The organism is Vibrio sp. OPT20 (assembly GCF_963889365.1).
GTDB lineage: Bacteria > Pseudomonadota > Gammaproteobacteria > Enterobacterales > Vibrionaceae > Vibrio > Vibrio splendidus.
Genome location: NZ_CAWPOA010000106.1, coordinates 3,449 through 61,119, shown reverse-complemented (window position 1 = coordinate 61,119; position 57,671 = coordinate 3,449). Strand labels below are relative to the sequence as shown.

Genomic DNA, 57,671 nt, shown 5'->3' with positions numbered 1-57,671 from the left:
CCGTAGCCCTCTTGGTCACCTAGGCCAAACAGAGCAACCACCTTACCTTTCATTGGCGTTGTTGCGATGTCTTCCCACAACTCATTCCAGTCTTCTTGAATTTCACCGAAATCCCACGTTGAGATACCAAGCAGTAAAAGGTCGTAGTCCGCCATAAAAGAAAGAGGGGTTTCTTTCACGTTATGGATATCAACTAGGTCTTCACCAATAATGCCGCGAATTTTCTCTGCTGCCATTTCGGTATAGCAGGTGGTTGAGCCGTAAAATAAACCAATTTTCATAGCAAACGTTCGATTTTAATTTCAGATGGCGAATTCTAACCATAAATCGACTTCGATTGCAGCGATTATCCGCTCAAGTCGTAATTTTTATGGCATTCATATTTGCTCTGACATACTCTCAAAATAGTTTCCAATATTGTGAGTAACACTATGCAGTCGCCTCAAGGGCAGAGCGCAGACCACGGTCTCGTTGAGCAGTTTTTAGATGCTATGTGGATGGAGCGAGGGTTATCGGAGAATACGCTTGTCTCATATCGTACCGATTTGTCCAAGCTTCTAACGTGGATGGAAAAGAACAATTACCGCCTCGACTTTATTAGCCTTTCAGGGTTGCAGGATTATCAAGGCTGGTTAGCCGACGCCGATTTTAAGCAGACTTCCCGTGCTCGCATGTTGTCGGCGATTCGTCGCTTGTTCCAATACTTGCACCGCGAGAAAGTGAGAGGCGATGATCCGAGTGCATTGTTGATCAGCCCTAAGCTGCCACAGCGCTTGCCAAAAGATTTGAGTGAAGAGCAAGTTAATGCATTGCTAGAGGCTCCTGATCCCAATGACCCTATTGAGCTTCGCGATAAAGCGATGCTTGAGTTATTATATGCAACTGGTCTTCGTGTTACCGAGTTAGTCAGTTTGACCATGGAAAATATCAGCCTAAGACAAGGCGTGGTGCGTGTTATTGGTAAAGGCGGTAAAGAGCGCTTGGTGCCAATGGGCGAAAATGCCGTGGACTGGATTGAGACTTTTATTGAACAAGGTCGGCCACAACTGCTCGGCGAAAACAGTTCTGATGTGGTTTTTCCGAGTAAACGCGCCAAGCAAATGACCCGTCAGACGTTCTGGTATCGTATTAAGCATTACTCGGTTGTTGCTGGTATAGATACAGAGCTATTGTCACCACACGTATTAAGACACGCTTTTGCGACTCATTTACTGAACTATGGCGCAGATCTCAGGGTCGTACAGATGTTGCTTGGGCATAGTGACTTATCGACAACCCAAATTTATACTCACGTGGCGACCGAAAGGCTGAAGCAAATTCACGCGCAGCATCACCCACGTGCTTAAATCCATTTATTTTTAAGGTGAACTTAATGAGCGTATTACGCCGTCTTCCTCTATTAGTGCTTCCTCTCATGATTACTGCATGTAATGCATCAGAAGCGAAAGTAGAACAAACATCAACAGCCGTAGAAGTTGCTCCAGCTCAAGTTATTGATACAGCAGCGTTAACTAAGCGTTTTGAAAAAATCGGTATCAAGGTAGAGAAGATCGTTCCTTCAGACATTGATGGCCTATTAGAGATTCAAACTAACAGTGGCATTATCTTTTCTTCTCCAGAGGGCGATCACTTTCTAGCCGGCACTCTTTACTCTCTGGATGATAACGGCAAATTCAGTGACGTTTTGGCTGAGCGTCAAGCTCCACTTAATGCTGAAAAGGTGGCGGCGATGTCGGATACGGTTATCGAATATAAAGCTGATAACGAAAAGTATGTTGTGACGGTATTTACTGACATTACCTGTGGCTACTGTGTTCGTCTGCACAGCCAAATGCAAGGCTATAACGATCTAGGTATTACCGTTCGTTACATGGCTTACCCACGCCAAGGTGCGACAGGACAAGTTGCCGATCAAATGGCGGCAATCTGGGCTTCAGATGATCCAAAAACAGCCATGCACGATGCTAAAGTAAACCGTCAAATGCCAGCGTCTGGTAAAGACCTAGCAGAGCAGAAGCAGATCATCGCCAAACAATACCAATTGGGTCGTGAGCTTGGCATCAATGGCACACCTGCTATCGTACTAGCAAGCGGTGAGTTGGTGAGTGGTTACTTACCGCCAGCACAACTTCTTCAACGTTTAGAGCAATAATATCGTTTCTGTATTGCCAATTTATCCCCCATGTTTTTGATTTAAGGAGTGGCCTGATTAATATCAGGCCCATTTTTATATGATAGAGATCCAACGCCGTCCTGAGGTCGACACTTCAGTCTTACCTGCTCACTTACCTGACTTGTTAAAGCGCATTTATGTGAGTCGCGGAATCGACAGTGCTGACCAACTAGAGACAGCAGCGAAAGGCTTGCACTCTTATCAAAAACTGGGCGGCATTGATGCTGCGGTTGAATTGTTGTTCAAAGCCATTCAGCAGCAAAAACGCATCATCATTGTTGGTGACTTTGATGCCGATGGCGCAACCAGTTCGGCGTTGTCTGTGCTTGCTCTGCGTATGTTGGGCAGCTCTAACGTTGATTATCTAGTACCAAACCGTTTTGAAGATGGTTATGGCTTGAGCCCTGAGGTTGTCGAACAGGCGATCGAACTTGGTGCTGAAGTGATCATGACAGTCGACAATGGCGTCTCTTCGATTGACGGTGTCCGTTTCGCTAAAGAGAAAGGGCTAGACGTTCTGGTTACTGATCATCACTTGCCGGGTAATGAACTGCCAATCGCCGATGCGATGGTCAATCCGAACCTAGAAAGCTGTGCATTTCCTTCAAAAGCGCTAGCGGGTGTTGGTGTCGCCTTTTATCTGATGATGGCGTTGTGTGTTTACATGCGTAAGTTGGGCTGGTTTGCTCAACACGGTATGACAGAACCCAAGTTGATGGAACTGATTGACCTAGTGGCACTGGGTACTGTTGCGGATGTGGTTCCACTTGATGAAAATAACCGAATCTTGGTGCACCAAGGGCTACAACGCATTCGTGCGGGCAAAGCGCGCCCGGGTATTCAAGCCTTGATTGAAATTGCTAAGCGAGACGCTAAGCGATTGGTTGCCTCCGATTTTGGTTTTGCGCTTGGTCCACGTATCAATGCGGCTGGCCGATTGGATGATATGTCGTTTGGTGTTGAGCTGCTAATGAATAACAACATCCATGCCGCGCGTCGAATGGCCAGCGAGTTAGATGGCTTGAACCAAACACGTAAAGAGATCGAAGAGGGCATGAAACAAGAAGCGATGGCTTTTTGTGAGCGCCTTGAATTTGGTAAAGACGATTTGCCTTCTGGTTTGGCGCTGTTTCAACGTGATTGGCACCAAGGCGTAATCGGTATTCTCGCTTCGCGTATCAAAGACAAATATCACCGCCCAGTGATCGCATTTGCTGATGGTGGTGAAGGCAGCATCAAGGGTTCATGTCGTTCGATTCCAGGTTTGCACATGCGCGATGCGCTAGACAGAATCGATACTCAAAACCCTGGCTTGATCTTGAAGTTTGGTGGTCACGCAATGGCGGCCGGTTTGACCATTATGGAAAAAGACTTCGAGCGATTCAGCAAGATGTTTGATGACGTTGTGCGTAAAGAACTCGGTGAGACGGCACTTAAGGGCATTATCTTGTCTGATGGTGAGCTGTTACCTGAAGAGTTCTCAATGCACACCGCTGAAACGTTGCGTTCTGGTGGTCCTTGGGGACAAGCGTTCCCTGAACCCATCTTCGACGGTGAGTTCAAAGTACTGCATCAAAAGTTGGTCGGTGAAAAACACCTTAAATTGATGCTAGAACCTCTATACAAAGGCCACCCAACCAACGTGATGATTGATGGTATTGCTTTCAATGTTGATTTACGTCGCTGGCCAGATGCGTCCGTGAAAACGGTTCATCTTGCATTTAAGCTCGATATCAACGAGTTTCGTGGCAACCAATCGTTGCAGTTGATGGTTGACCATATTGAAGCCAAATAGTTGAAGCCAAATAGCGTTATCGTTCACTGAATGATGTTCATCATTTAGCCCCAAATTCAACAAGCTCTGTTCAAAAACAGGGCTTGTTTTCTTTCTTTCCCTTACAAATTTCACGTGTTTTTTCTGTCTGTCAATTTTATATTCCATTAAGTTGTTGAATCTTGGCTTTCCGCGCTAAAAAATTCTGTATCTCCGTCACACTTTTGAGTACAATTCTTCGGTTAAATTCTACTCATAAATGATGAGCTAAAATGTTTGAAATCAATCCTATTAAAAACCGTCTGCAGGATGTGTCTGAACGCACAAATATCCTGAGGGGGTATCTTTGACTATGACGCTAGAAAAGAGCGTCTAGAAGAAGTAAACGCAGAATTAGAACAACCGGATGTATGGAACGAACCTGAGCGTGCTCAAGCGCTAGGTAAAGAACGTTCTGCATTGGAAGCAGTAGTAGAAACGATCGACCAACTTGACCAAGGTGTTGAGGATGTTGAGGGTCTATTAGAGCTCGCGGTTGAAGAAGAAGACCAAGAAACGTTTGACGAAATCGAACCAGAATTAGCAGAGCTAGAAGCTAAGCTAGAAAAACTGGAATTCCGTCGTATGTTTGCTGGCGATCACGACGCATCAGATTGCTACATCGATTTACAGTCAGGCTCGGGCGGTACAGAAGCTCAAGATTGGACTTCAATGATGTTGCGTATGTACTTACGTTGGGCAGATTCGAAAGGCTTCAAGACCGAAGTGATCGAAGTGTCTGATGGTGATGTTGCTGGCCTTAAAGGCGCAACGGTACGTATTTCTGGTGAATACGCTTATGGTTGGTTACGTACAGAGACAGGTGTTCACCGTCTAGTTCGTAAGTCACCATTTGATTCAAGTGGCCGTCGTCATACTTCATTTGCATCTGCGTTTATCTACCCAGAGATTGATGACAACATTACGATCGATATTAATCCTTCTGACTTACGTATCGACGTATACCGTGCCTCTGGCGCTGGTGGTCAACACGTAAACACCACGGAATCGGCGGTACGTATTACTCACGTTCCAACCAACACCGTGGTTCAATGTCAGAATGACCGTTCGCAGCATAAGAACAAAGACCAAGCGATGAAGCAGCTACGTGCTAAGCTTTTTGAACTTGAGATTCAAAAACAAAATGCTGAAAAACAAGCGAGCGAAGAAACGAAATCAGACATCGGTTGGGGCAGTCAAATCCGCTCTTACGTACTGGATGATTCTCGTATCAAAGATTTGCGCACCGGCATCGAAAATCGCAATACTCAAGCGGTTCTTGACGGTGACTTAGACAAGTTTATTGAAGCTAGCCTGAAATCAGGTCTGTAAGCTTTACCAACTATTAAGCTTTACCAATAATATTGGTAAAAATGCCTATATTTTCAAAAATATAGCTGTCCAAATTATAAAAGCAAGGTACATCTCTAATGACTGATGCTGTTCAAAACGAAAACGCACAAGAAGCTTCTTCACCTGAAGAGAACAAACTAATCGCTGAACGCCGTAGCAAGCTGGATCACATCCGCTTGAACTGCAAAGCGAACGGTCACCCAAATGATTTCCGTCGCGAGCACCTAGCTGGCGATCTTCAAGCGGAATTCGGTGAGAAGACTAAGGAAGAGCTAGAAGAGCTTAACCACATCGTTGCGATCGCTGGTCGTGTTATGGCGAAGCGTGGTCCATTCCTTGCGATTCAAGAAACTTCTGGTCGTATCCAAGCATACGCAGCGAAAGACGTACAAAAAGTACTGAAAGAGAAGTACCAAGGCCTAGATATCGGTGACATCATCGGTGTTAAAGGTGCGCTTCACAAATCTGGTAAAGGTGACCTTTACGTGAACATGGAAGAGTTTGAATTGCTAACTAAAGCACTTCGTCCTCTACCAGAGAAGTTCCACGGTCTAACTGACCAAGAGATGCGTTACCGTCAGCGTTACGTTGACCTAATCGTGAATGAAGATTCTCGTAACACATTCATCGTGCGTTCTAAGCTTGTGTCTTCAATCCGTAACTTCATGAGCTCAAAAGGCTACCTAGAAGTTGAAACGCCAATGATGCACGTGATCCCAGGCGGTGCTACGGCACGTCCATTCATCACTCATCACAACGCATTAGACATCGACATGTACCTACGTGTTGCACCTGAGCTTTACCTTAAGCGTCTAGTGGTTGGTGGTTTTGACCGTGTATTCGAGATCAACCGTAACTTCCGTAACGAAGGTCTATCTCCACGTCACAACCCAGAATTCACAATGATGGAATTCTACCAAGCGTACTCTGACTACAAAGATCTAATGGATCTAACGGAAGAGATGCTAAGCACAGCAGCGATGGACGTTCTTGGTTCTACTTCTATGCCTTACGGTGACGAAACGGTTGAGTTCGGTGGCACTTACGCTCGCATGAGCATGTTCGATGCAATCAAACACTACACGCCTGAAAATGCAAACATTCAAGCTCTGACTGAAGATGATCTTCAGAACAGAGAATTGATGGTTAAAATTGCAGAAGAAGTGGGTATGTACGTTGAGAAATTCTGGACTTGTGGTCAGCTTCTTGAAGAGATCTTTGGTGAAACGGCTGAGCCTCAGCTAATTCAACCAACATTCATCACGGGTTACCCAGCGGACATCTCTCCATTGGCTCGTCGTAGCGACAGCAACCCATTCTTCACAGACCGCTTTGAGTTCTTCATCGGTGGTCGTGAAGTAGCGAATGGTTTCTCTGAGCTTAACGATGCACAAGACCAAGATGAGCGTTTTAAAGCGCAAGTTAACGCAAAAGACGCGGGTGATGACGAAGCGATGTACTACGATGCAGACTACATTACTGCACTAGAGCACGGCTTACCGCCAACAGCGGGTCAAGGTATTGGTATTGATCGTCTAGCGATGCTATTTACAAATACGCACACAATCCGTGACGTGATCTTGTTCCCGGCAATGCGTCCACAAGCGTAATACTCGCTTATGGGATGTAACAGCCCATCTAATTAAAAAAGCCACCTTCGGGTGGCTTTTTCTGTTTTTAGGCTGCAAAACCTAGCCTGTACCGCACTCTTGATTCGAAAAACCATTATTTCTGACATAGTCTTACTATTGAGACATAAAATCTAAGATAGTCTCACTACTATACGTCCTGCGCTGAATACGATCTCGTGGCATTTTGTCGAACGATGAAGCAGTGACTCGTATTAGCTTGATTTAAATAAAAATAGAATAAGGAAGAAGGATGGGAACTCAATTTAAGATGGATTCCTTACCAGGTTCTCTTATCGTCGTTGGTGGTGCGTACGAACCCTGGTTATCAGTGTTAGAGCAAGTGGGTTGGCAATGTACCCAGTGTGCAGATTTACGAAAAGCCGATGCCTTGATTGCTGACATTGGCCCATGCATTGGCATTGTGGATCTTAGTCATGATGAGTTTAGCCTTAACGGTATCGCTAATCTCGTGAGCAACAACAAGCAAGTAAGATGGCTCGCCTTTATTCGTGAATCGCAATTGAGCTCTGATACCATTTGCCAATTTATCGTGAACTTCTGTATCGACTTTTTCACGGCGCCAATCCCAGATGCCCAGTTATTGAGTACCATTGGTCACCAACTGGGTATGCTCAAGCTTGAGCAGAAAGTATGGCCAAACTACGGCATCAACAACAATATGGGTTTGCTTGGCGACTCTGTGGCTGTGAAGCGTTTGAGAGACCAAGTAAAGCGCATTGGGCCGACAGATGTCAGTATCCTGATTTACGGAGAGAGTGGAGCAGGAAAAGAGACGGTTGCACGCTCAATTCATCAGAACTCTTCGCGAGCGCAAAAGCCATTTTTAACGGTCAATTGTCGTGCCTTGTCTGAAATGAGAATAGAGGCCGAGGTATTTGGTATCTCTGCACAGCCCGCTGCAGCACCTTGTCTGTTGGAAGAAGCCGACGGCGGAACCATCTTACTCAATGATGTATTGGCGATGCCACGTAATCAGCAGTTGAACCTGCTGCGTTTCTTACAAGAAGGTAAAATTGAAACTGCGGATGGTCCTAAGCCTGTCGATGTGCGTATTCTGGCCGCGAACTCTTCTGATATCGAAAAGGCATTGATCGAGGGCGACTTCAATGAAGAGCTTTATCATTACATCAATGTTCTGCGTATTCACGTTCCGAGCTTAAAAGAGCGAGTGAGTGATATTTCAGTATTGGCTAATCATTTTCTACGTGAGTATTCAAAAGAGTTTAATGCTCAAGCGAAGAGCTTTTCAGACGATGCTATCCGCTCGATGAATCGTTATCACTGGCCGGGTAATGTGCGTGAGCTGATGAATCAAATTAAGCGTGTCGTGCTGATGTCGGATGCGGTGATCATTGACGATCAACAACTGGATTTACCAAAACAGAATGATGAGCGCCGTAGTCTCAAAAGTATCCGTGAGCGTTCAGAGCGAGATGCGTTGCTGATTGTTCTGGAATCTTATGGTGGTCAAGTATCGTTGGCCGCTAAGGAGCTTGGAGTTTCGCGTGCAACCATGTACCGATTGCTGAATAAACATAGCCTGATTTCTGAAGGTGTTGTTTAGAGCTCTCTATTCATTGATTCTATCCAGTTAGTGTAAATCTAAGAGCCACGCATGATGCGTGGTTTTTTTATATCCATTGCTACAACTTATCGTTGATCGTTGACTGCTGACAGATTGACAGATTGACAGGTTGATAGATTGAGCTATTGGAGGCTCGGTCTTTAAGAGAGATGTTCTGTGATTTTATATAATCATAGTGAATATGTTATATATAAAGTAATATGCAACTAATATTTTGGGTGAATCATTTGTTTTGAAATTGTTAATCAATTATCGGTTGAATAATATACTCACTTGGTTAGACTTTAACCGTGAAAGCAATGGTTTAACAAAGACTTATTTGCTTTTATTATCTCATTTCTTTTTGGATTTTTTAGTTAGTTTGGAGGCGCAAATGAAACATTTCGATTTTATACAGCATATTTGCGCGTCGTTTGATCCGTGTACTGACATGGTGACAGTTATGTCACAAACATCAGCCATGGCCGATCGAAACACCCAAGATAAACCTAACTAATAGATCCGTACCCTTATTTGGCTGCGGAAAAATAGCAGCTAAGTGAGAAGCCCTCATACTATCTAATACGCTATTTTTCCTCAGTTTATTTTACAACTGGAGAGTTATTATGCGTCACTCAGTATACTTAAAACTAGCAACAGTCCTTATCCGTGCAGACCTTCGTCGTGAAGAACGTGAATGGCAACGAAAAGTTCGTCGTAGTTCATACGATCTACCATGGAACAATACTCATTTATTGAGAGATATTGGCCTTGAAGCCGATGGTCGACCAATTGGTTTTTCTGAACCTGAAGTCGTTACGATTGAACGTCGAGTTCGTCACCTTCGTCGAGTCTTAAGCGCGCGAATACCGACGTAATCTTGTGGGGTGATAGCGCCTTTCACCCCTTAAGATAAATATCAGCGATGGTTGTGGCGTCGGAAGTGCAAGCTTTTGAACTAAAACTGGCCCAAAAAGAGAAGCACTTGCTTCTCTTTTTTGCTTTTTTAAGCCGTTATGTGTGCTTTTTTAAGTCGTTATCTAGTAAAGAAAAAGAGTTCTACTACGCTTTATAGAGCAAGGGAGGCTGGCTATGCAAAAGCATCAATTAGACATGTGGTTACATGGAGAGCACAAAGACTCTTATCAAACACCGAAGGTATACGTTATTGGCTGTTCCGATATCTCAGAATATCTATTAGCAGTGGAATATAAACACAAGCTAGAACCGGTAAAGCAAGACGGTGAGCCGCTTCACTTTGGATCCTTGGATCAAGTGAAAGAAGAGTTGCTCCGGCTCGGTTTTGAAAAGGCGTATCTTCGCTTACACAACGCCTATGACGAGTTTGGTAATGAGCCAAGCCAAAGCTACTGCGATATTGAACTGGCGCTCAAACCTCATTAGAGAGCGTTCGTAGCTAGAGATTGATTCTAGTGACAGGCGGTTTGTAACATACTGATAGTTTGGTCCATCTATGCTAGATAAGAGCTCTATGCGTAATGGATTGTCAGCAATTTATGGGTGAATTGAGTCCGTAGATAGAAACCACGTGGCTTAGTCTTGATAGGTTTTCCACTTGCACCGTAAGCTTCTGTTAACACGCGACTGTTGGCCGCTTTTGGTCTTAAATGCAGTGCTTCACCGTGTCTTGCTGTTATCTGCTCAACGTTACCCAACACGATCAACTCCATCAGCTCTTCCCAATCTCTTTTCAGGAGTTCGTTTTCAGCTAGGCTTGGTGTCCAGAGTAATGGGGAGCCAACATGCCTTTCTGCCAGCGGGATCTCTCTTTCTCCCTCAACAGGGATCCACAACACTTTAGACAGCTTGTTTCGAACGTGACTGGTTTCCCAAGTTATGCCTTGCACGCCCATCAATGGAGCGACACAAACAAAGGTGGTTTCGAGTGGCTTTCCAGAGTAGCCAATCGGGATGCTTTTAAGCTCGATACCGAGTTTGGCAAAATCTTGTTCTGGCTTGCTGCCAGCGGGCGCACCCAAGTGCCATTCCAATAGCTGTCCAACCCAGCCTTTATCACGCTTGAGGTCGTTTGGCATCACCATCTCAGCTTCATCGGCGAGCTCTTTAAAGGTCATTCCGGCGATAGCATACGCTCTGTCTAGCAGCTCTTGTTGTGTTTGTGGTTCTGGTTTCATAATAAAAGGCATGATCAAAAAAATGATTTTACCAGAAGTTATCACCATATGACGACTGGTTAAGAAATGATCTCCTTGTTAGGAAAGGGATCAAACTCATGGTTATCCACAGGACATAAAGGTAATTAATTGAAATATTAATTTAGTGGATAAATAAACAGGGGTTTATGGTGGATTAAATGCTTGCCAAATGGGGTTCAAAATGAATCTTTCACTTACTAGTGTGGATAAACATCGGAGTGGTTGATCTTTAACCACGTTCTGTTTTTGAAAGATCTTTTACTTTTCTAATGTTTTTGAAAATGAAAAATTAATTTTAACTTATTGATTTTAAATGGAATAAATTATATTTGTTCGGCTTGGTGTTTTTGGTGTTGATGAATCTATGGATTAAAAAAAACGATTGCGGGTAATTCTTCACATAGTTATTCACAGAAAAGGTGAATAAATGTGGTCTATGTCTCACTATTGTGTGGGTAACTAGAATTTGAGCAAAACTTATCCATATTCTTAGTTAATATTCATAAATATAGCGCTTGTCACGTCACTAAGTTTGCTCCGATTGGGGATATGTGGAAAAATCAGAGTAATTAAAAATTTAGATAGAGGTTGGCCAGTGATAGATGGCGATGGTTACCGATTAAATGTTGGTATTGTAATCTGTAACAACCATGGTCAGGTCTTCTGGGCTAAACGATACGGGCAACATTCATGGCAATTCCCTCAAGGGGGAATAGATGAAGGTGAAACTCCGGAACAGGCAATGTACCGCGAGTTGTATGAAGAGGTTGGCCTTACTAAAAAGGATGTAAAGATCGTCGCGACAAGTCGTCATTGGTTACGCTATAAGCTGCCCAAACGACTGGTTCGGTGGGATTCTAAACCTGTCTGTATTGGACAAAAACAGAAGTGGTTCCTTTTACGCTTAGATTGCGATGAATCGCAGATCAATATGCAGCGTGGAAGTACACCTGAGTTTGATGGTTGGCGTTGGGTGAGTTACTGGTACCCAGTTCGACAAGTTGTTTCTTTCAAGCGAGATGTTTACCGTCGAGCGATGAAAGAATTCGCATCTTTAGCAATGCCGTTTAAAGAGCGAAAAACAAAAGGAAAACGCAAATTGCGTAGAGGTTAAGCATGCTCAGTCAACTAAGGGAAATAGTTGAACACGTATCAAGAGTTGAAGATGTGTCGACGGCTCTTGATATTTTGGTTAAAGAGACATGCAGTGCGATGCAGACGGAATGTTGCACCGTGTATTTGGCAAATAATGATATGCAGCGTCTTGAGTTGATGGCAACTCAAGGCCTGATCTTCAAAGGCAATAGTATTCACATTGGTTTTGACGAAGGTCTGGTTGGCCTTGTCAAAAGAAGTGCTGAACCTATCAACCTTGCACAAGCGTCTGCTCACCCTGCTTATAAGTTTTTTCCAGAGCTTGGAGAAAAGGTTTATCACTCTTTTCTCGGCACTCCGATTATCCATCGCAAGCAAGTGCTTGGCGTATTGGTCATTCAACAGAAGTCTCCTCGTTTATTCAGTGAGATGGAAGAATCCTTCCTTGTCACACTCTCAGCACAACTTGCGGTTATTGTGGCGCACGCTCAAACTCAAGGCCATTGGCTTTTAGAGCAACAGAAGCTACCTAAGATTAAAGGTATTGCAGCTTCATCGGGCGTTGCGATTGGTGATTTATGGTGGGACAACACTCAGCCTGAACTCACCGATGTTTATCCAGCATCGACTCTTAATGTTGAAAGAGAGCATGAAATGCTGGCGGTCGCCGTCGAAAATGCTCTCAATGACTTTAAGCGAATGCGAAAGCGCCTAGACAGTGAAATCAATAAAGACGCGTTGGCGATCTTTGACCTGTTTACTCACTTACTCAACGATCCAATGTTACGTAAGGATCTTAAGAGCCAAATCCAGAAAGGCGATAAGGCCGATTGGGCATTAAGGCAGGTTGTTGAGAGCTACTCGAATCGCTTTGCTCGTATGTCAGACGTGTACCTTCGTGAGAGGGCACAAGACATCCGAGAGCTTGGTCAAAGATTGCTCTATTTCCTTCACAATTCTGAACATGAACTTCGCACGCTAGATAAGCCAATTATTTTGGTGGTTCGAGAGTTAACGGCTTCGGTATTGGCCTCTATTCCCAAAGAAAAACTTTTAGCTGTTATTTCTTTGGAAGGGGCGGCGAACTCACATGCCGCGATTTTATCTCGAGCGTTGGGTATTCCTTCTGTTATGGGGGTTAACCTAAATCTTGCTCAAGCTAATGGTAAGCAAGCGATTGTTGACGGGTATAGTGGCGAGATCTTTATTGAGCCGACTCAAAACCTGCTCAAAGAATATCAAGGGCTGATTCTAGAAGAGAGTGAGCTCTCTTCGATGGTCAATCGAGAACTATATTTACCGGCAAAAACGCAAGACAATCAGCAAGTCGAGATCCTGCTTAATGCGGGCTTGAGTGCCGACACCAATATCGCTATCAACCAAGGCGTTGATGGGGTCGGGCTGTATCGAACCGAAATTTCTTTCTTGTTGCAGCAGAGGTTTCCGTCAGAGGACGAACAATTCAAGCAATACCGTTCTGTACTCGCGAGCTACCCTGAGAAGCAAGTGGTGATGCGTACACTCGATATCGGTGGCGATAAGGCTTTACCTTATTTTCCAATCGAAGAGGACAACCCATTCCTTGGCTGGCGTGGTATTCGTTTTACGCTCGATCATCCTGACATCTTTATTATTCAGTTACGTGCCATGCTACGTGCGAGCTGTGAAAGCCATAACTTGAGTATTTTGTTGCCGATGATCTCTGGTGCGCAGGAACTGGATGACGCGCTACAACTTATTGAACAAGCGTATGACGAAGTGCATGAGCTTGATAACCGAGTGCGCATGCCTCGCGTTGGTATCATGATTGAAGTGCCATCAATGCTTTACATACTGCCGCTGATTGCTGATAAGGTCGACTTTGTTTCCGTCGGTACCAACGACTTAACTCAATATTTATTAGCAGTTGATCGGAACAATTCACGAGTATCCGATGTCTATGAATCAATGCACCCTGCGGTGATCATGGCATTAAAACAAATTCATGATACTTGTAAGCAACATCAATTACCTGTGTGTATTTGTGGCGAGCTAGCCGGTGATCCTATGGGCGCGTTGTTACTGATTGGGTTGGGGTATGAGACGTTAAGTATGAATACCTCGAATGTCGCGAGGACTAAATATTTGATTCGCCAATCTAACTTGAGTGAATTACAGGATTTGGCAAATAGAGCGCTTTCAAAACCATATGGTAGTGACATCTATAGTATGATGCTGAACTATTTCGAAGAGCGTGAATTTACAGGCTTCATTCGAGCAGGTAAAAAATAGGATTTAACGTGTCATATGAACTGATAGGCTTGTTAGCAGGCCTTGGTGCTATTGTTGGTGTTTTAGCGGGTTTGCTAGGCATTGGCGGTGGTTTGCTGGTCGTTCCTGCCTTGCTATTTTTGCTTCCTAAAGCGGGTATTCCTCAAGAGTTTGCGATGCAAATGGCATTGGCTACCTCGTTATCAACCATTATTGTTACCTCGGGATCGTCTGCAATTAACCATTTAAAATTGGGTAATGTGGAACTTTTTGTCGTTAAGTGGTTGATGCCTGGTGTGGTGATTGGTGGTTTCTTAGGTTCTTTTGTCGCCGACGTTATTCCTGCTCAATATCTGCCAAAAGTCTTTGGTGTGATTGTCTTGGTATTGTCGTTGCAGATGTTGTTGTCGATCCGCTCTAAGAGTCAAAAGTCGATGCCGGGTTCAGCTAAGACCATGTTATGTGGTGGCGGTATTGGTTTGGTTTCAAGCTTGGCTGGTATTGGTGGTGGTTCTTTATCGGTGCCTTTCCTTAACCATCACGGTGTGGAAATGCGCAAAGCTGTAGGCTCATCCTCTGTATGTGGTTGTGTTATCGCGATTTCGGGAATGCTAGGCTTTATTTGGCATGGCTCTTCTGTCGATGATCTTCCGGCGTATAGCTTGGGTTATGTTTATCTACCGGCTTTGATAGCGATATCTTGTACCTCAGTACTGACCACACGAGTTGGCGCTAAACTGGCCACTCAATTGCCAACCCCCGTGCTGAAGAAATTCTTTGCGGTATTTTTAATGTTTATAGCAGCCACTATGCTGCTGTAGTGTCTTTTCTGTTAGCTGTTGAGTTAACCGTTATTCAATTTTAGATAGAGAGCCAAGTATGTCTCAGGGTTTTATCGAATTCCCAAATATCGATCCTGTTCTTATTGAACTAGGACCAATCTCAGTTCGTTGGTACGGCCTAATGTACCTTGTCGGCTTTATGTTTGCTCTTTGGTTAGCAAATCGCCGAGCTGATCAACCCGGTAGTGGTTGGACTCGAGAGCAAGTATCAGACCTACTGTTTGCTGGCTTTCTAGGTGTGGTGCTTGGTGGTCGTATTGGCTACGTACTTTTCTACAACTTTGGCCTTTTCATTGATGATCCACTCTACCTATTTAAGGTATGGACTGGCGGTATGTCTTTCCACGGTGGTTTGCTTGGTGTGATCACCGCGATGCTTTGGTATGCCAAAAAGAACGGTCGAACCTTTTTTGGTGTCGCTGACATGATTGCACCATTGGTTCCATTTGGTTTAGGTATGGGCCGCATGGGCAACTTCATGAACAGTGAGCTATGGGGTCGTGTGACTGATGTGCCATGGGCGATTGTATTCCCTAACGGTGGTCCACTCCCTCGTCACCCATCTCAGCTTTATGAAATGGCGCTTGAAGGTATTGTACTGTTCTTCATCTTGAACTGGTTCATCAAAAAGCCTCGTCCTCTTGGTTCTGTATCAGGGTTATTCCTAGCAGGATATGGTACATTCCGCTTCCTAGTTGAATACGTACGTGAACCTGATGCTCAGCTAGGTTTGTTCGGTGGATTTATCTCTATGGGACAAATTTTGTCACTGCCAATGGTTATCATCGGTGTGCTGATGATGGTTTGGGCATACAAGCGTGGTCACTACAAAGATGAATTACCACAACAAACGAAGTAAGGAATTGGTGTGAAACAGTATTTAGATCTCTGTCAGCGTATCGTTAATGACGGTACTTGGATTGAAAATGAACGCACAGGCAAGCGCTGCCTAACCGTAATCAATGCTGACCTTGAATATGATGTAGGTAATAACCAATTCCCACTGGTAACAACACGTAAAAGTTTTTGGAAAGCCGCAGTTGCTGAGCTGCTTGGCTATATCCGTGGTTACGACAATGCTGAAGATTTTCGTAAGCTAGGGACTAAAACTTGGGATGCGAACTCTAACCTGAATGAAGCATGGCTAAATAACCCTTACCGCAAGGGTGAAGACGACATGGGCCGTGTTTATGGCGTTCAAGGACGTGCATGGGCAAAACCTGACGGCGGTCATATCGACCAACTGAAGAAGATTGTTGATGATCTAACGAACGGCATTGATGACCGCGGCGAGATCTTAAACTTCTATAACCCAGGTGAGTTCCACATGGGGTGTTTACGTCCGTGTATGTACAGCCACCACTTCTCTCTACTTGGTGACACTTTGTACCTAAACAGTACTCAGCGCTCTTGTGATGTTCCATTAGGCCTGAACTTCAACATGGTTCAAGTGTATGTATTCCTAGCAATCATGGCGCAAATCACAGGCAAAAAAGCGGGTGTGGCTTACCACAAGCTTGTGAATGCTCATATCTACGAAGATCAACTCGCACCTATGCGTGATATCCAGTTGAAGCGTGAGCCTTTAGCGGGGCCAACATTCCATATCAATCCTGAGATTAAGTCTCTAGAAGATTTGGAAACGTGGGTGACGATGGATGACTTCTGGGTTGAAGGCTACGAATGCCACGAAGCGATTAAGTACCCATTCTCGGTTTAATCTAATCTGCTTTGTTTGACTGTTTGACTGTTTGACTGTTTGACTGTTTGAAAGGCTGCCTCTGCGCAGCCTTTTTTATTTCTGATGCTTGGCTTGCTTACTATTCGTAAAACCAATAATCTTGAGTGGTCTTTTCTAACCACAGAACTACTATGACTCGCTCGCATTGCTTTGTATTGCAACACGACTTTCCTATTTCTTTCTACCCTGATAAAAACCAGTTGGTGATTGATAGTGAAGAGATTCATTTAGAGCCACTACAAGCAAGGCTGCTCAGCTATTTCATCGAGAAGCGCGGGCAAGTGGTTAGTACGCAGCAGATAGCTGCTGATGTCTGGCAAAGAACTCAAGTGTCTGACAACTTGGTTAGACAGGTCATCAGCTTACTGCGCAGTCAGCTTCAGGATAAGTCACGCCCGTATCGCATCATTCAGACCATTCCTAAGCAAGGTTATCTGTTCGATATTGAGATAATTCAGCCTAGCGTTGAGACTACTCCCGTAGTAGAAACTCCCCCACCTGAAACCAAAGTTGTTTCTAAGCCTAAAAAGAAAACCATCGCCCTGATTACAACCGCAGTATTCTCTGTTGGCTTAATAGCAACTTGGGCGTGGCAAATTGATGTCTCAACCAATGAAACAGCTGTTATTTCTGCGCCTCAAAGTGATGTGATTCCCGTTTATATCCATGACATAACACTCGATTCTGCGGACGATTATGAGATGTCGGAAAGCGTGTACAACTACCTATTCTACGGGCTGAACTCAGCGAGAAATTTATCGGGTTACCACTTCTCTCAGCTATCGAAACAGGGCAAGCAATCACTTGCCAATAATGGTGTCGAACTCAAAGGTTGGCTCAAGCAAAAGGGCAGTGATTATATACTGAGCGTGCTGATACAAAACAACCGCCAGCCCAATCAAAGCCAGAAAGTGGAAAAGAGCTTTAGCCAAGATAACTTCTTTGATGCCATTGGGGATGTAATTCTTGAGATTAAAGCCATTATTGCCCCAATGAGTTCAGAATACGGCGTCGTCAGTCATCGAGTGACTTCTATTGATAACTACGATGATTGGAAGGTTATTTCAGAGGGAATATCGCTTTTCTACCAAGGTAAAGGTGGACAGCCATTTGCAGAGATCGCACTTCAGTTGGATACGATTCAACAGCAAGGAAGAGACAATTATTTGGTCAATGCCTTATTGTCGTATTCGGAATCTTTGGCTTATTTGCAAAGTCATGAGCAAGAAGATCGCGAACATGCACTGCAACTGGCAAAGCAAGCCTTCGAGATGAACCCACGTTGTGATATTGCCAACCTTACCTTAGGTCTTGCACTGTTAATCAACCAACATGCCAATCAAGCTTTCCCTTACCTTTTTTATGCGGCCGAAAGTACACCGAGCCCTATCAGTTTTTATCTACTTAGTGTGGCTGACAAGCTGTCGGATAACCCAGAAGGTTCGCAATACAACTATCAGCGCTATACCGAAGTGAAAAAAGAGTATAATGGCCAACTGTTTGATCTTATTGAATCTTTATAAAAAACAAACCTTTCCTAAACCACATAATTCTCTTTGAAGTGAAGACGTTGAGTTACCGCTAATAGTAACGGCTCTTCCGCAAGGTTTTCTTGTGCCGACAGGCTTCTCAACATGTTTGATTATTGTTTGGACTCAGGCTCGATTGCCTTGCATCAAGCGTAAAAACATCGACTTCCACATACTGGTAACCAAATCATTAATTATTTGGGGTACACACATGTTGAAGAAGTTTGCTTTTCAGATCATTCCAATTCAGATCTTCTTATTCGTCTTTTGGTTCAAAAATGGCTTTATCGATAAAGTGATGGGCGTTGTGCTTGGCTTTATTACGCCAGATACCGCTTATTCAGGTGATACTTGGGCTGGCTGGAAAGGCTATATTGTAGGAACTTGGGATAAGAGCCAAATCGGTCATGCTCTACTGAGTCCAACATTCGATTTTATGTTCCCTATTCTGATTGCTTTGCAATGTGTGCCGTTTTTACTGGTTATCCGTTCGGTATTTGCAGGTGAGTTCATGTCTGGCAAGGAGCGTCCGTGGTTACTCTATGCTGCCTTTGCTTCTTTATTTGTGACTTCTTGTATGGCTTTCACTCAAACCATCACAGGCGCAAGCGACGGGCAGTATCTATGGCAATTTATCGGCTTTGGCATGGTTACCATTATGTATCTGCGTAATGAGCAAGGTAAGTAAGCGTTTTTAGATGCGGGATACGAAGGGTAGCTAGATACGAGTAAACGAGATGCGAGATACGAAGATCAAAAGCCCCTGTCATTCCCTAGACTGACGAAGGAAGGGGTAGGGAATCTCTGAGTGTTGTATGTTAGATAGATTCCCTATCACGCTCGTTCCTCGCTGTAGGGAATGACGGGTGTTTAGGTGTGAGATTGTTTAGATTTGAGTCAGTAAGCTACTGAATATCAAACGCAGATAATGAGAGGGAGTCGCTTTTCGTCACTCTCTACCCGAATCTCGTATCTTCTTTTAGCTCTTCGTTACTCGTTCACTCGCATCCCGTATCTGCTTTTTGCTTCCCTCATCTGCTCTTAAAAAGAAAAAGCCCGCAACCTAGGAGGTTGCGGGCTTTGTTATAAGCGATGTGTCTTGTTAGCGGTTAAGCTATCTAATTATTTAGCGATTAAGCCGTCAGTGCTAACACGGTACCAGGTAGTACAAGGAATACCGCAATAAGGTAACCAGCCACTACAGATTTATTCTTCACAGCCATGTCAGAAATAATATCAGCGGCTTTTACTGGTAGTTCACGTAGGAACGGAATACCGAAGATGAATACCGTTGCCATGATGTTGAACACCAAGTGTACTAGAGCAATCTGCAGTGCAAATACTGCGAACTCACCAGATACTGCTGTCGCTGCTAATAGAGCGGTAATACACGTACCGATGTTTGCACCCAGAGTGAATGGGTAAACGTCACGTACTTTAAGGACACCTGAACCTACTAGTGGAACCATCAAGCTTGTTGTCGTTGAAGAAGACTGAACAAGGATAGTAACGATAGAACCAGAAGCGATACCGTGGATAGGACCACGACCAATTGCATTCTTTAGAATCTCACGAGCACGACCCACCATCAGGCTCTTCATTAGCTTACCCATTACCGTGATAGCTACGAAGATAGTCGCGATACCTAGAACGATAAGCATGATACCGCCAACAGTGTCGCCAAATGTCGATAGTGGCTCTTTAATCGCACTGACTACTGGTTTAGTGATTGGCTTGATGAAGTTAAGACCACCCATGCTCATATCACCTGTTGCTAGCATCGGTGATACTAACCAGTGAGAAATCTTCTCTAGAATACCAAACGCCATCTCTAGTGGTAGGAAGATAGCAACGGCTAATAGGTTAAAGAAGTCGTGAATCGTCGCACTTGCGAATGCACGTTTGAACTCATCTTTACAACGAACATGACCAAGACTAACTAGCGTATTGGTTACTGTCGTACCAATGTTCGCACCCATGATCATAGGGATTGCTAGCTCAACAGGTAAACCACCTGCCACAAGGCCAACGATAATTGAAGTAACTGTACTTGATGATTGAATAAGTGCTGTTGCCACTAAACCAATCATTAAGCCTGCAACTGGGTGTGAAGCAAATTCGAAAAGAACCTTTGCTTGCTCGCCTGTTGCCCATTTGAAGCCTGTACCAACCATTGAAACTGAAAGTAATAGTAGGTAAAGCATGAATGCCAAGTTAGCCCAGCGTAGCCAACGAGTTGTGCTCGAGATAGGCGCTGCTGCAGTAGTAGCTTGGTTCATAATGTTTTCTCCATTGGACCGTTTAAGTCTGTGTTTGGTCTGTTTGTTTAATCTGAGCGTGATGTTAGAGAACAAATATTTCAGTAATATTACATTTTGGTTTAGGCGAGACTTTTTTGTGATGATTTGCCCTTTAAATATTTGGCCTTGAAATGGTGGTGGTTTAACTTGTTGTTTTTAAGTGGTTTTATTCGTATTTTAGATAGGTGATATAGATCTTAAAAGTTAGAGAAAAATTGAAAATAATTGCTGAAATATTACATTATGAAATCAGACACTTCGAAAAAATAAGTAGTAATAACTAGTTTGGTTAGGTTTTTCCGAGTTTGTTGAGCGAAGGTGTCATATTTGATATAAAAGGGTATCTACTCTTTTATTACGGCACATCTATGTCGCACCTCAACTATAACCACCTTTATTACTTCTGGATGGTTTGCAAGCAAGGCTCTGTTACTAAAGCAGCAGAAGCCCTATTCCTAACACCACAAACGGTAACAGGTCAGATAAAAGCGTTAGAAGAGCGTATGGATGGCAAGTTGACCAAGCGCAATGGTCGCAGTGTTGAGCCTACAGAGCTTGGACAGCTAGTCTTTAAATATTCCGACCGTATGTTTGGCCTGAGCTACGAGATGCTGGATATCGTGAATTACAGCCAGCACTCCAATATTCTGTTTGATGTTGGTGTTGCAGATGCGCTGTCTAAAAGACTTGTCAGCAAGATACTGATGTCGACTATTCCCCCAGATAACAGTATTCATTTACGCTGCTTTGAATCGACCCATGAAATGCTACTTGAGCAACTGTCTCAACATAAGCTCGATATGATCTTGTCTGACTGTCCGGTGGATTCGAGTCAAAGTCCTGGCCTGTTTAGTAAGAAGTTAGGTGAGAGTGGAATGAGTTTTTTCAGTTCGGGTAAGGTTGAAGGTGTTAGCTTCCCGGCTGTATTAGAGCAAAGAAAGCTTTTGATCCCAGGAAGTCGAACCTCGATGGGGCGTAAAGTGCTGCAATGGTTTGATAGACAAGGACTTAAACCTGATATTTTGGGTGAGTTTGATGACGCGGCATTGATGAAGGCTTTTGCTCGTTATCACGATGACGCTATCTTCTTAGCGCCTACGCTTTATATGTCTGAAGTTGAAGAGGATTCATCACTGCAATTATTGGTTGGTATTGAAGAATTAAAAGAGGAGTACTACGTCATATTTGCTGAGAGGATGATCCAACATCCAGCAGTAAAAAATGTATGTGACGCAGATTTTAGCAAATTGTTCGAGTGAGGCGGTTTGTTAATGAATTGATATCGATTATCATAACGCCACCATATGCCGGAAATACTAATAGCCGTAGTTGGTGTAAAGGTTGTAGGGAGCCAAACTATGAACTTAAAAGAGATGGAGAAGAACTCAGCGCAAGCTGTGATTCTACTCAAAGCCATGGCCAACGAGCGTCGCTTACAGATTTTGTGCCTATTACATGGTACTGAGCTGTCAGTTGGGGAGTTGTGTGGCAAGTTGGAACTGAGTCAGTCTGCTTTATCTCAACATCTTGCTTGGTTGAGAAGAGATGGTTTGGTCGAAACTCGCAAAGAAGCTCAAACTGTGTATTACACATTGAGCAGTGAAGAAGTAAAAGCGATGATTAACCTACTGCATGGTATTTACTGCAAGTAGCTTATTGCTGGTGGGAGGGGGATTTCTTATCAGTGATAGAATGACACAAGGAAGTGTCAGTATTTCATGTCGAATGTTAGTGCCTATCTATTTACCAACCTATTTACCAACCTATCTATTTATCTATTTATCTATTTTCTTGTCTGTTTATTTTCTAGTTGTCTATCGGTCAGCGATATGCCTTTTAGTAAGAAAATGCGTGTCAGTTAGCCAAATGCCTTTTAGTAAGCTGGTATCTGCCGGCAAACCACGTGCTTTTATGTGAGCTAAGTAATGTTCAGCAAGAAAAATCGCTGTGTTACTCAAAATTTAGATATAAAAAAACCGGCCGAGGCCGGTTTTTTTCGTTTTGCGTTGTAATCAAATTTCTATTAAAGAGCTTTGATTGCAGCAGCGAAACGAGACTTATGACGTGCAGCTTTATTCTTATGAATAAGGCCTTTAGTCGCCATGCGGTCTAGAAGAGGTGTAACTTCTACAAGAGCAGCAGTTGCAGCTTCTTTATTGCCAGCTTCAATAGCTGCAATAGTTTTTTTCATGTAAGTGCGCATCATAGAACGACGGCTAGCATTGTGCTGGCGACGTTTCTCAGCTTGGATAGCGCGCTTCTTAGCAGATTTACTGTTTGCCAAGGTCTAACTCCCAAAAACTTAGTTCGGTGACAATTTAAGGGCGAGGACTATCCCTCATAGGCGCTTAATTGTCAAATGATTTGTGCAAAAACCAATCTCAGCCAAAACAAATTTTGGTATGGAAAGGTCATCGCGGTTAAGATGGCGGGGATTCTAACAGCATTTTTAGACCAATGCTAATAATTATGCTTCTAAGGACAGGATAGTATTTATCCTTGCTTGAAAGTAATCAACCAGTGTCAGAGGTTTCTGTGAGTAAACGACTATTAAAGTCAGGCCTGATTGTCAGTGCAATGACTTTTGTTTCCCGTGTGTTGGGGCTAGTACGTGATGTAGTAGTAGCAAATTTGATGGGAGCAGGAGCGAGTGCCGACGTATTTTTCTTCGCTAATAAAATTCCTAATTTCTTACGTCGACTTTTTGCAGAAGGTGCGTTTTCTCAAGCGTTTGTTCCTGTATTAACAGAATATCACGCCGCAGGTGATAAAGATAAGACACGAGATTTAATTGCTAAAGTGTCGGGTACGCTCGGGGTTTTAGTGTCTATAGTGACCGTTGTCGGAGTCTTGGGCTCGGGTGTGATCACTGCGATGTTTGGCGCAGGTTGGTTTATCGACTGGTTGAATGACGGCCCAGCAGCCCCTAAATTTGAGCTGGCGAGCTTTATGCTCAAGATTACCTTTCCTTATTTATGGTTTATTACCTTTGTTGCCTTATCTGGTGCAATCCTCAATACCATGGGTAAATTTGCGGTTTCGTCATTTACACCTGTTTTCTTGAACGTAATGATCATTGCTTGTGCTTGGTTTCTTGCTCCTAATTTAGAACAGCCTGAAATTGGCTTGGCAATCGGTGTGTTTCTTGGTGGTTTAGTCCAGTTTCTTTTCCAAATGCCTTTCTTGATAAAAGCGGGTGTTCTGGTTAAGCCGAAGTGGGGCTGGAGAGATCCGGGCGTTGTAAAGATCCGTACGCTAATGATCCCAGCTCTGTTCGGTGTATCTGTCAGCCAAATTAACTTATTGTTTGATACCTTTATTGCTAGCTTCCTAGCGACCGGTTCGATCAGTTGGTTGTATTATTCAGACCGACTGCTTGAATTCCCACTAGGTCTATTCGGTATTGCGATTGCGACTGTCATTCTTCCTGCTTTGTCTCGTAAACACGTTGAAGCTCAAGGTGAAGGGTTTGCGCACACAATGGACTGGGGTGTGCGTATGGTGTTGCTGCTTGGTATTCCTGCGATGTTAGGCCTAATAGTTTTAGCTAAGCCGATGCTGATGGTGCTCTTCATGCGTGGTGAGTTTTCGCCACACGATGTACAGCAGGCATCAATGTCATTGGTTGCTTACGCATCGGGTTTGCTTAACTTCATGCTGATTAAAGTGTTAGCTCCGGGCTATTACTCTCGCCAAGATACTAAAACTCCTGTGAAGTACGGCATTATCGCCATGGTCACCAACATGGTGTTCAACGCGATTTTTGCGTATTTCTATGGTTATGTTGGTTTGGCGATAGCGACGGCATTATCTGCCTTTGTGAATATGGCCTTGTTGTATCGTGGATTGCATCTTGCAGGTGTGTATCAATTATCTAAGACAACCTTGTTGTTCAGTGCCAAATTGATTATCTCAGGCGTAGTGATGGTTGCGGCGATTTTATGGCAGTTGGATAATATGCAACATTGGCTTGAATGGAGCTTTAGCCAGAGAGCGCTGACATTAACAGGCTTGATTGGACTTGGTGGCTTTGTTTATATTGTTTCGATACTGATTTTAGGTATCCGAGTAAAACATTTAAAAGCAGCGACAGATTAATACTGATTAGTATATAATCCGTCGGTTTCACACAATAAATGATGCAAATAACAGGTTTTAGCTGATCATAATGGAACTGATCCGAGGTATACACAATATTAAAGCGCAGCATCATGGCTGTGTATTAACCATAGGTAACTTCGATGGTGTTCATTTAGGACATCAAGAGGTTCTGAGTCAGGTTTCTAAACAAGCTGCAGCATTAGGGCTCCCTTCTGTTGTCATGACGTTTGAACCACAGCCTATGGAGCTGTTTGCCCGAGGTAAAGCGCCAGCACGTTTAACTCGCTTACGAGATAAATATGTGCAACTGAGTAAGCTAGATATCAGTCGGTTGTTGTGTGTGAATTTCAATCAGTATTTTGCAAGCTTATCCGCAGAAGCATTCATTAAGGATCTTTTGGTTGATAAGCTTGGTGTGAAATTCTTGGTGGTTGGTGACGATTTTTGCTTTGGCAAAGGTCGAACAGGTAATTTCGCGATGCTTAAAGAAGCGGGCGAAAAATATGGTTTTGAGGTGGTAAGCACCCAAAGCTATTGCTTAAATCAATTACGAGTAAGCAGCACCGAGATACGGAATGCACTAGCGGTCGATGATTTGGCTGCAAGTGCTACCATGTTAGGCCGTGACTACAGTATTAGTGGTCGTGTGTCTCATGGTCGAAAACTAGGGAGAACTATCGGTTTCCCTACCGCTAACATTCCATTAAAGCGTTGTGTTTCTCCTGTATCGGGAGTGTATGTTGTTGAAGCATTGGATATCGACGGTGTTCCTGTCGGTGGCGTTGCTAATATTGGACAACGACCAACGGTTAATGGTGTAAGGCAGCAATTAGAAGTGCACTTTTTTGACTTTAAAGCCAATTTATATGGTAAACAGTTAGAAGTACGACTTTTGCACAAACTGCGCGACGAGATAAAATTTGAATCGTTCGACGCACTAAAGAATCAAATAGAATTGGATGCTGAAGCCGCAAGGGTGTGGCTGCTTCAGCTAAAGAATTAGTCGGATGATTCCACCGATTAACATAATGTCTAACTTCGCCCAATATAACGGAATTAAGAATCGATGAGTGATTATAAAGATACCCTGAACTTACCAGAAACAGGGTTCCCAATGCGCGGCAATCTGGCAAATCGTGAACCAGAAATGCTGAAGCGTTGGTACAAAGAAGATCTTTACGGCGAAATCCGTAAGGCAAAGAAAGGTAAAAAATCTTTCGTGCTGCATGATGGCCCTCCATACGCGAACGGCGACATTCACATTGGCCACGCGCTGAATAAGATTCTTAAAGACATTATTATCAAATCTAAGACCCTTTCTGGTTTTGATGCACCGTACATCCCAGGTTGGGACTGTCACGGTCTTCCAATCGAGTTAATGGTTGAGAAGAAGAAAGGTAAGCCTGGTCAGAAGATTTCGGCTGCTGAATTCCGCGAAGAGTGTCGTAAGTACGCTGCGGGCCAAGTTGAAGGTCAGAAAGAGAGCTTCAAACGTCTTGGTATCATGGGCGAGTGGGATAAACCTTACCGCACTATGGATTTCGGCACTGAAGCGAACATCATTCGTTCTCTAGGCAAAATCGCAGACAAAGGTCACCTTCTTAAAGGTTTCAAACCCGTTCACTGGTGTACTGACTGTGGTTCTGCTTTGGCTGAAGCTGAAGTTGAATATAAAGATAAAGTTTCTCCATCTATCGATGTGAAATTTACAGCAGCTGACGAAGCGGCGCTTCTAGAGAAGTTTACTCTAGCGGAAGGTCACGCGGGTCAGGGCGAAATCTCTATCGTTATCTGGACGACAACACCGTGGACTCTGCCTGCTAACCGCGCAGTATGTCTACGTGATGATCTTGAATACGTACTTATCCAAGTTGAAGCGAATGGCGAACAGCCAGCTCAACGTATCGTTGTTGCTTCTGAACTAGCAAAAGACGTAACGGATCGTACAGGTATCGAGCACTTCCATAACCTTGGTTTTGCGACTGGTGCTGATCTTGAGCTTTCTCAGTTCAACCACCCGTTCTACGACTTTACTGTTCCTGCTGTTCTTGGCGACCACGTTACAACGGATTCAGGTACTGGTGTGGTTCACACTGCGCCTGGTCATGGTCAAGAGGATTTCGTGGTTGGTAAGAAGTACGACCTAGAAATCGCTAACCCAGTAGGCTCAAACGGCGTTTACCTGCCAGATACTGAGCTATTTGCTGGTCAGCATGTATTCAAAGCGAACGATTCTGTTTTAGAAGTTCTAAAAGAGAAAGGTGCACTACTGCATCACCACGCTTACGAGCACAGCTACCCACACTGTTGGAGACATAAAACTCCAATCATCTTCCGTGCAACACCGCAGTGGTTCATCTCTATGGATCAAGCTGGCCTACGTGCAAAAGCACTAGAGTCAACGAAGAGTGTTGAATGGATGCCAGAATGGGGTCAAAGCCGTATCGAAGGTATGATCGAAGGTCGCCCTGAGTGGTGTATCTCTCGTCAACGTACTTGGGGTGTGCCAATTGCTCTGTTCGTTCATAAAGAAACATCAGAGCTTCACCCAGATAGCCCAGCTCTTATTGAAAAAGTAGCGAAGCTTGTGGAAGAAAAAGGCATTCAAGCTTGGTGGGATGTAGATGCTGCTGAACTTATGGGTGCTGAAGACGCTGACAAGTACGAGAAAGTACTTGATACGTTAGACGTATGGTTCGACTCAGGTGTAACGCACTTCTCTGTTGTGGATTCTCGTGAAGAGTACAACTTCCCGAATGAAGAAAGAACGCACAGTGCTGATCTGTACCTTGAAGGTTCTGACCAACACCGTGGCTGGTTCCAGTCATCTTTGATTTCATCTATCGCGATGAAAGACGAAGCACCATACAAGCAAGTGCTAACGCACGGTTTCGTGGTTGATGGTAACGGCCGTAAGATGTCTAAATCTATCGGTAACGTTGTTGCTCCTAAAGATGTAACCAACAAGCTAGGCGCAGATATCCTACGTCTATGGGTTGCTTCTACGGATTACACTAACGAAGTTGCGGTTTCTGACGAGATCCTTAAGCGTTCTGCTGATGCATACCGTCGTATTCGTAACACGGCTCGTTTCTTCCTAGCGAACTTGAACGGTTTCAACCCTGAAACTGACCTAGTACCTGCTGAAGAAATGGTCGCACTTGATCGCTGGGCTGTTGGCCGTGCTCAAGCTGCACAAGAAGAGATCGTTAAAGCATACGGTGAGTACAACACTCACGGTGTGACTCAACGTCTAATGCAGTTCTGTTCTATCGAAATGGGTTCTTTCTACCTAGACGTAATTAAAGACCGTCAGTACACAGCGAAACAGGGCAGCCATGCTCAACGTAGCTGTCAAACGGCGCTTTACTACATCGTAGAAGCTCTAGTTCGTTGGATGGCGCCTATCATGTCGTTCACTGCAGATGAAATCTGGAACGAGATGCCTGGCGAGCGCGACACGTTTGTATTTACTGGCGAGTGGTTCGAAGGCCTATTTGGTCTTGCTGACGACGAAGAGCTAAGCAACGAATTCTGGACTGAAATCCAGTCAGTTCGTGGCGCAGTGAACAAGCTTCTTGAAGATGCTCGTAAAGAGAAAACGATCGGTGGTGCATTGCAGGCTGAAGTGACTCTATACGCTGACGACGCACTGGCTGCTAAAATCAACAAGCTAGAAGATGAGCTACGTTTCGTACTTATCACCTCTGCTGCTGTTGTTAAGCCGCTTAGCGACAAGTCTGATACAGCTCAAGCGACAGACGTTGCAGGTTTATACGTTGAAGTCGCAGCAACTGAAGCTGAGAAGTGTGACCGTTGCTGGCACCACACTCCAGATGTAGGCACAATCGAAGGTCACGAGAAAATTTGTGGTCGTTGTGTGTCGAACATCGACGGTGAAGGCGAAGTGCGTAAATACGCATAACGACTCAGAGAAAGACTGAACTTTTTGTAAAAATCATAGCCCCAGTATCAACTGGGGTTATTTTTAATTATAGGAAATGTGTTTAACCGAGTTGAGTGCTCATCATCCCTTAAACAGGAAAATTAAATGGGTACTGGCTTCGTAAATACTAGGAATAGAAATGAGTGAAGTTTCGTTAAAACAATCTGGTGTGCGTTGGTTATGGCTGGCTCTGTTGGTCTTCCTTGCCGATATTGGCATCAAACTGTTCGTCATGGACAATATGGGTTATGGCTGGGCAAACCGTATTGAGGTACTGCCATTCTTTAACTTTTTGTATGTCCATAACTATGGTGCAGCATTTAGCTTTCTGAGCGATCAGAGTGGCTGGCAGCGTTGGTTATTTACGGGTATCGCTTTTGCGGTAACGGGCATGCTGACATACTGGATGAGTAAACTACCTGCGGCAGAGAAGTGGAATAACATTGCTTATGCGATCATCATTGGTGGTGCTGTTGGTAACGTATTTGACCGAGTAGTACACGGCTTTGTTGTCGATTACTTAGATTTCTACTGGGGTACTTACCATTGGCCTGCGTTTAACTTAGCGGATATGGGGATCTGTATCGGTGCTGCGATGATCATCCTAGATGGTTTCCGCAAGAAAGATGAAAGCAAATAGGCGACTCAGGTATTAATGAGTATTAACTAAATCGCTTTGAATTAGATTGCCCTAAAGTCAGTCTATGACTCACAGAATAGAATAGCCCTAAGCGCTGTCGGTTGATTCCGGCGGCGCTTTTTTTTATGCTTCAGTCAACAAGGAAGCAAAGCACAGCGCATCCTCAAATAATAAAGAAATCTAAGGAAAGTAACGTGGCAGCAATTAAAAATGATTCAGCAGTAACTCTACATTTTACGATTAAAATGAAGGATGGTTCAGTTGCCGATAGCACCGAAAATATGGGTAAGCCTGCGAAGTTCGTTATGGGTGATGGCAGCCTAAGTGAGAACTTTGAACAGTGCCTGATTGGTCTTGAAACGGGGACTGAAAAGTCTATCGAATTGAAGGCGCAAGACGCGTTTGGTATGCCAAATCCAGATCACATTCATCATATGGATCGTGCTAAATTTGTTGGCGATTCTGAAGTCGAAGTTGGCACTATTATGGCTTTCTCTGGTCCTGATGGTGTGGAAATTCCAGGTATTATCACTGAGATCGCGGGTGATTCAGTGACGGTTGATTTTAATCATCCATTAGCAGGCCAAGACGTTACGTTTGACGTTAACATCTTAGCTGTGGACTAACTATTTTAGCGGTGAACTAACTACCTTAGCGTTAGAATAGTTATCTTAACGTTAGAATCGCTATCTTGACGGTTGAATAACATCACCTTACAGCTGTGATGTAACCCAGAGCTTCACTGTCTAGGCGCTTCACTGTAGAATGCGAGCCTCGCTGACAGCGAACTCTATAGAAGCAACTTTAGTACCGCGGTAAATGATGAGCAATGAAATGAAAATAATGTTAGCTAACCCTCGTGGCTTTTGTGCCGGTGTCGATCGTGCGATCAGTATTGTTGAGCGTGCACTCGAAATGTACCAGCCACCGATCTATGTTCGTCATGAAGTGGTACACAACCGCTTTGTTGTTGAAGGGCTAAAGCAACGTGGTGCTATTTTTGTCGAAGAGTTAAGTGAAGTGCCAGACGATAACATCGTGATCTTCTCTGCTCACGGTGTTTCTCAAGCTGTTCGTAAAGAAGCGAAAGAGCGCGAACTCACCGTATTTGATGCAACGTGTCCTTTGGTAACCAAAGTCCATATGGAAGTTGCTCGTGCGAGCCGCAAGCATATGGAAGTGGTTCTGATTGGTCACGCGGGTCACCCTGAGGTTGAAGGCACCATGGGTCAGTACGCTAGCCAAACGGGTGGTATGTATTTGGTTGAGAAACCAGAGGATGTACAGAACCTCGTGGTGAATGATCCAAGTAACCTGCATTATGTTAGCCAAACTACGTTGTCAGTTGATGAAACGGCGGATGTGATTGAAGAGCTACGTCGAGTGTTCCCAGAGATCCAAGGCCCACGTAAAGATGATATTTGCTACGCGACTCAAAACCGTCAAGACGCAATTCGTGAGATGGCCGGTGATGTTGATGTCGTGATAGTTGTTGGTTCTAAGAACTCATCGAACTCAACTCGTTTAAAAGAGCTGGCTGAGAAGCTAGGCACGCCAGGTTATCTAACCGACTGCCCTGAAGACATTCAAACTGAATGGGTTGAAGGCAAAAAGAAAATCGGTGTAACAGCCGGTGCTTCTGCTCCTGAAGAGTTGGTAAACCAAATCTTAGATCGTATTCGTGAGCTGGGTGCTACCGAGGTAGAAGAGATTCAAGGTCGTGAAGAGAACATGTTCTTCGAAGTGCCGAAAGAGCTGCAGATTAAGCAAGTCGACTAATCGCTATTGATTTGTGACAAGATTGATTCGTAACTCTATCGATTCGCAAACACTATCGATTTGTAAACACTATTGATTTGTAAACAGCAGGAAGCCAACGTTGATGCGTTGGCTTTTTTGATCATGCTTTGGAACAAGGCGTCGAATTTCTAACAGGTTACTGGAGACCGAGTAGCTCCTTTAGTGTCTTGAGGTAGCGACGACTGACAGGCACTTCAAAACCGGTCAGCGTGATGATCTCCGCTAATCCATTTTCTAATAATTTGATCTCTTGGATCGATTTTATGTTGATCAAATACTGTCGATGACAACGGATCAAATCGGTTTTTTCTTCTAGGATCTTCAGGGTTAACTGTGAAGTCGCCGTTTGTGAGGAGCTACGAACATGCACACCACTGATATCCGAATAAGCGCACTCGACCGTTTGGCTTGCCATGATCACAATGCGGTTATGGCCGATACACGGGATCTGTTCTAAACGGCAAGGAGCAATGGCAGAAATGTCTTGTTCCGGCGCTTTGTGGTTCTGCTTGATGACCTTATTCAGACGACAAACACTCTTGTTTAATCGACAAGGTTCAACCGGCTTGAGTAGGTAGTCAAAAGCGTTATCTTCAAATGCTTGAATCGCATATTGGTCGTAGGCAGTGACGAATACAACGTAAGGCATGGTGTCTGGATCAAGCATGCTTAACAGTTCAATTCCGGTAACCTGCGGCATTTGGATATCCAAATACACCACATCAGGCTTGAGCAGATTGATCTGTTTAAGTCCTTCGATCGCGTTACTTGCTTGGCCGATGATTTCCACTTCTCCTGTTTCGGTCAGTAGTTCAATCAGTTCTTCGCGAGCAAAAAGCTCATCATCGACAACTAATGCCTTTAACATCCTACAATCTTCATCTTGGTTCTATCCCTGCTTGATTCACGCTTATCTTTTAAATGTCTGCTTCTAAATGTTTCAACTCGGAGCGATTCGTCTCCGAAAATACCTTTATTTTAGTATAGGTATGATAAAGCTCATTCGAGTGAATTGCTGTGGTTGAGATTCTATTTTTAGTGCTGAATCTTGTCCAAAGAAATTAGTGAGTCGTTTATCAACAATTTCCATGCCTAGTCCAACATGATCTTTCGATGGCTTTTGATAATTTCCCGCGTTGTCTTCAACTGTCAACTTAACCCCACCCTTGAAAGCCTCGCTATAGATCTTCACTTTGCCACCTTCCAGCATGTTAGAAATCCCATGTTTGATGGCATTTTCTACTAGCGGTTGTAGGGTAAAGCTTGGCAGCTGCGACTCATACAGTTGTGGGTCAATATCCCATTCCACTTCTAATCGATCGGTAAAGCGTGCCTTCTCTATGGTTAGATACGCATTAACGTGTGCTAGTTCGTCTTTGAGTTTTACAGTGTTGATGTTCTGCTTCAGGTTACTTCTAAAGAAGTGAGACAGATGTTGAATGAGCTCACGTGCTTTATCAGGATCACGACGTGTAACGGCACTGATGGTGTTAAGTGCATTAAACAAGAAGTGTGGGTTCACCTGTGCATGCAGCAGTTTGATTTCCGCTTGGGTGAGCAGCGTTTGCTGTTGTTGATAATTACTAAACAGGATCTGGCTCGACAATAGCTGAGCGATACCTTCACCCATCGACATATTGATGGTCGAGAATAGTTTCAGCTTTGGCTCATACAGTTTGATGGTTCCGATGACTTCGTTTCCTGCTCTTAACGGGATAATTAGCGCGGAGCCTAACTTACAATCTTGCGAAAGGGAGCATTGGTACGGATTCTCTTTGCCATCAAGGTAGATGATGTCGTTCTGTTCCATCGAAGTGAGCGTGCTCTGCGATGAAATCGGCGTGTTCGGAATATGGTGTTCATCACCAATGCCGATGAACGCGAGGATTTTTTCTCGGTCGGTGATCGCCACCGCACCAACATTGGTCTCTTCGTAAATGATCCGCACGATTTTTTGCGCGTTATCCGAATTGAATCCTCCATGCAAAATACCCACTGAACGCTCGGCGATGGTTAATGCGCGGCGTGAGAAAGTTGCCGAATACTTCTCGAAGATGGTTTTCCGATCTTGGATGATGCTCATGAACAGCGCCGCACCGACCGAGTTAGCAATGATCATTGGCGCGGCAATATCAGAAACCAGAGCATAGGACTGCTCGAATGGTTTCGCGACCGCTAACAGAATTAGCATCTGAATAATCTCTGCAAACAAGGTTACCGAGAAAACCACCAATGGATTAAACAGTTGGCTGGCTTTGTTCTTTCTAACCAAGTAAACGTGCAATAGGCCGCCAATCAAGCCTTCTGCTGTGGTGGAAATAGCACAAGCCAAGTCTGTGAAGCCGCCTAATGAGTAACGGTGAATACCGCCAGTAAAGCCGACGGCAAAGCCAACGACAGGGCCGCCAAATAGACCACCCATGACCGCACCCATCGCGCGCGTATTGGCTATCGCGTCATTAATCTGCAGTCCAAAATAGGTGCCCATAATACAGAATAGGGAAAACAGAACGTAGCAGCTGATTTTATGACTTAAGCGTGAAGAGATGCTCAACAAAGGAAGAATCAGTGGAGTCTTGCTGAGCATGTAAGCAATCACTAAGTAGACACAGGTTTGTTGCAGCAGAGAGAGAATGAGTTCCATATTTTCACCTATTGAGACGCTGGTTAAGTGTAAAGCTCATTGCGTAGTAACGGTAGCTTTGCTTGTGTTTTCGTTGGTTATATCCAGTGACGATTGCTTCTCAATGCTGAGATACAGTAAAGCCCATCACAGAGGACGGGCTTTAGTCTTAATTTCCACGAATCACTGGGTGATACGGGAGCAAGCGAAGTGTGTTTGGCTTGTTCTTTTGTCTCTCTATGAAGACGTGTCTCTTGTTATCAAGAGTCTGAAAGAACTAGGCGGTTTTGGTGACGCCTTTTGCTTCTTTTTCTTCTTCATCAGCAAGGTCGATATCGCCTTTGCCTTTTGAAATTTTGATAACGTAAGCCGCAATTCCGAATGCACTCACCACGCCGATGATGGTTGAAAGCTGCATTGGTAGACCGAAGCCCAGTTGGCTGTTGTTCAGGATGAATGTGATGCACACAGATGTCATGAACACAGCTGGAACCGTTGTTACCCAGTGCAGTTTATTGTGACGAAGTAGGTAAGCCGAAGCTGTCCATAGCATCATGACTGCTGTTGATTGGTTAGCAAAACCGAAGTAGCGCCAGATGATACCGAAATCTACTTGAGTCAGGATGCCACCGATAACGAACAGTGGTAAAGCCATCAGTAGGCGGTTACGCAGTGTCTTCTGTTCCATATTGAAGTATTCAGCAAGGATAAGACGGCTTGAACGGAACGCTGTATCACCAGAAGTGATAGGTAGGATAACTACGCCAAGGAAAGCAAGGATACCGCCAAATACACCCAGTAGGCCAAATGAAGCGCTGTATACCACGTTACCAGGACCGCCGTTTGCAATCGCGTCAGACAAAGACTCAACTGAACCGAAGAATGACAGAGCAAGCGCACACCAGATTAGAGCGATGATACCTTCACCAATCATTGCACCGTAGAATACGAAGCGACCATTTTTCTCGTTTTCCATGCAACGCGCCATTAGTGGAGACTGAGTTGCGTGGAAGCCAGAGATAGCACCACAAGCGATGGTAATAAATAGAGCAGGCCAAAGCGGTAGATCGTTAGGGTTCATGTTGGTGAACATGTCTTTCATCTCGAAGCCACCCATGATTTGGTGCTCGTCAGATAGACCAATCGCAGTGATTAGGCCAACAGACATAAAGATAAGCAGTGCACCGAACAGTGGGTAGAAGCGACCAATGATTTTATCGACAGGGACAATCGTTGCGATGATGTAGTAAGCAAAGATGATGACAACCATGGTGCTCGTAGACATTACGAAATCAGTTTGGTCGTTCACTAGGTTAGTGATCATACCTGCTGGAGCAGAAACGAATACCACACCAACAAGAAGCAGTAGAACAATGGCAAAGATGTTCATAAAGTGTTTTGCGCCATTGCCTAGGTAACGTCCAGTGATAGTTGGAACCGAAGCACCACCATTGCGGATAGATAACATACCTGAGAAGTAGTCGTGTACGGCACCTGCGAAGATACAACCTAGCACGATCCAAAGCATTGCTGCTGGGCCGTAAAGGGCACCCATGATAGGGCCGAAGATTGGACCTACACCTGCAATGTTAAGCAGTTGAACTAGGTAAACCTTTGGCGTCGACATTGGAACGAAGTCCACGCCGTCTTGCTTGGTGTGAGCGGGTGTTTGACGCTTTTCATTGATACCGAAAATCTTCTCGATAAAGGCACCGTAAATAAAGTAGCCACCAATGAGTGCTGCAACACAGGTAAGAAACCACATCATAATTTGTTATCCCTGAATGTATTAATTAAGTCAGGGTGTATATTAAAGGAGTGTATGAGAAGAAACTTCCGCTATGAGAGTGAGTGGTCGAATAGCTAATTAAGTGGTGTTATAACTGATTGAGCGGTTTGTTCTCTTGCTTAAGAGGACAATAACAGACAATGAGTGGACATCAGTACGTGTTCAGCGGAGAATCGCCACAAAGGCAACGCTTCGTCAGGAAGTGGCTGGGTAAATATAAAGGACTGAAATGGAAAAAATAATCGCACTATTCGCCTTGGCATTTAGCCTTGCAGGATGCAGCGCCAATGTTCAAGATTTAGCGGCCGAAGGCAATTGGCAAGAGATTGGCTATCGTGATGGTATCAAAGGCCACACTCAGCGTTCGTATTCAGAGATGACTGAGCTTGGCGCAGTCGATCAAGCGAGTTACACAGAAGGTTATCACCTAGGTGTGACTGAATATTGTAATCCGAACCATGCTTATCAGATTGGTTTATCTGGTCAGGTGTATGAAGGCGTGTGTTCTGGTACGGAAGACGCTCAACGTTTCCGTATGGAATGGCAGCGCGGCTGGGATGAGTTTTCTAACGACTACTAAGATCAAATTAGCGATTAGAAAATAAAAAGACCAGTGCCGCATGTGTACTGGTCTTTTTGTATGTCGTTAAAGTAGCTGTCTAGATGAGATGCGACAAACCAAATTAAGATTACTGATTATTCTCGACCGCTTTTCTCAAAAAACCATTTTGTTGATCAAGTTGAGCCTTAGCTGATTCTAAATCTAACCCTGTCAGAATCATCAAAATAGATAGCTTCACATCATAATCGGTGGTTTTAAGTGTCGAAACTGCAAGGGCTTTATCACACTCCGTCGCTTGGATAACGATACGAGCAGCGCGAGCAACCAACTTTTCATTGGTCGCTTTTACGTCGACCATCAGATTTTGGTAGCTCTTACCAATGCGAATCATGCTGGCTGTGGTCAGCATATTAAGCACCAGCTTTTGCGCGGTACCTGATTTGAGTCGTGTTGATCCTGTTAACGCTTCTGGGCCAACCACTGGGCTAATTGCAATCTGCGCGATCTCAGCAATTGGAGAATCAGGGTTACAAGACAATGCAACCGTTACTGCGCCAAGCTGATTGGCATAGTTGAGTGCACCAATCACGTAAGGTGTGCGACCGCTCGCAGCAATACCTACCACGACATCATTTTCTGAAAACTGAATCGCTTTCAGATCTTCAATACCGAGAGTTAGCGAGTCTTCTGCACCTTCTTTGGCTTTTAAAATCGCCTCTGGTCCGCCTGCAATTAAGCCGATAACCATTTTGTCCGAAACACCGAAAGTCGGTGGGCATTCTGATGCGTCTAGCACTCCTAATCGCCCACTGGTGCCTGCGCCCATATAAATCAGTCGACCACCGCTTTGAAAGGCATGAGCAATTTTATCGACCGCTTTCGCGATCTGTGGTAATTCGGCTTCGATCGCCAGTGGCACCTGTTTGTCTTGTTGGTTAATCTTTTCAACCACTTCGAGAGAGGTGAGTAGATCAATATCCATAGTGTCAGGGTTTCTCCCCTCCGAAACGAGGTGCGAGAGCGCTGATATGAGAGCATCGTTACTCATAATGATCCTTAAATGGTGATTCTAAAATTGTTTAGACAGCACTGCGAAGTCAGTATTATTACTAAGATCACAGGGCTACTAAGTTAGTCCGCACGATAAAGAACGCCTAGAGAGGCTGCTCTACTTGCGCCAGTTACTTCTGGTAAATTGCTTGGCAGTTGATGTATGTGCCGTTGAGCAAGCCAAGCAAAGGCCATGGCTTCCATATAATCGGCATCAACGCCTTTACTGGTGGTCGACTCAACCTCCCAGCTAGGAAGCAGTTCCGCCAGTCTCTTCATCAACAATGGATTTCTTGTACCACCGCCACACACATACAGTGCAGGTTGGTTACCCAGGCGATAAGTCTCCACTTCATTGGCTATCGTTAATGCGGTGTATTCACAGAGTGTGCGCTGAACATCTTCTGCTGCAAGGTCTTTAAATTCTGTTAATTGTTGCTCTAGCCACGGTAGATTAAACAGCTCTCTGCCAGTGCTTTTCGGTGGCATTTGAGATAGGTAAGATTCATTCAACAGCTGTTCGAGTAAGGCTTGATTGAGTTGGCCTTTTAGCGCGAACCGTGCATCACGGTCAAACTTCTCGCCCGTGTGTTTATCTACCCAAGCGTCCATCAACATATTGCCCGGACCAGTATCATAACCAAGAGTTGGCTGATTCGGGCGCAGCACTGAAATATTAGAGATACCACCAATATTCAACACTACTACCGAGCTGTCTTTCGGGTGAAAGATCGTATGGTGAAACGCTGGTACTAATGGCGCACCTTGCCCGCCAAGCGCCATGTCTTTGCGTCTGAAATCGGCGACGGTTTGTATCTGTGTCTTAGCGGCAATGATATTGGCATCACCCAGCTGCATAGTAAACGGTGAATCACCGGTTGGCTGGTGGAATACCGTTTGGCCATGGTTACCAATCGCAGTCACAGAAGATGCAGGTGTACCTGACTGGTCGAGAAGCTGTAGAACCGCATCAGCAAATAGATGACCAAGCTGGTGGTCGAGTTCACCAATGGCAATCAAATCCGTTTTCTGACCAATACAAACTTCAAGCAGACGGGTTTTGATATCCTCTGGCATAGGGAACTCATCATGAGCGAGTAATGTGATACCAGTGTCTTCTATCGAAACTAAGGCCGTATCAACGCCGTCCATACTCGTCCCTGACATCACACCTATATACAGTTCTTTATGATCCATTCCTAAGCTCTTGCCCTGCATTCTTAAAGTCTTCCACAGATTGGTTTAAAAACATTGTAAAGCAAATTTAAAGAGAATAATCTCGGGAAGTTTATGAAATTAGGTTTAATAAGGGATAAATATGGGACCGTTGTGGGTAGATGTTGCGGGCTATGAGCTAACAGCTGAAGACAGAGAAATTTTAGAGCACCCAACTGTTGGTGGTCTCATCTTATTTGCTCGAAACTACCACGATAGCAAACAGCTTTCGGCGTTAAACAAAGAGATCCGCAAGGTAGCGAAACGTCCTATTTTGATTGGTGTTGACCAAGAAGGTGGCCGAGTTCAGCGCTTCCGCGATGGATTTTCAATTATCCCTGCCGCTCAAGAATTCGCGACTAAGAATAATGGTGAGCAGTTAGCAGAACAAGCCGGTTGGTTGATGGCGGCTGAATTGATTGCCCATGATATCGATCTGAGCTTTGCGCCTGTATTAGATAAAGGTCACGACTGTAAAGCGATTGGTAGCCGAGCGTTTGGTGAAGATATTGATACCATCGTTCGCCACAGTAGTGCTTTTATTAAGGGCATGAAATCGGTTGGAATGGCGACAACAGGCAAGCACTTCCCAGGACACGGCGGTGTGATTGCTGACTCGCACCTTGAAACGCCTTACGATCCTAGAGACGACATCTTTGAAACCGACATGGCCATCTTCAAGGCTCAAATTGAAGCTGGAATATTAGATGCGATGATGCCTGCGCACGTGGTTTTTTCGCACTATGATGATCAGCCAGCGAGTGGCTCTGAGTATTGGTTGCAGAAAGTATTGAAGCAACAGCTTGGATTTAAAGGCTTGGTGTTCTCTGATGACCTAACTATGGAAGGTGCTGCGATTATGGGTGGGCCAGCCGACAGAGCGAAGGCTGCTCTGAATGCGGGGTGTGACATGGTGCTGATGTGTAATAAGCGAGATGCACAAATTGAGGCTCTTGATCACTTAGCGATTCAAGAGGTGCCTTTAGCCAACTCATTGCTTAAAAAGCACAGCTTTGATTTATCGACGCTTCACTCGGATAGTCGATGGAAAAAGGCCTCAGAGCAAATTAAGCGAATGTTAAACGCTGGGTGATAAATAAACACTCTATAAGTTTGAAGAAGGCGATATGAGAAATATCGCCTTTTTTGTATGTGTGGGACGCGGTTTAAACTGGTTTGTGTATCAGAATGAACCAAAGAGGGTGTGTAAATTTTAATTTACAGTAAATGTTTTTTATTGTTTACACTTGCAATCGTTTTTGTAGCTGTTATTGTGTTTTTAAAGATTGTTAGCCCAAATGGAAATGTTGGGTGTAAAAATAAATATACAGGTTGAGTTATGCAGAAAAGTGAATTAAGCAATGTCAATATCATCGACGAACAGGTACTGATTACTCCAGAGGAGTTAAAAGCAAAACTGCCTTTGAGTGATAATGCTCGTCGTTTCATTCAAGAGTCTCGTGAAACTATAGCAAATATCATTCATAAGAAAGATCATCGCATGCTTGTAGTATGTGGCCCATGTTCTATCCATGATATTGAAGCTGCGAAAGAGTACGCGAAACGCCTCAAAGCACTTTCTGAAGAACTGAGCGACCAACTGTATATTGTTATGCGTGTTTACTTTGAAAAGCCTCGTACCACTGTTGGTTGGAAAGGCTTGATCAATGACCCACATCTAGATGGTACGTTCGATATTGAGCATGGTCTGCATGTTGGTCGTGAGCTTTTAGTTGAGTTAGCTGAGATGGAAATCCCACTAGCGACCGAAGCGCTAGACCCAATCAGCCCACAATACCTAGCAGATACATTCAGCTGGGCAGCAATCGGCGCACGTACGACTGAATCACAAACCCACCGTGAAATGGCGAGTGGCCTTTCAATGCCAATCGGCTTTAAGAATGGTACAGACGGCAATCTAGGTACTGCAATCAATGCAATGCAGGCGGCTTCTTCTAGCCACCGTTTCATGGGTATCAGCCGTGAAGGTCAAGTCGCACTACTAACGACGCAAGGTAACCCAAATGGTCACGTAATTTTACGTGGCGGTAAGCAGACGAACTACGATTCAGTATCTGTACATGAATGTGAGCAAGAGCTGGGTAAGTCTGGATTAGAAGCGGCACTAATGGTCGACTGTAGCCATGCGAACTCTCGTAAAGATTTCCGTCGTCAACCGCTGGTGGCTGAAGATGTCATCCATCAGATTCGTGAAGGTAATAAGTCGATTATCGGCCTGATGATTGAGAGCCATATTAACGAAGGAAACCAATCTTCAGATATACCTCTCAATGAGATGAAATACGGTGTATCTATTACCGACGCGTGTATCAATTGGGATTCAACTGAGGCACTATTGAAACATGCACATACGGAATTAGTCCCGTTCTTAGAGAACCGCTTGAAAGGTTAGTCAGAGTTTAAATTTAAGTGCCTCATCTAATGGGGCATTTTAAGATCTGTTGCTAACGAACCTGCGTCAGTGCGGGCTTTTAGATTAGCACGGGCTTATAGATTAGTAAGGAATAAAATGGCCGTTGAACTGAACGAATTACGCGACCAAATCGATGCTGTCGATAAACAAATGTTGGATTTACTCGCTCAACGACTGGCTCTAGTAGAGAAAGTCGGAGAAGTAAAAAGTGAACATGGTTTACCTATTTATGTACCAGAGCGCGAAGCTGCGATGCTGGCGTCTCGTCGTCAAGAAGCCGAGAAAATAGGGGTTCCGCCACAGTTAATCGAAGATATTTTGCGTCGTACGATGCGTGAGTCTTATGCCAGTGAAAAAGATTCTGGTTTTAAGTGCCTTAACCCAGAGTTACGTTCAGTGGTTATCGTTGGTGGTAATGGTCAACTTGGTGGTCTGTTTGGCCGTATGTTCAAGCTTTCAGGCTATGAAGTGAAAATCCTTGGCAGCCAAGATTGGGATAGAGCCGATGAGATCTTAGATAATGCTGGCCTTGTAGTTGTAACGGTTCCAATTCACCTGACAGAAGGTGTGATTGCGAAGCTAGGTAACCTACCAAGCGATTGTATTCTTTGTGATTTGACGTCGATTAAATCAAAGCCTCTACAAGCAATGATGAACATGCACCAAGGCCCAGTGGTTGGGTTACACCCAATGTTTGGTCCTGATGTTCCAAGCCTTGCGAAACAAGTGATTGTTTACAGCGATGGGCGTGGCTCTGAAAGCTACCAATGGTTACTGAATCAATTTGGTATTTGGGGCGCGAGCCTTTGCCAGATGGATGCTGCTGAACACGATCACGGTATGACTCTGATTCAAGCACTACGCCACTTCACCTCTTTTGCTTACGGCTTGCACCTAAGTAAAGAGAACCCGAATATTGATCAGCTTCTGAAGCTAAGCTCTCCAATCTACCGGCTTGAGATTGCGATGGTTGGTCGTCTGTTTGCTCAAGACCCGAACTTGTACGGTGATATCATTCTTTCTTCTGATGAGAACATTGAGATGATTCGACGTTTCCATAGTCGTTTCGGTGAAGCATTAGAAATCTTGGATGGGAAAGATAAAGCCAAATTCGTTGATAGCTTTAATCAAGTCAGTGATTGGTTTGGCGACTACTCGCAGCAGTTCTTGCAAGAGAGCCAAAACCTTTTAAAACAAGCACATGACTCGATTCATCGTGGCTAATACTGATTTGAAATCATAAAAAAGAGCGACCATCTGGTCGCTCTTTTTGTTTGTACTGAACGCTATGAAAGCATTTGGCCTACAGTAGGCTAATAGCAATTAGATCATCATAGGCCAAACCAACAGGTCTTATCTATTAACAACTAGTTAGCTATTAACAACTAGTTAGCCATTAACAACTAGTTAGTCGTGATAGGCTTTTTGCTCTCTTCACTCGATACGGTGTCGATAGTCGAGCTAATGTAAGGCACGTTAGTCAGGTTGATCTGCAAGCGAACCACATTATCAATCAGTTGAACCAGTGGGCCCCACTTAACCTTTTTCTCTTTTTCGAACACGTAGTTGAAGTTCTCCGGTGTCCAATCCATCAAGTATTGAGGGTTCAGTGAACGACCAAGGAAGCGTACTTCATAATGCAAGTGTGGCCCGGTTGAGTTACCTGAGTTGCCACAGCTTGCAATCACATCACCTTTACTCACAAACTGACCGCTGCGAACTTTGAATTTTTGTAGGTGCGCGTAAGAACTCATGAAACCGAACGAGTGACGCATAGTAATAAAGTTACCGAAGCCTTTTTTACTTGGGCGTACCGTTTCAATGACTCCATCTGCGGGCGCTACAATATCTTCACCACGCTTACACGTTAGATCGATACCAGTATGTACATGGCGTTTACCTGAAATAGGGTTAGTGCGGCTACCATAAGAAGAAGAGATACGTTGATAAGCCATCGGACTGTCGTTTGGAATCAAACGGAACATTGTCGCTCTTACTGCTGAATCGACCGCAGCCGCATCAATGCGATCTTCTAAAGAAATATCATCGGTAAGCAGTTCTTCATCAGCAAGACCCAGCACGGATTCCACATCAAATACACGCTTACCAAGCAGTTGAATGGTGCCTTCTTTTTCTGTCAGTGTTTGCGATAGCGAATGGTTGGTTTCTACCTGCTCAGCGTAAAGAAACTCGGTTTGCTCTTTTTCAACAATCAGCGTTTCAATCAACTGTTGTGCATCGCCCGCTTGCATTGCGAGCTCTTGTTTACCTTCGAAGTGCATGTATGCAGCTCCGCCAATTAACAGTGGTACTGAAAAAATGGCAGTGGTGCACATGAGCACGGCTTTTCGGCCGAAGTAAAACGTCTGTTCCCCTTGGTTAGAGGGAATAGTAATGGAAATTTTTTTAGACATGGTTCTGTATTAACTAAATGCTTCTAATAGAAAAAGGTAATGGAGATATTATTCCTTACCCAAATCGGTAAGGTGTTCAATCTCTCTGTAAAGCAGTTCATCGTCGCCGACATTAAGCTCAACAAGGCGCTTAAGGTGGCTAATACTATCAATATCTAAATGCTCTATGCGTAAACGCATTGAGGTATTGATGGTAGAGACTATCGTTGCTTCTAACTGAATATTGATATCACTGTTGGTGAGCTTAAAGCTGACTTGAACAGGAGCATCGTGGCTGAGTTGCTGCCATTTATCACACTGAATGAGTAAACCATGAAGAGATAAGTCTTGCACCGAGCCTGATACTTTTACTTGTCCTTGTGAGATCTCAGTCGGGACTTGATAAATAACTCGTGAAAATTGACGTCTTTCAAGCATAGGTAATTTCTCTATATCAATAGGTAAATAGTAAGCCAGATATATCAAAGGCCGCTATTATCGCGGCCTTTGTTCAAAATACAAGCTAATTTACTTAGCAATACGCTTGTACTTGATACGGTGCGGTTCAGCCGCTTGTGCGCCCAGAGTCTTTTTCAGCCACTCTGTGTATTCAGTATAGTTACCTTCGTAGAAGTTAACTTGACCTTCATCACGGTAGTCTAAGATATGGGTCGCAATACGGTCAAGGAACCAACGGTCATGCGAGATAACCATTGCACAGCCAGGGAACTCAAGCAGCGCTTCTTCAAGTGCACGTAGAGTTTCGACATCAAGGTCATTGGTTGGCTCATCGAGTAGCAGTACGTTGCCGCCCGCTTTCAGCAGTTTAGCAAGGTGAACACGGTTACGTTCACCACCAGAAAGCTGACCGATGATTTTCTGTTGGTCGTTGCCTTTGAAGTTGAAGCGAGAACAGTAAGCACGTGCAGGGATTTCGAAGTTGTTGATCTTAATGATATCAGCGCCTTCAGAGATCTCTTGGAATACTGTTTTGGTGTCGTCCATGCTGTCACGGAACTGATCAACAGAAGCAAGCTTAACCGTTTCGCCTAATTCAACTGAACCTGAATCTGGCTGTTCTGCGCCGCTTAGCATCTTGAATAGTGTTGATTTACCTGCACCGTTGGCACCCACGATACCCACAATAGCGCCTTTAGGCATGCTGAATGATAGGTCGTCGATAAGAACGCGATCACCAAATGACTTAGTTAGGTTCTTAACTTCAAGTACCTTGTCACCTAAACGCTCACCCGGCGGGATGAACAGTTCGTTGGTTTCGTTACGCTTCTGGTATTGACCAGTCGTCAGTTCTTCAAAACGAGCCATACGAGCTTTAGACTTAGCCTGACGGCCTTTAGGGTTTTGACGAACCCACTCAAGTTCTTTCTCGATTGTCTTTTGACGTGCGCTTTCGCCTGATTTTTCTTGTTTCAGACGCTCATCTTTCTGTTCTAGCCAAGATGTGTAGTTACCTTCCCATGGGATACCTTCACCACGGTCAAGCTCAAGAATCCAGCCAGCAGCGTTATCTAGGAAGTAACGGTCGTGGGTAATTGCCACAACAGTACCGCTGTAATCAACAAGGAAGTGCTCAAGCCAAGCGACTGATTCTGCATCCAAGTGGTTGGTTGGTTCATCAAGAAGCAGCATGTCTGGCTTCTCTAGAAGTAGACGACAGATCGCAACACGACGACGTTCACCACCGGATAGGAGTTCGATTTTCGCATCCCACTCAGGAAGACGAAGTGCGTCAGCTGCGCGCTCTAGAGCTGTCTCTAGGTTGTGGCCGTCTTTCGCTTGGATCAGTGCTTCAAGCTCGCCTTGTTCTTTAGCAAGCGCATCGAAATCTGCATCTGGTTCAGCGTAAGCTGCATATACTGCATCGATACGTTTAAGTGCGTCTGCAACATCAGAAACCGCTTCTTCTACGATTTCACGCACTGTTTTTGATTCGTCTAGTACAGGCTCTTGCGGTAGGTAACCGACTTTAAGACCTTGTTGTGCACGAGCTTCACCATCAATATCAGTATCAATACCAGCCATGATACGTAGTAGGGTAGATTTACCTGAACCATTTAGCCCCAAAACACCGATTTTAGCGCCAGGAAAAAAGCTAAGAGAAATGTCTTTAAGAATTTGACGCTTAGGTGGAACAGTTTTGCTCACCCGAGACATGGTATATACGTATTCAGCCATTGCCGATCGATCCTAATTTATTGTTCAAAATTGTCGTCTATTTTATACCAATATCCCCAAAGATGTTACTCCTAGGACAGAAAAGCCATTCTTGAACTAATCCTTACCTATTATTGTCACATTGGTCATTAAAACTATATTTAATAAGCTTCTGAGGCGAAGTGTTAAATATTAATAATATTTACACTCAATCTCTTTACATTTGATGTGATGTCGGGCGTAAATAGACTTCACGTATTCATACACGCACTAAGGAAAGAGCGAATGTTTTTCCGCATTGGTAATACGAAAATTGCTGTGGCTGCATCGGCAATTTTGTCTTCATTTTCACTGGCTCCGATGGCTATGGCTAGCAATGCCTCCGAGCTTGAAATGCAGCGTGATGTTTATGACAGAGCGCAAGAGGTTTTAGACAACCGTGATCTAGAAGCTTACTCTGTGCTACGTAACAAAATTCAAACATATCCGTTAACGCCTTACACTGATTATCGCGCCTTCTTATTAGGCTTAGGTGATCGCACACCTACTGAAGTGGATGCCTTTATTGAAGAGAATAAAGCCCTACCATTTTCGAATCGTATGCGTGCGCCTTATTTAGATTTATTGGCGGCTCAAAAACAGTGGAAGACGATCCTTGAGTTTCAAACCAAAGAGCCTGTTGGTGAAAAATATCAATGTATCTACTACCGTGCGAATTATGAGCAAGGAAACAAAGAGCTCGCCTTTAAGGGTGCGAAGCAGCTTTGGTTGAGTGGCAGTGGTGTCGATGATAGCTGTGATCCGCTCTTCGAAAGTTGGGATGAAGCGGATTTAAGAACGGATGAGCTGATATTACAGCGAATGCTATTGGCGTTTGATAAACGAAACGGCAAGTTAATGACCTATCTGATCAAGCAATTGGATCATGATGAGTCAATTGCTCAAGCTAAGCAGATGAAGGCGTTGTACAACAAGCCTGAAAATGTACTCGCGTTTGCTAAGAAGCACCCAGCGAATGAATTCTACCAAGCTCAAACCGAATTTGGTTTCGAGAAGCTCGCAAGGAAATCAGCAAGCAGCGCTCAAGAGGTTTTTGATGATGTTGTGAAAGCTCAAAAGTTTTCGAAAGAAAAATCCCAAGAGCTAGCGGATTACTTAACGTTCCGCTTGATCAATACCGACTCTGAAGAGTTGATGGCGTGGCGAGACAAAATGCTCGCGAGTTCATCAAAGCAAGTCTTGTTGGAAAGACGTGCTCGCTTAGCGATTCAGCATGCCGATTGGACTGGCTTGAAAGAGTGGATTGCGCGCTTAGATGATAAGCATCAGGCTTCGCTTCGCTGGCAGTATTGGCAGGGTAGAGCAGAGATAGCACTCGGTGATACTGCTAAGGGTAACAAACGACTGTCAGATATCTTGGGCCAGCGTAATTTCTACAGTGTGGCTGCGGCTAAGCAGTTAGGTAAGCCAGTTCAGTACCCAACATCGACACTCAAATACAACGCTGAAACAGTAAAGCCATTTGAGACTTCTTTGGTTCGAATCGGCGAGCTGATTGACCGAGATAAAATTGCGGCAGCGAAGAGTGAGTGGCGTTGGTTGTTAACCAATGCTGATAAAGATCAGAAATCAATGCTCGCAGCTCATGCTGCGACGCAGCGTTGGAACCACTTTACAGTGACAGCGAGCATCTCTGCGAAGATGTGGGACAACATAGACCTACGCTTCCCTGTTGCTCATAAGTGGTGGTTTAACTTCTACGCCGAAAAGCACGATATTAACCCAATCACCTTAATGTCTTTAGCGAGACAAGAGAGTGCGATGGATTCAGAGGCTCGCTCTCCAGTTGGCGCGCGTGGCATCATGCAAATTATGCCAAAGACGGCGCAATATACGGCGAACAAACATAAGATTAAATATCAGGGCAGCGATGATCTTTATGATGTCGGTAAGAACATTGAGATTGGTAGCCACTATCTAGATGGCCTATTAGCTCAATATGATAACAACCGTATTTTTGCATTTGCTGCTTATAATGCAGGCCCGAGTCGTGTGAAACAATGGCGTTCACGCAGCGATGAAAAGCTCGATGCATTTGCTTTTATCGAAATGATTCCATTCAAGGAGACTCGTGGCTACGTTCAGAATATCTTGATGTTTGAGACTTACTATCGAGATATCTTGGGCGAGAAAGGGATGTTTTTAGCACCCCATGAGGCCGAAACGAAATACTAGGGGTTCGGTACTTTCTCCGAAACTGAGTAATATTAAAGGCAGTGAGTGCGAACCAGTTCCACTTGCTGCCTTTTTACATTGGATCAAAGCAAGTGTTTCGGTATAAAGTGTTAAACGCTTTCAATCATTAAGCGGCTACTTCAAGCCAAAATTTAAAAGTAAGTGTAGAAATATGGCATCACAACCTGAATATGAGAATTGGCAACAACTAATGGATTTGGTAAAAACAGCGGCTGAGAAAGATCAGCATGAACTGTTGTTGACCATGATGATGACACCTGATGAGCGAGATGCTTTGGTCGCTCGAGTGAATATTCTTTGTGAACTCATGAAAGGGGACATGTCACAAAGACAGGTGAGCCAAATGTTAGGTGTGGGTGTGGCTACGATCACGCGAGGCTCTAATGAGCTAAAGGCTAAATCTGAGCAAGAGAAAGCGGCAATTGCAGAGCTGTTACTTAAGTAAGTATTTAAACAGTAAGCCTAAGAGCTTGATAAAAACGCTAACCATAGGTTAGCGTTTTTTGTTTTTATCCCGCTCAATGATATTACCTCTAGAGAGGCGAAATATCGTGTTTCTTAAACAAGACTAAGCAGGGAAGTGCTTAGGGTTAACAAATGGGATCAGCGCTAGGATTAAAGCTTGGCTATATACAGAACTGCGAGATAGTTGGTTATGTGTCAATAAGCCAATCGCACCGCCTTTTTGCTTTATGTTGTCGGTGCCGAATACTTCATCCATCACATCACCTAGCTCATTCGCATGCTGGAGTTTATCAAGCACAACGGGTGGCAGCATCAAGCTTGCAGATCGAGATTCTCCGCGCTGACCGTTTGCTTCAACGACCATCCAAGCAAATGTAACCTTTCCTTCTATTCCAGACTCTAATCCAACATAAAAATCCGCATCAGGTTGAGCTTGAGTTGCGTTGTGAACGCGATTTACCGCACCTTGATAGGTCTCGTCGTTGCTCATCGGTTGATCGGCGACACCGCTAGGGACGCTGATGCCTTTGAAATCAAATTCAGTATCAGGAAAAGCAGATAAGAATGCACTTTTAACGGCGTTAATTTTAGCTGGGTTCAGCGATGCGATGATTACAGATTTCATGTATTGGATTCTTTTTGTTATCGATTAAATTGAGTTGATGCTGTCGGTACCAATCACTCAGTTCTTCTAATGGCATAGGTTTACCGAAGTAATAGCCTTGCAGCATATCGCACTGTGCTTCTTGCAACCACTGATGCATGCTTTCAGTTTCGATGCCCTCGGCTGTGACCTTCTTACCCTGAGCATGACATAACCCGATAACCGGTTTCACTATGTTCTGATTATCGGTCTCAATTAAGGTGTCTAAAAAGGCTTTATCGAGCTTAATTTTTTGAGTTGGATACTGCACCAGTTGAGTAATGGAGGTGTAGCCAGATCCAAAGTCATCAATGGCTAATCGATATCCCATATCAGAGAGTTCGTTAAGCAGCGGAAAACCTTCAGAGTTTGAGTAAAAGGTTTCGGTAATTTCAAAATCAATCAAACTTGGCGGAATTCGGTTTAAATCGGCGTGCTCTTTGATGAAGTCAGCAAGATCAGTCGTTTCAATCCCAGCAGAAGATAAGTTAACCGATAACTGAATTGAGTGATCAAATTGAGCCTGAAGTCGATGAAAAGAAGCAAATGCATTCTGAATGACCCACTGATCAACCTGATCGAATAATCCTGTTTGCTCGGCAATTGGAATGAATTCATCAGGTGGAACCAAGCCTAGTTGCTCCGAATTCCAACGTAATAACACCTCAACACCAATAACATGGGTTCCTGTTGAATCCATGTACGGCATATAAACGAGCCTAAATTCATCATCAAAGTTCTTGTCTCTGAGTGCGCGCTCAATGTTTGCTTGGCGTTGAATCGCTTTGTCTAAATCTCGTGAATAGTCAGCAAATTGGTTTTTACCTGCACGTTTGGCTTGGTACATCGCGGTATCAGCGTTCGACAGTAGCTTTTCGATGGAGTGGCCATCGTTGGGGTAGGTCGCAATACCAATACTGACCGTGATCGGAAAGCTCCCTGATTCTGTGATAAAACCTTTTTGTAGTGGCGTCAGTAAGCTCTCAGAGAATCTATGCGCGATATTCCCTTGGCGAGTAGGGGCGTTAATGTACACAACGAACTCGTCTCCAGAAAGTCGGGCTGGCATACAATGAGCGTCAAATTCTGTTTTATAGTGGCTACAAATATCGGAAATACGCTGAGCAAAACTGACCAGAATGGAGTCGCCGATTTGATGTCCATATTTGTCATTCACAAACTTGAAGTTATCTAGGTCAAAGTAGAGAACCCAGGTTTCGGTATTCGAGCTAGGCTTGGGTAATGATTGCTGAACGAAGGTTTGAAATTGATGCCTATTGGCTATTTGGGTTAATTGATCATTCTCGGCCAATAGTTTGGTCTGTTGGTAGGTGTTATCTAACTCTTGGTACATGTCATAAAAACGCTGTGATAGGCGGCCAAGCTCATCACGAGTGCCTAAACGTTCGATGTTCTTACGTTGTTTTTTCTCGACTTGCTGCAGTTGTCGGTCGAGTCGTGTTATCGGGGATATCACACTGCGAGACAAAAGCATGAGTAGCAGAGCAACCGTCACAAACGCGGATAGTGCAAAGGACAAACTCAGCTTATTCCAAATTGATTCGAGCTTGTTTTCCAATAGGAATGGCGCCGGGTCAACTGTGGCGTATAGTTCTGGTGCAAGCTTAACTGAGTGGGTGACATTATTTTCCAGAGAAACCGCTATAGATGTGAAGAATAAGCTGGTTTGGTAGTCGAACTCTATCTGTTTTCTCAGCGCATTAAATTTATCGAGAGAGACTGACACAACAACAAAGAACACATCGTCGGGGTGATTGTTTGCGGTAGGGAAAATCGTTTTTTTGTCTACCTTCTCGTAGTGAACCAACATCCCTTCACCTTGAGAGTTTTGAATATAGTTGGTACTTGATGCTGCTAAGGTGTCTTGATAGTACTGATCCACAAAATCCAATATTTTGCTGTCAATCTGAGTGCGTGAGTCGCTGTTATTATCAGCGTAATAACTCAATTTTCGCTGACGATTGAGAAGCGCTAACCCGGTATAGCTTTCATCGTCATCTTGCAAGAAGTGTATGGCTTCTCGAAGGTTACTAACCAGTTCAAGATCGCGAGATAGGTTTTGTTCAGTGAGAAAGTAACGCTTCACCATGTCACTTTGGGTCAAGGTGTAAGAGTAGCTATTTAGGAACGAGCGAGACTGTCGAAAATATCCTGCCAACTTTTCCATGTTTAGCTGAAGTGCGTTGTCTTCGCGTTTGATAAAACTGCTTTTCTGCGTTGAATAAATAATATAGCTAGAAGCTGCGGTACTGATCAGTATCACAGGGGTTATCAGTAGTAAGATTTTAGTACTTAGCTTCATAGTTAATGACAACACTATTTATAATTTAAGCGCGTAAGTTTATGTTACTTAATACTTACTCGCTATTAATTACACGTAGTTCGATGATTTCCTGTGAAGGGGGTAAGGTTTTGTCTTTATTGATAAAAAAGCCACTAATGAGTTTTTTGTTAAGAAGGTGTTGAATGGTGTGGGCTGGAAGGCATGTACAGCCAGTGAAATAATCGAGTCATGTCTCAGAAATATGTAGTGTGAGTATTCCTGAGTACGAGTTATTCCACTAGCCGCTGGTTTTAGTATTTGGCCTACTGTAGGCCAAATACTTATAGCAGATTTAAACTTATGCCAGCTTTAAACGTTTGTTCGTTAAAAACTTATGTTTGCCAAAAGCTTATGTTCACCAAAGCTTATATTCGCTGAAAACTTATGTTTGTTAAGAGCTTATGTTCGCTAAAAGTTTATGTTCGTTAAAAGCTATGACAACTTAACCTGCGTGGCTTTGATGTTTTCACTTGGATAACAACCCAACACTTTAAGGTGACGAGTAATGGCAGTTAGTTCCGTTATCGCTTGCTGCATATTATCTGCATCCAAATGTGCTTCTAAATCAACGTAGAACATCTCTTCCCATGGGTTGCCCATGATAGGACGAGATTCCAGCTTAGTCATGTTGATGCCCAAGCGTTGTAGGATTAGTAGAGTTTCTACCAAAGAACCCGCCTCTTGAGAAGTCGACATGATCAGTGTCGTTTTAGCTGGGATTTGAGTTGATACTTCTACCGGTTTACGCGCCACAACGATGAAACGAGTGTGGTTCTCAGTTTGGTTTGCAATGTTGCCTTGGATTGGCTGAAGCCCATAAAGCTTGCCGCTCGATGCATTGCCAATTGCTGCCACATCATCGCCTTCCAGATCTTTAACCTTCTTCATTGCATCAGCTGTACTTGCGCAAGACTCAAGGCTGACACCTTTAAGACGACTCAAAAACTCACTGCACTGTTGATGAGGTTGTGGGTGTGAATAGAGGGTTTTGATGTCTTCTAAACGAATATCATTTTTCGCAACCAAGCAGTGTTCAATTGGTTGAGACAGTTCACCTACGATATAAAGCGTTGTGTGTTGCAGTAGGTCGTAGACTTCGTTGATTGAACCTGAACTGGTGTTCTCAATCGGCAACACACCGTAGTCTGCATGACCAGATTCGACCGTCGATGCCACTTCTTTGAAATGATTGCAGTTAAGCTCTATCAATTCCATATTCTTACGGCTGAAATATTCACGGCTAGCAAGATGAGAATATGATCCCTTAGAGCCTAAGAATGCAACGCGAGCCAGAGGTTTACGGCTTTGCGGGTTCGCTAGGTTTTGTAAGTATGACTGCTGTAGTAAAACGGAATCTTCGATGATGGTGTGAAACAGTTTAGTAATGTACTGCGCATCAAGCTCATATTTATCTTTGCCGTTGTTGATCAGCTTAACCAGAAGCTGCTGCTCACGAACGGCATCGCGTACAGGCTTTGATGTTTCTACCTTGCTTTTCGCAACTTCGATACTGAGTTTGCGACGTTCGGAAAGTAAACTCAGCAGTTCGTCATCTAAATCATTAAGACGAAGGCGGATATCATCCAGTGAAATTGAGCGGTCAGTCATAAATGTGTCCTTATAAAAAAGCCTCCCTAGTGTGGGAGGCTTCTTGTTCGTTTTTGACTTGTTTTTCTAAAACGACTCAGCCTCCGATTTACGGAAGAAAAAAGAAGTCAAAAATAAACAAAGATTGAGTGTGCATAAAAAGTGATTGTTTTATGAATGTTTAAACACAATAAGCAAGCGAGCTACGAGCGTCAAGCAAAAAAATAGCGCCCTGAGGCGCTATTTTTTAATCTGTTCTCTTTCCTTATTCTACTTCAGCTTCTAGCTCTTCGATTTCAGGCTTTTCAGCGCGGCGCGCTTCAGGTTTATGGCGTAGCTTGTTGAGTTGACGCTCTAGTTTTTGTTCTACTTCGTTGATAGCTACGTAGAGGTCGTCATGGATTGATGAAGCAACAAGTTGGCCTTTTGGTACGGTTAAAACCGCTTCAAATTTTTTCTTCTTGTTTGGTTCTTCGCTAAAGCTCGCTTGGCAGCCAATGATGTCTACTTGCCATTTATCCAGCTTTTTAAATTTGCTTTCTATGTGATCACGGATTGCAGAGGTAATGTCGATGTTTTTACCAGTGATGTTCATTTTCATAGAAGTTTTCCTCTGTTGTATCCCTCATGGGTTAACTTCAGATTACGACTTTTAGGAATAAAGAACGTGATCTAGATCTTGTTTTGGTTGGGTGGGATAAGCATTAAAATCAAATGTGATCTCACGCAAGTCTTAGTATCTTTTTGGCGAAAAATGCTTGTTATCTCTATGAAAAACGATAACTTGGAGGCAAGGCTTCGCTAAAAATTAAACCAGTTTTTAGGGGCGTCTTACAGCTTATTGAAAGTGTTTGATTGAAATTTACTCAATAGTGTTTTGTGATGTAGATCTCGTGATATATATCGCTATATAAGCTTTCTCTGAATTTGATAAGCAAAAGCCGCATAAGTTTTCTTATGCGGCTTTTGTGTTTTTAGCTTTACCTAATACCTTTGGCTCTCCAGTTTTGGGATTGATGCGATCCTAGTCGTTAGTGTTCAGTAATCTCGCTGTGCCGTTCTCTCGGATAGCATTGATAGCTTGTAATTGTTTATAGATTACGAAGTAACGATTGATGTTGGCAACATAGGTTACGGGTTCTTTACTCACGTATTTGCGAGTGATGATTTCTACGTTTTTAAACCAGATGTTTGGGTTGTAGCCTTTTTGCTTGGCAAGGTGCCTCATCTTTCTGATTTTAGCGGGGCCAGCGTTGTAAGAAGCCAAGGTAAAGTAGATTTGATTGTCCGGTGATATTGCTGGGTCATCAAAATATCGGTCTTTGATAAAGCGCATATACTTCACACCCGCATGGATGTTGTTATCCACTTTATGTATGTTTTTGATGTTGACGTTTTTGTCTTTGGCGGTACTTGGCAACACCTGCATCACACCAATAGCTCCACGGTGAGAAACCCGGCTTTGATCCAGTCCTGACTCTTGGAAACCTTGTGCAGACATCATCAAAGGGTCGAATTCGTATTGACTCGAATACTTTTCAAAAACATCTGACAGCTTAGCCACTCGGTCTATTTTATTTGGGTTGAGTGCTCTACCTAACCAGCGAGTGTTATCGATGTATTTCTGATAGATAACATTTCCAAGTAGGGTACCTGTTCGTGCCGTCTTGACGTATTTGTTGATCTCTTTTTTTAGTTGAGGGCTGTTTTTCCTTAATGCCCACGCTATTTGGCCATTTTCACGTAAGGGTAAATCGTGATGGACCTGAATGTTCTCCATTACGTCAGTCCATAACTTTGCTTTATGGCTATCTAGGATTGTGCCTTGTATATAGCCTTGATTGACCAACTCTATCAGCTCGTAGTCTTGTAATGACTCCTCAATAAAGTGGACATGTAGCGGTGGTAAGTCTAATTCATTCAGTTCTTTATTGACTCTTTGTACACTCTCGAAGTAACTCGAACTTGCACGGATCCAAACCTCTTTACCGCTCAGTTGCTTGATTTCGGTGATAGGGGCTGAGTTCTTTCCTGTGATAATCAGTTCTTTTCCATCTTTAATCATTGGGTCGGAAAAATCGATGATTCGTAATCGCTTGTCGGTGATCGTCAGGTTCGCTACAGCGACGTCGCCATAACCAGATTCTAATGAGGGAAGTAGATCATCTCGCTGCACTGGGATGATTTGAACATTGAGGTAAGGGTGTTTCTTACGAAGGCTCTTCTCAAAGTGGTAGAGCATTTCAGCCACGATGCCTTTTGGTTTGCCATCCTCGATATAATAAAAACCAAGATCAGCAGATACGAGCACTCTAACCGTTCCTTTGGTTTTGAGCACATCTAAGTCACCCATGTAAGGCTCGTTGCTTAACGGGGACAGTTCTAATGCGTAGGATAATTGGCTAAATAGCGATATCCAGATAAATAATAACAACCTACTCACATCCACACTCCATGTTGATGTTTTGTTAAAAGTTATCTTTTGAAGATACCGTGTATTATGCGATTCATCAAGTTTACGAAATTAAGTTCAAAAAAAACGCGCTAATAAATTAGCGCGTTTTCGAATGAATATGACAACGTTGATTAAGGCAGTGGGTTTAACTCAATCAATTTTTCTGTTCTTGAAGCTGCGTCTTCTAAACCTAGTTGTTTATAAGCTTCTAACTGAATATCCAAAGACTTACGTGCAGCAATGGTGTCTGGGTAAGTTTTCTGCAGCTCTTGTGTTCTGTTTACAGCTGCAATCCAAGCTTCACGGCGTAGGTAGAAATCAGCGGTTGCTAAGTCATACTCTGCGAGGCGGTTCTTAAGTGCGAACATGCGTTTTTGCGCATCTTCCGCATAAGGGCTACTAGGGAAGCGTTCCAGTAGTCGTTTGAAGTCAGCAAACGCGAGTTTTACTGGCTCTGGATCTCGGTCACTACGGTCGATATTAAAAATGTCGTGCATGAAGTTACGGTCTTGTGCCATGTGCGTTAGGCCGCGCATGTAAAGCACCCAGTCTTGTTTTTCATGAGTCGGGTTTAAGCGTAGGAATCGAGAAATGGTGGCAAGGCCTAACGCCAAGTCATCATTTTTGTAGTACGCGTAAATCAGATCTAGCTGTACTTGTTCCGAATAGGCGCCGAAAGGGTAACGAGAGTCTAAGGCTTCTAGCTTTTCGATTGCAGAAAGCCAGCTACCGCTCTGTAGGGACTCTTGAGCGTCAGAGTAAAGAACCGATGGTGGTACATCCGGTACTATTTCTTCAGTACTTGAACAGCCAACTAAGAGTGATACGGCTAATAGACCCGATAAAGTAAGGTGTTTCATGTCAGGCGTCGATTCCTTGAATTAAATATTTCGTAAGCTTCCGTTACTTTCTAACCAGTAACAGATACAATGATGCAATTATTCTATTTTATCCATACTAATGGGTATTAGTCTCACGGTTTTTAAAAAAGTTCGATATGGCTCAGCAGATAACATTAACAGACACAGTAAAAAGCAGCCAGTTAGGTCAACGTTTAGACCAAGCTGTCGCTGAACTATTTACCGATTTTTCTCGCTCTCGTATTAAAGAGTGGCTTCTTGACGGCAAAATCCAAGTGGATGGCGAAGTTATCACTAAACCGCGCACCATAGTTTTGGGCGGTGAAGCGATCATCCTACAAGCGGAGCTTGCAGATGAAGAGCGCTGGGAAGCACAAGATATTCCGTTAAACATTGTCTATGAAGATGATGATTTATTGGTTATCAATAAGCCTCGCGATCTGGTTGTACACCCAGGCGCAGGTACGCCGGATGGAACCATACTAAACGCATTGCTTTTCCATTACCCTCAGATTGCAGAAGTACCTCGTGCGGGTATTGTGCACCGTCTTGATAAAGACACAACCGGTCTTATGGTTGTGGCTAAGACGGTTCCAGCTCAAACTCGCCTTGTACGTGCACTTGCTAAACGTCGTATCACTCGTGAATATGAAGCAATTGCTATTGGTAAAATGACCGCGGGTGGTGTGGTTGAGAAAGGCATTAGCCGTCATGCAACTAAACGTACTTTAATGGACGTGAATGAATTAGGTAAGCCTGCGGTAACTCACTACCGTGTTGCGGAGCATTTCCGCGAACATACTCGTATTCGTCTACGCCTAGAAACAGGTCGTACTCACCAAATCCGTGTTCACATGTCATACCTTCAGCATCCTCTATTAGGTGATATTGCATACGGTGGTCGTGCACGTATTCCAAAAGGTGCATCTGAAGAGCTGACGACAATGATTCGTTCTTTTGATCGCCAAGCGCTGCATGCTGTAATGCTTAAATTTGTTCACCCTATTACTGGCGAAGAAGTTGAGTTCCACGCACCTGTTCCAAATGACATGGTTGTGATGGCAGAAGCATTACGTGTTGATGCTCGCGAAAACATAGAAGACGACATTTAATCGTGTCAATGATCATCCCTGACTGGAATGCACCAAAAAACGTGAAAGCATTTGCTTCGACTCGTTTCGATGGTTGTTCTACAGGTGCTTATCAAGGGTTAAACCTCGGTATGCACGTTGGGGATGATACTTCATTTGTTGAAAGCAATCGAATATGGCTAAAGCAACAATCTAAGATGCCCACAGCTCCAGTATGGCTAAATCAAACTCACTCAACGGATGTCGTTACGGTTTTAGAACCGGTGACGAATGTTCTTGATGCTGATGGTGCATTTACCTCTGCAAAGGGTATTGTGTGTTCAGCGATGACGGCTGATTGCTTGCCAGTACTTCTTACCGATACCAAAGGCACTCAAGTCGCGGCTGTTCATGCGGGTTGGCGTGGTCTTGCTGGTGGCATTCTTGAAAATGCCGTCGCAAAGTTTTCAAATCTAGATTCAGATAATCAGATCATGGCTTGGCTTGGCCCTGCAATTGGCAAAGATGCATTTGAGGTTGGCAACGATGTGTTGGAAGCTTTTGTTCGTTTTGACCCTCAAGCTAAATTAGCATTTCAAGCCAAAGCTGAACCTGGCAAATGGCTGGCAAACATGTCTCAACTCGCGACTCAACGATTAATGAAAGTTGGCGTGACTTCAGTGACAGACTCGAATCTATGTACATACGCAGATTCAGATGCTTTCTATTCTTATCGCCGTGATGGCATTACTGGACGTCAGGCTACATTTATTT

At 44.0% G+C, this 57,671-nt stretch carries 49 protein-coding genes and 1 other annotated feature (1 of these 50 cut by a window edge); of the genes, 31 read left to right on the top strand and 18 right to left on the bottom strand.

Annotated features, from left to right (window positions below; genetic code table 11):
- Positions 1-281: the 5' portion of a flavodoxin FldB gene (fldB, locus tag AACR09_RS22140; RefSeq protein ID WP_004735008.1), read on the bottom strand. 241 nt of this gene lie to the left of the window's left edge; the window shows 281 of its 522 coding nt (coding positions 1-281); its start codon is at positions 279-281; its stop codon lies beyond the left edge, outside the window.
- A gap of 150 nt (positions 282-431) precedes the next feature.
- Here fldB and xerD point away from each other — a divergent pair, with 150 nt between their 5' ends.
- The 8 genes from xerD to AACR09_RS22100 all read left to right on the top strand — a co-directional run bounded on the left by xerD (position 432) and on the right by AACR09_RS22100 (position 9,959).
- Positions 432-1,346 (top strand): site-specific tyrosine recombinase XerD, encoded by a 915-nt coding sequence (gene xerD / locus AACR09_RS22135; RefSeq protein ID WP_004735009.1) that lies wholly within the window; start codon positions 432-434, stop codon positions 1,344-1,346.
- Between the two features lie 26 nt (positions 1,347-1,372).
- A complete protein-coding gene (locus AACR09_RS22130; RefSeq protein ID WP_004735010.1) occupies positions 1,373-2,152 on the top strand; it encodes a thioredoxin fold domain-containing protein in 780 nt (259 codons plus the stop codon).
- Between the two features lie 79 nt (positions 2,153-2,231).
- Positions 2,232-3,968, top strand: a complete 1,737-nt coding sequence (gene recJ / locus AACR09_RS22125; RefSeq protein WP_193835711.1) for a single-stranded-DNA-specific exonuclease RecJ — start codon at positions 2,232-2,234, stop codon at positions 3,966-3,968.
- 251 nt (positions 3,969-4,219) lie between these two features.
- A protein-coding gene (gene prfB, locus AACR09_RS22120; protein WP_099426155.1) for a peptide chain release factor 2 occupies positions 4,220-5,318 on the top strand; the annotation gives its coding sequence in 2 pieces (ribosomal slippage) (positions 4,220-4,294 and positions 4,296-5,318; 1,098 coding nt in all).
- A gap of 98 nt (positions 5,319-5,416) precedes the next feature.
- Entirely contained in the window at positions 5,417-6,949 is a 1,533-nt protein-coding gene (lysS, locus tag AACR09_RS22115; RefSeq protein ID WP_193835710.1) for a lysine--tRNA ligase, read from the top strand.
- Between the two features lie 271 nt (positions 6,950-7,220).
- The gene (gene vpsR / locus AACR09_RS22110; RefSeq protein ID WP_004735014.1) at positions 7,221-8,555 is read left to right on the top strand and encodes a cyclic-di-GMP-binding transcriptional regulator VpsR; all 1,335 of its coding nucleotides are present in this window, start codon (positions 7,221-7,223) and stop codon (positions 8,553-8,555) included.
- Between the two features lie 626 nt (positions 8,556-9,181).
- A complete protein-coding gene (locus tag AACR09_RS22105) occupies positions 9,182-9,433 on the top strand; it encodes a hypothetical protein (RefSeq protein WP_004735015.1) in 252 nt (83 codons plus the stop codon).
- Positions 9,434-9,647: 214 nt separating this feature from the next.
- The gene (locus AACR09_RS22100) at positions 9,648-9,959 is read left to right on the top strand and encodes a DUF6482 family protein (RefSeq protein ID WP_004735016.1); all 312 of its coding nucleotides are present in this window, start codon (positions 9,648-9,650) and stop codon (positions 9,957-9,959) included.
- Between the two features lie 86 nt (positions 9,960-10,045).
- Here AACR09_RS22100 and mutH read toward each other — a convergent pair whose 3' ends face one another.
- Complete coding sequence (gene mutH / locus AACR09_RS22095) at positions 10,046-10,711, bottom strand: DNA mismatch repair endonuclease MutH (protein WP_265133235.1); 666 nt, start codon at positions 10,709-10,711, stop codon at positions 10,046-10,048.
- Between the two features lie 616 nt (positions 10,712-11,327).
- Between mutH and rppH the strand changes: the two genes are divergently transcribed.
- From rppH to AACR09_RS22060, 7 genes are all read left to right on the top strand, one after another.
- Positions 11,328-11,846, top strand: coding sequence for an RNA pyrophosphohydrolase (gene rppH, locus AACR09_RS22090; protein ID WP_004735018.1), 519 nt, complete (start codon positions 11,328-11,330; stop codon positions 11,844-11,846).
- Between the two features lie 2 nt (positions 11,847-11,848).
- The gene (gene ptsP, locus AACR09_RS22085; RefSeq protein ID WP_004735019.1) at positions 11,849-14,098 is read left to right on the top strand and encodes a phosphoenolpyruvate--protein phosphotransferase; all 2,250 of its coding nucleotides are present in this window, start codon (positions 11,849-11,851) and stop codon (positions 14,096-14,098) included.
- Between the two features lie 8 nt (positions 14,099-14,106).
- Complete coding sequence (locus tag AACR09_RS22080; protein WP_076645719.1) at positions 14,107-14,898, top strand: sulfite exporter TauE/SafE family protein; 792 nt, start codon at positions 14,107-14,109, stop codon at positions 14,896-14,898.
- Positions 14,899-14,956: 58 nt separating this feature from the next.
- Positions 14,957-15,778 carry a prolipoprotein diacylglyceryl transferase gene (gene lgt / locus AACR09_RS22075; RefSeq protein ID WP_004735021.1) on the top strand — a complete coding sequence of 274 codons (822 nt, stop codon included), beginning with the start codon at positions 14,957-14,959 and terminating at the stop codon, positions 15,776-15,778.
- Between the two features lie 9 nt (positions 15,779-15,787).
- Positions 15,788-16,639 (top strand): thymidylate synthase, encoded by an 852-nt coding sequence (locus tag AACR09_RS22070; RefSeq protein WP_009848438.1) that lies wholly within the window; start codon positions 15,788-15,790, stop codon positions 16,637-16,639.
- A gap of 152 nt (positions 16,640-16,791) precedes the next feature.
- Positions 16,792-18,183, top strand: a complete 1,392-nt coding sequence (locus AACR09_RS22065) for a winged helix-turn-helix domain-containing protein (RefSeq protein ID WP_193835708.1) — start codon at positions 16,792-16,794, stop codon at positions 18,181-18,183.
- A gap of 217 nt (positions 18,184-18,400) precedes the next feature.
- Complete coding sequence (locus AACR09_RS22060; RefSeq protein ID WP_193835707.1) at positions 18,401-18,877, top strand: hypothetical protein; 477 nt, start codon at positions 18,401-18,403, stop codon at positions 18,875-18,877.
- A 445-nt stretch (positions 18,878-19,322) separates the two neighbouring features.
- On the opposite strand, the gene AACR09_RS22055 is transcribed toward AACR09_RS22060, so the two are convergent.
- Positions 19,323-20,468 carry a Na/Pi symporter gene (locus AACR09_RS22055; protein ID WP_004735026.1) on the bottom strand — a complete coding sequence of 382 codons (1,146 nt, stop codon included), beginning with the start codon at positions 20,466-20,468 and terminating at the stop codon, positions 19,323-19,325.
- A 389-nt stretch (positions 20,469-20,857) separates the two neighbouring features.
- Between AACR09_RS22055 and nhaR the strand changes: the two genes are divergently transcribed.
- Together nhaR and AACR09_RS22045 are read left to right on the top strand one after the other, a co-directional pair.
- On the top strand, positions 20,858-21,748 hold the full coding sequence (gene nhaR / locus AACR09_RS22050; protein ID WP_004735027.1) for a transcriptional activator NhaR: 891 nt from the start codon (positions 20,858-20,860) through the stop codon (positions 21,746-21,748).
- Between the two features lie 99 nt (positions 21,749-21,847).
- Complete coding sequence (locus AACR09_RS22045; RefSeq protein ID WP_004735028.1) at positions 21,848-22,141, top strand: ArsR/SmtB family transcription factor; 294 nt, start codon at positions 21,848-21,850, stop codon at positions 22,139-22,141.
- Between the two features lie 371 nt (positions 22,142-22,512).
- Here the strand turns inward: AACR09_RS22045 and rpsT are convergent, their stop codons facing one another.
- Entirely contained in the window at positions 22,513-22,773 is a 261-nt protein-coding gene (rpsT, locus tag AACR09_RS22040) for a 30S ribosomal protein S20 (RefSeq protein ID WP_012603273.1), read from the bottom strand.
- Between the two features lie 251 nt (positions 22,774-23,024).
- Between rpsT and murJ the strand changes: the two genes are divergently transcribed.
- From murJ to ispH, 6 genes are all read left to right on the top strand, one after another.
- Positions 23,025-24,587, top strand: coding sequence for a murein biosynthesis integral membrane protein MurJ (gene murJ / locus AACR09_RS22035; protein ID WP_322621717.1), 1,563 nt, complete (start codon positions 23,025-23,027; stop codon positions 24,585-24,587).
- Positions 24,588-24,657: 70 nt separating this feature from the next.
- Positions 24,658-25,593, top strand: coding sequence for a bifunctional riboflavin kinase/FAD synthetase (ribF, locus tag AACR09_RS22030; RefSeq protein ID WP_017077722.1), 936 nt, complete (start codon positions 24,658-24,660; stop codon positions 25,591-25,593).
- A 63-nt stretch (positions 25,594-25,656) separates the two neighbouring features.
- Positions 25,657-28,515 (top strand): isoleucine--tRNA ligase, encoded by a 2,859-nt coding sequence (ileS, locus tag AACR09_RS22025; RefSeq protein WP_193835705.1) that lies wholly within the window; start codon positions 25,657-25,659, stop codon positions 28,513-28,515.
- A gap of 160 nt (positions 28,516-28,675) precedes the next feature.
- Positions 28,676-29,176 carry a signal peptidase II gene (gene lspA, locus AACR09_RS22020; protein WP_004735054.1) on the top strand — a complete coding sequence of 167 codons (501 nt, stop codon included), beginning with the start codon at positions 28,676-28,678 and terminating at the stop codon, positions 29,174-29,176.
- A 194-nt stretch (positions 29,177-29,370) separates the two neighbouring features.
- The gene (gene fkpB / locus AACR09_RS22015) at positions 29,371-29,802 is read left to right on the top strand and encodes an FKBP-type peptidyl-prolyl cis-trans isomerase (RefSeq protein ID WP_081304114.1); all 432 of its coding nucleotides are present in this window, start codon (positions 29,371-29,373) and stop codon (positions 29,800-29,802) included.
- 196 nt (positions 29,803-29,998) lie between these two features.
- Positions 29,999-30,955, top strand: coding sequence for a 4-hydroxy-3-methylbut-2-enyl diphosphate reductase (gene ispH / locus AACR09_RS22010; protein ID WP_029222310.1), 957 nt, complete (start codon positions 29,999-30,001; stop codon positions 30,953-30,955).
- A gap of 157 nt (positions 30,956-31,112) precedes the next feature.
- Here the strand turns inward: ispH and btsR are convergent, their stop codons facing one another.
- The 3 genes from btsR to AACR09_RS21995 all read right to left on the bottom strand — a co-directional run bounded on the left by btsR (position 31,113) and on the right by AACR09_RS21995 (position 35,367).
- Positions 31,113-31,844 (bottom strand): two-component system response regulator BtsR, encoded by a 732-nt coding sequence (btsR, locus tag AACR09_RS22005; protein WP_004735051.1) that lies wholly within the window; start codon positions 31,842-31,844, stop codon positions 31,113-31,115.
- Between the two features lie 105 nt (positions 31,845-31,949).
- Positions 31,950-33,620, bottom strand: coding sequence for a sensor histidine kinase (locus tag AACR09_RS22000; RefSeq protein WP_017091340.1), 1,671 nt, complete (start codon positions 33,618-33,620; stop codon positions 31,950-31,952).
- A gap of 256 nt (positions 33,621-33,876) precedes the next feature.
- Entirely contained in the window at positions 33,877-35,367 is a 1,491-nt protein-coding gene (locus tag AACR09_RS21995; RefSeq protein WP_017077728.1) for a carbon starvation CstA family protein, read from the bottom strand.
- Positions 35,368-35,617: 250 nt separating this feature from the next.
- On the opposite strand from AACR09_RS21995, the gene AACR09_RS21990 reads away from it, so the two are divergent.
- Positions 35,618-35,968 (top strand): DUF2799 domain-containing protein, encoded by a 351-nt coding sequence (locus tag AACR09_RS21990; protein ID WP_193835704.1) that lies wholly within the window; start codon positions 35,618-35,620, stop codon positions 35,966-35,968.
- Between the two features lie 109 nt (positions 35,969-36,077).
- Here AACR09_RS21990 and murQ read toward each other — a convergent pair whose 3' ends face one another.
- Both murQ and AACR09_RS21980 read right to left on the bottom strand, forming a co-directional pair.
- The gene (gene murQ, locus AACR09_RS21985; RefSeq protein WP_193835703.1) at positions 36,078-36,998 is read right to left on the bottom strand and encodes an N-acetylmuramic acid 6-phosphate etherase; all 921 of its coding nucleotides are present in this window, start codon (positions 36,996-36,998) and stop codon (positions 36,078-36,080) included.
- A gap of 83 nt (positions 36,999-37,081) precedes the next feature.
- Positions 37,082-38,197 carry an anhydro-N-acetylmuramic acid kinase gene (locus AACR09_RS21980; protein WP_193835702.1) on the bottom strand — a complete coding sequence of 372 codons (1,116 nt, stop codon included), beginning with the start codon at positions 38,195-38,197 and terminating at the stop codon, positions 37,082-37,084.
- A 121-nt stretch (positions 38,198-38,318) separates the two neighbouring features.
- On the opposite strand from AACR09_RS21980, the gene nagZ reads away from it, so the two are divergent.
- The 3 genes from nagZ to tyrA all read left to right on the top strand — a co-directional run bounded on the left by nagZ (position 38,319) and on the right by tyrA (position 41,873).
- Positions 38,319-39,308: a beta-N-acetylhexosaminidase gene (nagZ, locus tag AACR09_RS21975; protein ID WP_004735045.1), complete on the top strand. Its 990-nt coding sequence runs from the start codon at positions 38,319-38,321 to the stop codon at positions 39,306-39,308.
- 246 nt (positions 39,309-39,554) lie between these two features.
- Positions 39,555-40,628, top strand: coding sequence for a 3-deoxy-7-phosphoheptulonate synthase (locus AACR09_RS21970; RefSeq protein WP_171308533.1), 1,074 nt, complete (start codon positions 39,555-39,557; stop codon positions 40,626-40,628).
- Between the two features lie 117 nt (positions 40,629-40,745).
- On the top strand, positions 40,746-41,873 hold the full coding sequence (tyrA, locus tag AACR09_RS21965; protein WP_017084805.1) for a bifunctional chorismate mutase/prephenate dehydrogenase: 1,128 nt from the start codon (positions 40,746-40,748) through the stop codon (positions 41,871-41,873).
- A 179-nt stretch (positions 41,874-42,052) separates the two neighbouring features.
- Here the strand turns inward: tyrA and AACR09_RS21960 are convergent, their stop codons facing one another.
- The 3 genes from AACR09_RS21960 to ettA all read right to left on the bottom strand — a co-directional run bounded on the left by AACR09_RS21960 (position 42,053) and on the right by ettA (position 45,238).
- The gene (locus AACR09_RS21960) at positions 42,053-43,063 is read right to left on the bottom strand and encodes a M23 family metallopeptidase (protein WP_017072893.1); all 1,011 of its coding nucleotides are present in this window, start codon (positions 43,061-43,063) and stop codon (positions 42,053-42,055) included.
- A 48-nt stretch (positions 43,064-43,111) separates the two neighbouring features.
- Positions 43,112-43,480 (bottom strand): PilZ domain-containing protein, encoded by a 369-nt coding sequence (locus tag AACR09_RS21955; RefSeq protein ID WP_029225872.1) that lies wholly within the window; start codon positions 43,478-43,480, stop codon positions 43,112-43,114.
- A 90-nt stretch (positions 43,481-43,570) separates the two neighbouring features.
- The gene (gene ettA / locus AACR09_RS21950; RefSeq protein WP_004735040.1) at positions 43,571-45,238 is read right to left on the bottom strand and encodes an energy-dependent translational throttle protein EttA; all 1,668 of its coding nucleotides are present in this window, start codon (positions 45,236-45,238) and stop codon (positions 43,571-43,573) included.
- 264 nt (positions 45,239-45,502) lie between these two features.
- On the opposite strand from ettA, the gene AACR09_RS21945 reads away from it, so the two are divergent.
- Complete coding sequence (locus AACR09_RS21945) at positions 45,503-47,452, top strand: transglycosylase SLT domain-containing protein (RefSeq protein WP_193835701.1); 1,950 nt, start codon at positions 45,503-45,505, stop codon at positions 47,450-47,452.
- Positions 47,453-47,624: 172 nt separating this feature from the next.
- Positions 47,625-47,918, top strand: a complete 294-nt coding sequence (gene trpR / locus AACR09_RS21940) for a trp operon repressor (protein WP_017084809.1) — start codon at positions 47,625-47,627, stop codon at positions 47,916-47,918.
- A gap of 123 nt (positions 47,919-48,041) precedes the next feature.
- Here trpR and yjjX read toward each other — a convergent pair whose 3' ends face one another.
- The 6 genes from yjjX to AACR09_RS21910 all read right to left on the bottom strand — a co-directional run bounded on the left by yjjX (position 48,042) and on the right by AACR09_RS21910 (position 55,827).
- On the bottom strand, positions 48,042-48,563 hold the full coding sequence (gene yjjX, locus AACR09_RS21935; RefSeq protein WP_004735037.1) for an inosine/xanthosine triphosphatase: 522 nt from the start codon (positions 48,561-48,563) through the stop codon (positions 48,042-48,044).
- On the bottom strand, positions 48,526-50,904 hold the full coding sequence (locus AACR09_RS21930) for a putative bifunctional diguanylate cyclase/phosphodiesterase (RefSeq protein WP_193835700.1): 2,379 nt from the start codon (positions 50,902-50,904) through the stop codon (positions 48,526-48,528). The genes yjjX and AACR09_RS21930 overlap by 38 nt, the downstream gene beginning before the upstream one ends.
- A gap of 453 nt (positions 50,905-51,357) precedes the next feature.
- Complete coding sequence (gene pheA / locus AACR09_RS21925) at positions 51,358-52,533, bottom strand: prephenate dehydratase (protein ID WP_004735035.1); 1,176 nt, start codon at positions 52,531-52,533, stop codon at positions 51,358-51,360.
- A gap of 12 nt (positions 52,534-52,545) precedes the next feature.
- Positions 52,546-52,667: a sequence feature (Phe leader region), on the bottom strand.
- Positions 52,668-52,777: 110 nt separating this feature from the next.
- Positions 52,778-53,113: a ribosome hibernation-promoting factor, HPF/YfiA family gene (gene hpf / locus AACR09_RS21920; protein WP_004735034.1), complete on the bottom strand. Its 336-nt coding sequence runs from the start codon at positions 53,111-53,113 to the stop codon at positions 52,778-52,780.
- A gap of 423 nt (positions 53,114-53,536) precedes the next feature.
- Positions 53,537-54,961, bottom strand: a complete 1,425-nt coding sequence (locus AACR09_RS21915) for an MltF family protein (RefSeq protein WP_322621716.1) — start codon at positions 54,959-54,961, stop codon at positions 53,537-53,539.
- Between the two features lie 137 nt (positions 54,962-55,098).
- On the bottom strand, positions 55,099-55,827 hold the full coding sequence (locus AACR09_RS21910; protein WP_004735032.1) for an outer membrane protein assembly factor BamD: 729 nt from the start codon (positions 55,825-55,827) through the stop codon (positions 55,099-55,101).
- A gap of 137 nt (positions 55,828-55,964) precedes the next feature.
- Here AACR09_RS21910 and rluD point away from each other — a divergent pair, with 137 nt between their 5' ends.
- Positions 55,965-56,939, top strand: a complete 975-nt coding sequence (rluD, locus tag AACR09_RS21905) for a 23S rRNA pseudouridine(1911/1915/1917) synthase RluD (protein WP_054548366.1) — start codon at positions 55,965-55,967, stop codon at positions 56,937-56,939.
- An 8-nt stretch (positions 56,940-56,947) separates the two neighbouring features.
- Positions 56,948-57,671: peptidoglycan editing factor PgeF (pgeF, locus tag AACR09_RS21900; RefSeq protein ID WP_193835765.1), on the top strand; the 724-nt coding region annotated here is incomplete at its 3' end.

What these genes read in the sequence shown, in the direction of transcription:
- xerD (WP_004735009.1), top strand. Translation starts at nt 432, where the DNA reads ATGCAGTCGCCTCAAGGGCAGAGCGCAGACCACGGTCTCGTTGAGCAG.
- AACR09_RS22130 (WP_004735010.1), top strand. Translation starts at nt 1,373, where the DNA reads ATGAGCGTATTACGCCGTCTTCCTCTATTAGTGCTTCCTCTCATGATT.
- recJ (WP_193835711.1), top strand. Translation starts at nt 2,232, where the DNA reads ATGATAGAGATCCAACGCCGTCCTGAGGTCGACACTTCAGTCTTACCT.
- lysS (WP_193835710.1), top strand. Translation starts at nt 5,417, where the DNA reads ATGACTGATGCTGTTCAAAACGAAAACGCACAAGAAGCTTCTTCACCT.
- vpsR (WP_004735014.1), top strand. Translation starts at nt 7,221, where the DNA reads ATGGGAACTCAATTTAAGATGGATTCCTTACCAGGTTCTCTTATCGTC.
- AACR09_RS22105 (WP_004735015.1), top strand. Translation starts at nt 9,182, where the DNA reads ATGCGTCACTCAGTATACTTAAAACTAGCAACAGTCCTTATCCGTGCA.
- AACR09_RS22100 (WP_004735016.1), top strand. Translation starts at nt 9,648, where the DNA reads ATGCAAAAGCATCAATTAGACATGTGGTTACATGGAGAGCACAAAGAC.
- mutH (WP_265133235.1), bottom strand. Translation starts at nt 10,711, where the DNA reads ATGAAACCAGAACCACAAACACAACAAGAGCTGCTAGACAGAGCGTAT.
- ptsP (WP_004735019.1), top strand. Translation starts at nt 11,849, where the DNA reads ATGCTCAGTCAACTAAGGGAAATAGTTGAACACGTATCAAGAGTTGAA.
- lgt (WP_004735021.1), top strand. Translation starts at nt 14,957, where the DNA reads ATGTCTCAGGGTTTTATCGAATTCCCAAATATCGATCCTGTTCTTATT.
- AACR09_RS22065 (WP_193835708.1), top strand. Translation starts at nt 16,792, where the DNA reads ATGACTCGCTCGCATTGCTTTGTATTGCAACACGACTTTCCTATTTCT.
- AACR09_RS22060 (WP_193835707.1), top strand. Translation starts at nt 18,401, where the DNA reads ATGTTGAAGAAGTTTGCTTTTCAGATCATTCCAATTCAGATCTTCTTA.
- AACR09_RS22055 (WP_004735026.1), bottom strand. Translation starts at nt 20,468, where the DNA reads ATGAACCAAGCTACTACTGCAGCAGCGCCTATCTCGAGCACAACTCGT.
- nhaR (WP_004735027.1), top strand. Translation starts at nt 20,858, where the DNA reads ATGTCGCACCTCAACTATAACCACCTTTATTACTTCTGGATGGTTTGC.
- AACR09_RS22045 (WP_004735028.1), top strand. Translation starts at nt 21,848, where the DNA reads ATGAACTTAAAAGAGATGGAGAAGAACTCAGCGCAAGCTGTGATTCTA.
- ribF (WP_017077722.1), top strand. Translation starts at nt 24,658, where the DNA reads ATGGAACTGATCCGAGGTATACACAATATTAAAGCGCAGCATCATGGC.
- ileS (WP_193835705.1), top strand. Translation starts at nt 25,657, where the DNA reads ATGAGTGATTATAAAGATACCCTGAACTTACCAGAAACAGGGTTCCCA.
- lspA (WP_004735054.1), top strand. Translation starts at nt 28,676, where the DNA reads ATGAGTGAAGTTTCGTTAAAACAATCTGGTGTGCGTTGGTTATGGCTG.
- ispH (WP_029222310.1), top strand. Translation starts at nt 29,999, where the DNA reads ATGAGCAATGAAATGAAAATAATGTTAGCTAACCCTCGTGGCTTTTGT.
- btsR (WP_004735051.1), bottom strand. Translation starts at nt 31,844, where the DNA reads ATGTTAAAGGCATTAGTTGTCGATGATGAGCTTTTTGCTCGCGAAGAA.
- AACR09_RS22000 (WP_017091340.1), bottom strand. Translation starts at nt 33,620, where the DNA reads ATGGAACTCATTCTCTCTCTGCTGCAACAAACCTGTGTCTACTTAGTG.
- AACR09_RS21995 (WP_017077728.1), bottom strand. Translation starts at nt 35,367, where the DNA reads ATGATGTGGTTTCTTACCTGTGTTGCAGCACTCATTGGTGGCTACTTT.
- AACR09_RS21990 (WP_193835704.1), top strand. Translation starts at nt 35,618, where the DNA reads ATGGAAAAAATAATCGCACTATTCGCCTTGGCATTTAGCCTTGCAGGA.
- murQ (WP_193835703.1), bottom strand. Translation starts at nt 36,998, where the DNA reads ATGAGTAACGATGCTCTCATATCAGCGCTCTCGCACCTCGTTTCGGAG.
- AACR09_RS21980 (WP_193835702.1), bottom strand. Translation starts at nt 38,197, where the DNA reads ATGGATCATAAAGAACTGTATATAGGTGTGATGTCAGGGACGAGTATG.
- nagZ (WP_004735045.1), top strand. Translation starts at nt 38,319, where the DNA reads ATGGGACCGTTGTGGGTAGATGTTGCGGGCTATGAGCTAACAGCTGAA.
- AACR09_RS21970 (WP_171308533.1), top strand. Translation starts at nt 39,555, where the DNA reads ATGCAGAAAAGTGAATTAAGCAATGTCAATATCATCGACGAACAGGTA.
- tyrA (WP_017084805.1), top strand. Translation starts at nt 40,746, where the DNA reads ATGGCCGTTGAACTGAACGAATTACGCGACCAAATCGATGCTGTCGAT.
- AACR09_RS21960 (WP_017072893.1), bottom strand. Translation starts at nt 43,063, where the DNA reads ATGTCTAAAAAAATTTCCATTACTATTCCCTCTAACCAAGGGGAACAG.
- AACR09_RS21955 (WP_029225872.1), bottom strand. Translation starts at nt 43,480, where the DNA reads ATGCTTGAAAGACGTCAATTTTCACGAGTTATTTATCAAGTCCCGACT.
- ettA (WP_004735040.1), bottom strand. Translation starts at nt 45,238, where the DNA reads ATGGCTGAATACGTATATACCATGTCTCGGGTGAGCAAAACTGTTCCA.
- AACR09_RS21945 (WP_193835701.1), top strand. Translation starts at nt 45,503, where the DNA reads ATGTTTTTCCGCATTGGTAATACGAAAATTGCTGTGGCTGCATCGGCA.
- trpR (WP_017084809.1), top strand. Translation starts at nt 47,625, where the DNA reads ATGGCATCACAACCTGAATATGAGAATTGGCAACAACTAATGGATTTG.
- yjjX (WP_004735037.1), bottom strand. Translation starts at nt 48,563, where the DNA reads ATGAAATCTGTAATCATCGCATCGCTGAACCCAGCTAAAATTAACGCC.
- AACR09_RS21930 (WP_193835700.1), bottom strand. Translation starts at nt 50,904, where the DNA reads ATGAAGCTAAGTACTAAAATCTTACTACTGATAACCCCTGTGATACTG.
- pheA (WP_004735035.1), bottom strand. Translation starts at nt 52,533, where the DNA reads ATGACTGACCGCTCAATTTCACTGGATGATATCCGCCTTCGTCTTAAT.
- hpf (WP_004735034.1), bottom strand. Translation starts at nt 53,113, where the DNA reads ATGAAAATGAACATCACTGGTAAAAACATCGACATTACCTCTGCAATC.
- AACR09_RS21910 (WP_004735032.1), bottom strand. Translation starts at nt 55,827, where the DNA reads ATGAAACACCTTACTTTATCGGGTCTATTAGCCGTATCACTCTTAGTT.
- rluD (WP_054548366.1), top strand. Translation starts at nt 55,965, where the DNA reads ATGGCTCAGCAGATAACATTAACAGACACAGTAAAAAGCAGCCAGTTA.